Genomic DNA, 54,554 nt, shown 5'->3' with positions numbered 1-54,554 from the left:
TGGAACGGCGCGCAGATGGTGTTCGGCGACGGCGACGGCGAAGTGTTCAACCGTTTCACGGTGGCCGTGGACATCATCGGCCACGAACTCACGCACGGCGTGATCGACGCCGAGGCCGCCTTGCTCTACCAGGGCCAGTCCGGCGCCCTGAACGAATCCCTGTGCGATGTGTTCGGCGCGCTGGTCAAGCAGCACACGCTGGGCCAGGACGCGCGCCAGGCCGATTGGCTGGTGGGCGCCGGGCTGTTCAAGCCCAAGATCCGCGCCCGCGCGCTGCGCTCCATGGCGGAGCCCGGCAGCGCTTACGACGACCCTCTGCTGGGCAAGGATCCGCAGCCCGCGCACATGCGCGACTACGTGGACACGCCGAACGACAATGGCGGCGTGCACATCAACTCCGGCATCCCCAACCGCGCCTTTTATCTAGCGGCCACTTCGATGGAAGGCCCCGCATGGGCCAACGCGGGCCGCGTCTGGTACGACGCGTTGTGCGACAAGCGCCTGCGCCACGATGCCGACTTCGTGCAGTTCGCGAAACTGACGCTGGCCGTCGCGGCGGAACGCCATGACACCGCCGTGCGCGATGCCGTCGCCCGCGCCTGGGCCGGCGTGGGAGTCCAGACATGATCGAGCTGCCATCCCTGGACCTTGCCATGCTGGTGCGCCTGACCCGCGAAGGCGGGCTGGCCTATATGCCGGCATTGGCGCAGCCGCGCAGCATCGACCTCGCCACCTGCCCGCCGGACCTGCGGCAGGAGGTTTGCGACGCCCTGCAACGCGCCGCGCCGGTGGCCGTTCCGCGCTGCGCGCCGGCAGGCGGCGATCAGCGCTATTTCCACGTCGAAGTCGTGTACAAAGGCGACGACGTCGCGGACATCAGCTTCGACGTGCCGGAGACCGACGCGCCCGAGCCACTGGTGCGCTTGTGGAAAAGCCGGGCCCGACAGACTTGAGCGCGGCATCCCGGTATTGCCCGATCTGGATGGAGCGGCCCGCGTAAAGACCGGTGGCCGCCATCGCCAGGCACAAGACCGCGCACAGGGCCAGCGCCAGGGTCCAGTCTCCCTGCGTGTCGTGCAGCGTGCCCGCTAGCGCAGGGCCGCTGGCCGCGAACAGATAGCCCACGCACTGCGCCATGCCCGACAGCGCCGCCGCCTGCTGCGCATGACTGGCGCGCAAGCCCACGAATGCAAGGCCCAGAATGATGCCGCCGCCCGTGCCCAGGCCCATCAGGACGATCCACAGCGTCGCCCAGCCAGGCGCGACGATCAAGCCGGCAAACGCGACGAACGAAGCCGCGGCCGCGCAGAACGCCGCGCCGCGCTGGTCCCTCAGGCGCCGCACCAGGGGAGCCAGGAACAGGGCCGGGACGGCCGACATGAGCTGCAGCAAGCCATGCAACGTGCCGGCGCGTTCGGCCGTATAGCCAGCATCGCGCAGGATGGCCGGCAGCCAGCTCACGCCCACATAGAACACGAAGGAATTGATGCCCAGGAACAGCGTCACCTGCCACGCCAGCGCGGAGCGCCACAGCCTGGGACCGTGCGGCGCATGCGCCGTGGATGCCGCGGGCGCGGTGTGATTGGCCAGCTGCGGCAGCCATAGCAAAGCGCTGAGCACGGGTAGCACCAACAGGCAGCCCGAGGAAAAGCGCCAGGCCGCGTCGGACAGACCCGCCAGCGGGATGGCAATGGCGGACGCCAGCCCCGCGGCCAGGCTCATGGTCAGCACATAGGCCGAAGTCAGGCCCGCGAGCTGCTGCGGAAAATCGCGCTTCAGAAGGCTGGGCAACAACACATTGCCGATGGCGATGCCGGCGCCGATGACAACCGTGCCCAGGAACAGGCTCCAGGCCGGCCCCAGCGTGCGCACGACGATGCCAGCCGCGATCAGCAGCATGGCGGCAAACAAGCTGCGCTCCAGTCCGTGGCGGCGAGCCAGGCCCGCCGCAAACAGCGACACCACGGCAAAGGCCAGCAAGGGCAAGGTGATCAGCATGCCCGCGGCGGTGGCGCTCAGCCCCAACTGCTCGCGGATCATGCCGGTCAGCGGCGGCACGCCGGTAATCGGCGCGCGCAGCGCCATGGACATGCAAAGAATGCCGGCGATCAGCAACACGGGATGGCCGGCGGGACGTTTGGAAGTAGGGATATGCGAATTCATGCCGCCAGCTTAAGCATCGCCGCCTTCGCCGAATTTCGCCATAATGACAAATTATCCCTAAATTCGGTCAAGGTGAAATTCAATGCACCGTCTGGACGACCCGGCCCCGTTCTTCAATCCCGATATCGACACGCAACAGGCCTATGCCATGCGCGTGCATGCGGACGAGAACGACCAGGAGTCTCCACCACACCGGCACGCAATGGGCCAGCTGGTGCTGTCCTTGCAGGGCGGCGTGACCTGCTCCGTGCCGCAGGGTCTGTGGATGGTGCCGCCGCAATATGGCGTCTGGATTCCTGGCGGCGTGCCGCACAGCAATCGCGTCACGCAGAACGGCCGGGTGTGTTTCCTGTTCGTGCCGCCCGACGCCACGGGCCTGCCTGGACAGTGCTGCACGCTGGCGATCTCGCCGCTGGTGCGCGAATTGGTCGCCTATCTGGCGGACCTGGCTCCGCAGGACACGGCCACGCCTGCCAACCGGAAGCTGGCCGAAGTGCTGGTCGAGCAGTTGGCGCGCATGCCGACCGAACAACTGCACCTGCCCATTTCGGACCACCCGCGCCTGCGCGAAATCGCCGATGCCCTGCACGCCGACCCCGCCGACCGCAGCACGGTGGCGCAATGGGGCAGGCGCGTCGCCATGAGCGAACGCACGCTGGCGCGGCTGGTGCAGCAAGAGCTCGGCATGAGCTTTGGCCGCTGGCGCCAGCAGATGCACATCATCCAGGCCCTGCAGCGCCTGGCCGCCGGCGTCTCGGTGCAGCGCACTGCCGAAGACCTGGGCTACGAATCCGTCAGCGCCTTCATCACCATGTTCCGCAAGGCGCTGGGCAAGACGCCTGCCCGCTACTTCGCGGACAAGGCCGACGGTATCAATTGACGGCGGGCGGGTAGTCCAGTTCGCCCGATTTCATCTGGCCGCGCAGGCGCGCCTCGCGCAGTTCCGCGACCGTCTGGTCCCGGGTCTGGCGCGATTGCGACGGTAGCGCAGGCGGATAGTCCTGTTCGCCGTACGTGACCAGGCCGGCCGCGCGCGCGGCGTCGAGTTCTTCGCGCACCTGCTGGCGGGTCTTGGTGCTGACATGAGGCAGATCCACGGGATATTGCTGTTCGCCGTAGGTCACCAGGCCGGCGGCCTTGGCTTCCATCAGTTCCGCGCGCACCTGTTCGCGGGTCTTGCCTTCGGCATGCGCTGCGGCGCCAACCAGCGCCATGCTCAGCGCCAGGATGGAGAGTCGGTATGTATTCATGAAATCCTCTGCGGTTAACGAGTGCCGCATTATTCGTTCGCATGCCCGCCGGGATAAATCCCGCGTGGCGCAATCGAAGGTTGCCCGCCGTGCAAGCCTCGCTGCACGCCCCCGCTGCGGCCCGCGCACCCTTGCGCCGGGCGCAAGGGTGGGTTGATCCAGGAATGGTTTTTCCGGCCCCCGCATCTACCTAGACTGAATAGCTCCTGTTATCCAAGGACGCTATTCCATGTTGTCTTCCTCATCCCCGGGCAGGGGCGGCCCACGATCATGACGGCCGCCGCTCCCCCCGCCCCGCCCGCCGCGGCGGCCTTCGGCTGGCGCATCCTGACCGGATTGCTCGGCGTGCTGCTGGCGGTGATCCTCGCCGGGCTCAACGAAAACGTGACCAAGATGGCGCTGCCCGACATCCGCGGCGCGCTGGGCATCAGCTACGACCAGGGCACCTGGTTCGTGGCCGTCTACGCCGCGGCGTCGGTATGCGCCATGGCGTTCGCGCCCTGGTGCTCGGTCACGTTTTCATTGCGCCGCTTCACGGTCACGGCGCTGGCCGCCTTTGCGCTGTTCGGCGCGCTCTGCCCATTTGCGCCCAACCTGCCCGTGCTGCTGTTCCTGCGCACGCTGCAAGGCCTCGCGGGCGGCGCGCTGCCGCCCATGCTCATGACGGTGGCGCTGCGCTTCCTGCCGCCGGGCATCAAGCTCTATGGCCTGGGCGGCTACGCCCTCACCGCCACCTTCGCGCCCAGCCTGGGCATACCGCTGGCGGCCTTCTGCACCGAGGTGCTGGGCTGGCGCTGGACCTTCTGGCTGATCGTCGCTCCCGCGGCGCTCGCGGCCTGGGCCGTCTGGCGCGGGCTGCCCCAGGATCCGCTCAAGCTCGAACGGCTGCGCCTGTTCGACTGGCGCGGCCTGTTGCTGGGCGCCCCGGCGCTGTCCATGCTGGTCATCGGCCTGTTGCAGGGCGACCGGCTGGACTGGCTTAACTCGCCGCTGATCTCCGTCCTGCTGGGCGGAGGCGGCGTGCTGATGGTGCTGTTCATGATCAACGAATGGTCGCATCCCCTGCCGTTCTTCAAGATCCAGCTCTTGCGCAACCGCAACCTCAGCCATGCCTTGCTGACACTGGGCGGCGTGCTGATCGTGCTGTTGGGCGTGATCCTGATTCCCTCGTCATTCCTGGCGCAATTGCGCGGCTACCGGCCGCTGGAAACAGCGCCGGTGCTGCTCACCATGGGCCTGCCGCAACTGATCGCCCTGCCGCTGGTCGCGGCGCTGTGCAACCTGCGCCAGGTGGATTGCCGCTGGGTGCTGGCCTCGGGCCTCGGCCTGCTGGCCCTGTCCTGCCTGCTGGGGTCGCAACTGACGCCCGTCTGGTCGCGCGAGCAGTTCTACCTGCTCGAAGCCGTACAGATCTTCGCCCAGCCCATGGCTGTGATCCCGCTGCTGATGCTGGCCACCGGCGGCCTGGCGCCGCAGGACGGCCCCTGGGCGTCATCGTGGTTCAACACCATCAAGGGCTTTGCCGCGGTAGCCGCCACCGGCCTGCTGGACGCGCTGACCACCTCGCGCCGCAATTACCACTCCAGCATGCTGGCCGACCAGTTGGGCAACTTTCCGCTGAGCACGGCCGGCGACAACGCGGCCGCGCTGTCCCGCCGCATCCAGGAACAGGCCGCCGTGCTGACCTCAGCCGACCTCTATCTGTGCATGGCCGGCGTGGCCGTGCTCCTCATCCTGCTCATCCCCTTCGTCGCGACCCGCATCTATCCACCGCGCGCCGCGACCTGAAATCGAGTCCATAACATGCCTTTCTCTCTCTTGACCTCTCCCCTTCCCCGCGCCGGCGCCTTGGGCGCCCTGGTCCTGCTGGCCTATGCAGGCTGGTCATGGTCCGCCACCGGCGCCGCCGAATCCACCGATGACGCCACTGTCGTCGCCGACCACACCATCGTCGCCCCGCAAGTGTCCGGCTTCATCGACGCCGTGCTGGTCGAAGACAACCAGGCCGTCAAGCAAGGCCAGCTGCTCGCCCGCATCGATGACCGCGACCATCAGGCCGCGCTGGCGGCCGCAAGCGCCGAACTCGCAGTCGCCAGCGCGCGCCTGTCGGACGCGGCCGCAACCCTGGAACGCCAACAAGCCGTGATCGAGCAGGCCATCGCCGTCACGCGCGCCGACCTGGCGGATATCCGCTATGCCGAAAGCGAGGCCCAGCGCCACCGCAGGCTGGCCAGCGAGGGCGCGGGCACCCAGCAGGCCTATGAACAGGCCCGCAGCCGGCTGGACATGGCGCAGGCGCGGCAGGCCGAACACACGGCCACTCTGCAAGCCGCACGCAAGCAGCGCGACGTGCTGGAAGCCAATCGCGAGGCCGCACAGGCCGGGCTGCTGCGCGCACAGGCGCTGAAGGACCGCGCGGAACTCAACCTGTCGCATACCCAGGTCGTCTCTCCCATCGATGGCATCGTCGGCCGGCGCTCGCTGCGCGTGGGCGCCTATGTCAGCCCGGGCACGCCGATTCTGGCGGTGGTGCCGCTGCAACAAGCCTATGTGGTGGCCAACTTCCGGGAAAAGCAGTTGACCCGCATGCGCCCGGGCCAGCCCGCAACCATCACGGTCGACGCCTATCCGGATACGCCGCTGCGCGGCCGCGTCCAAAGCATCGCACCGGCCACGGGCCTGAGCTTTTCGCCGGTAGTCCCGAGCAATGCCACCGGCAACTTCACCAAGGTCGCGCAGCGCCTGCCCGTCAAGATCGTGCTGGACGCGCCGGCCGAAGGCGCGCCGCCGCTGCGCGCCGGCATGTCCGTCGAAGCCGTGGTCGATACCGCCGCCGCGGCAGAGGAGTCCATGCAATGACCCCGCGCCGCTTGATCAATGCCACGCTGGCCTGCACGCTTTCCGCCTTGGCAGGCTGCGCAGTGGGCCCCGACTTTCAGGCTCCCCAGGCGCCATTGCCCGTGCAATGGCGGATGCCTGACGCCTCCGCCGTGGACAGCGTCCCCGTGCCGCAAGATGTGAACACATCCTGGTGGGACAGCTTCGGCGATCCCACCCTGAGCGCCTTGATCGCCGAAGCGACCGCCGCCAACCTGGACATACGCATCGCCCACGAACGCCTGCTGCAAAGCCGCGCGGCCTTGCGCGTGACCGAAGCCGACGGCCTGCCCGCCGTAGGCTCAAGCGCGAGCTACAAGCGCGGCCAGAACAGCGAGGTCGGCCTGGCCGACCCTTCGGGCCACGGTGGCAAGTCCTCATTCAACCTGTGGCAAGCGGGTGTGGACGCCAGTTGGGAACTGGACCTGTGGGGCCGCGTGCGACGCGAAGTCGAACAGGCCGGCGCCCAGTCCCAGGCGGCGCTGGAGGCGCAGCGCGGCGTGGTCCTGGCCATCCGCGCCGAAACGGCGCGCAACTACATCCTGCTGCGCGGCACGCAGAACCAACTGGACGTGCTGCGCCAAACGCTTGCCAATGCCGAGCGCAACCTGGCGCTGACCCGTTTGCGCCAACGCGAAGGCGTCGCCACCGAACTCGACGTTTCGCAAGCCGATGCGCAGGCCGCCGCCATAGAAGCCGGCGTGCCGCCGCTCGTGCTGCGCGTCGAACAGCTGATGAATGCGCTGGCGCTGCTGCTGGAGCAGCCGCCCGGCGCGCTGCAACCGCGCCTGGCGGCGGTGGGTCCGATACCCGGCGGTCCGCTCCAGGTTCCCGTCGGACTGCCGAGCGAACTGGCCGAGCGCAGGCCCGACATCCGCCGCGCTCAAGCCAATCTGCACGCGGCCGTCGCGGCGATCGGCGTAGCGGAGGGCGATTTCTATCCGCGCATCACGCTGTCAGGCAACCTCGGCCTGCAGGCTCTGCAATTGCGGGACCTCGACACCGACAACGCCGGGGTGTTCGGCGTCGGCCCCGCGTTGCAGATTCCCATCTTCCAGGGCGGCCGGTTGCGAGGCCGGCTGCGGCTGCGCGAATCGCAGGCTCAGGAAGCCGCGCTGCTGTACCAAAAAACCGTGCTGAATGCCTGGCATGAAGTCGACAATGCCATGACCGCCTACCAGGCGCAGCAACTGACCCGGGCCAGCCTGGAGCGCGCCTCCGCGAGCGCCCGCCAGGCGCTGCTGAACGCACAGCGGCAATATGCCGCGGGCGCTTCGGACTTCGTGAACGTGCTCAGCGCGCAGAACGCGGTGCTGGCCAGCGACCAGGCCCGCGTGTCGACCCAGGCCTCGGTGTCGCTGGTGCTGGTGGATCTGTACCGCTCGTTGGGCGGCGGCTGGGAAGCGCCCGCCGCCAACCTCAACCCTGCTTCGGCCCCGCAATGATGAACAGACGCGGGAACGGCAGCAGCACCGTGCCGTCGGCCAGCGCCGGATAGGCCTCTTCGATCAGCGACTGGTAGCGGGCCAGGAAACTGGCCTGCCCGGCGGCGTCCAGCCGGTCCAGATAGGGCCGCAGCGCCGTGCCCTTGAACCACTCCACCACCGCCGCTGCGCCTGCCAGCGGGTGATGGTAGGTCGTGCGCCACACGTCCAGCAGGCCGCAATGCGGCTTGAGCAGCTCGTAGTACCAGGCGGCGCTGTGGCGCGGCGGATGCTTGAAGCCGCCGATGGCGGCGGCCCACGGCGCCTCGCTTGCCACCTGGCGCGCCAGGCGGTGGGCCGGCTCCTCCAGGTTGTCCGGGGTCTGCACCGCCAGGCTCCCGCCCGGCGCCAGCTTGCCGACCAGGCGGGGATATAGGGTCGCGTGGTCCGGCACCCATTGCAGCGCGGCGTTCGCCAGAATCACGTCGTAGGTCCCGGGCGGATCCCACGTGGCGATGTCGGCCAATTCGAATCGCAGCCCCGGCAGACGTTTCCTGGCCGACTGCAGCATGTCCTCCGAGCTGTCCATGCCACTGATTTCGGCATCGGGGTAGCGGCTGGCCAGCACCTCGGTGGAATTGCCAGGACCGCAGCCCAGGTCCACGGCGCGCTTCACATCCTGATTGGGCAAGGCGGCGACCAGGTCCCGCACCGGACGGGTGCGTTCGTTTTCAAAGGCGGAATACTGTTTGGCGGACCAGCTGGTCATGACGGCTCCTTGCGGCATTTGGACTGTCCAGCACTCTACGCCCGCCGCACCGGCGCGACAAATCCCAAAAAAAGCGCCCGCCATATCCGTTGGATATGGCGGGCGTCTTGCGTCACGCCGCGGATCTTATTCCGCCGCGAGTTCCTGCTTGGAGGCGTCCGAGCGGGTTTTCCACAGCGAGAACAACACGCCGCCAGCGATCAGACCGAAGGTCACCGACAGGGACAAGGCAGCCGGCACCTTGCCGATGAAGCCGACCAGGAAGATCTTGCCGCCAATGAAGACCAGGACCAGAGCCAAGGCGTACTTCAGGTAATGGAAGCGGTGGATCATCGCCGCCAGCGCAAAGTACAGCGCCCGCAGGCCCAGGATGGCGAAGATATTGCTGGTGTAGACGATGAACGGGTCGGTGGTGATGGCGAAGATCGCCGGCACGGAGTCCACCGCGAACAACAGGTCTACGAACTCGATCAACACCAGCGCCAGCAGCAGCGGCGTAGCCCAGCGCACCTTCTTCGACGTGGCGGGATCGGTCTCCATCACCCAGAACGCGTTGCCGCGCAGCCCTTCCGTGACGCGCATGCGGCGCTTCAGGAACTTCAGGATCGGGTTGGACGCGATATCCGGCGTCTGGTCCGCAATCATCCACATCTTGATGCCGGTGAACACCAGGAAGGCGCCGAACAGATACAGCAGCCAGCCAAAGTTGCTGACCAGCGCCGCGCCCAGGCCTATCATGATGGCGCGCAGCACGATCACGCCGAGGATGCCCCAGAACAGCACGCGGTGCTGGTACTGGCGCGGAATCGCGAAGAAACTGAAGATCAGCGCGATCACAAAGACGTTGTCCATCGACAGCGACTTCTCGATCATGAAGCCCGTGTAGTAGGCCATGCCGCTGGCGGAACCCATCTGCCACCAGACCCAGGCGCCGAACAGCAGCGCCGCGCTGATGTAGCCGGCGGAAAGCAGCAGGCTCTCGCGCACGCCGATCTCGCGGTCTTCCTTGTGCAGCACGCCCAGGTCAAAGGCCAGCAAGGCGACCACGATGCCGATGAATAGCAGCCAGCTCCAGGCCGGGGTGCCGAAGAAATCGGCGGAGAGTAAGGTGAGCAAGGTGTCCATGATGTTCCCGCTTATGTTCGAAGGGGCTCATGATCCAGATCCTGGCCGAATGGAGAAATCAGCCTGAAAGTGAGTTAAGGTTCGAAAAAACCGAAGTTATTCCTGCCATGCTCAATTACCGACACCTGTATTACTTCTGGATGGTCGCCAAGGAAGGCGGCTTTTCCCGTGCCGCCGAAAGGCTGGACATGGCCATCCAGACCATCAGCGCGCAAGTGCGCGAACTGGAAAAAAACCTGGGCCACCAATTGCTCAAGCCGGCCGGGCGCGGCGTGGCGCTGACCGACGCTGGCGAAGCCGCCTTCGCCCGCGCCGAAGAGATCTTCCAGATCGGCCAGATGCTGCCCCAGGAGGTCCGCGCCGCCGCCACCAAGCCCGTCATACGTCTGTCGGTGGGCCTGTCGGACGGTATTTCCAAGCTGGCCGCGCAGGCCCTGCTGGGGCCGGTGCTGCACACGCCGGACCTGCGCCTGACCTGCCACGAAGGCGAGGTCGAGGAACTGCTGGGCGAACTTGCCCAGCATCACCTGGATCTGGTGCTGGCCGGCCAGGGTGCGCCCGCCAACCCCAACCTGCGCCTCACCAGCGACCGCCTGGTTTCATCGCCAGTGGACTGGTACGGCCCCGCCAAACTGGTGCGCAAGGCCGACACCCTGGACTTTCCGCGCTGCCTGGAGCGCCTGCCGGTACTGCTGCCCACCGGCCATTCCGTGCTGCGCCAGACGCTGGACCGCTGGTTCGCCGAACAAGGCATCTACCCCAATGTCGTCGGCGAATTCGAAGACAGCGCCCTGATGTCTGTGTTCGCGGCCCGCGGCCTGGGCGTATTTCCGCTCAGCCGACTGGGCGGCGGCGACATCGGCGTGCTGCGGGGCTTGCGCCCCCTGGCCCGCTGCGACGACGTGCACGAGGAAATCCACGCCATCCGCAACCGTCGCGGACAGCACCATCCGCTGGTCCAGATCGTGCTCGCCAAGGCAAAAACTTCGGTTTTTTCTTAATGTTTGTCACAACCACGCTGGTTTTTCAGAAATAGAATCCGCCTTATCGTGGACCCTCTTTTGAAACATCGGAGTACCACCTCAATGAAAAAGATCATCTGGCTCGCCTTCGCCGTGCTTGCAGCACTCTGGACCGGGCTGGTTGCGCTGACACTGCAGCTGACCAACTGGGTCCTGTCGACCATCGCCACGACCCAGGTGCCCGGCACGGCGCTGGATACCTCGCAATGGGTTCCCCCCGCCTGGGCGGCGGCCTGGGTCGACCCCGCCTGGCTGCAGACGCTGCAGGGCGGCCTGGTCTGGGCCGCGCAAGGCCTGAATCAGGTACTGCCCTTCGCCGGCAGCCTCGGCACGCTGATCTCGGTGCTGGCCTGGATCTTCTGGGGCTTCATCATCGTCGGCCTGCTGGTGCTGGCGCTGATCCTCCACTGGCTGGCCGGCAAGCGCGAGCAAGCCGCGGCGCCCGGCCGCCAAGTGGTGTAATAGGGCAGGCAACGCGGCAATCCGGCGCGCTGCCCCTTTAAGAGGAGCGTGCCGTGCCCACCGTCAATTCCCCTGCCCGCAAGCTGTTGCTGGCGGCCCTGCTGGCCATGGCCGCCACGGCGGCGCAGGCGCACCCTGTGCGCCCCGCCTACGGCATCGAGGTCTGCACGGTCACGGGCACTTCCGGGGAATACAGCGTGCGCGTGCGCAACACCGGCACGGCGCCCCTGGCTCGCGCCGAAGTCAACGGCGTCAGGCTGGATGCCAGCGGCCACGCGGCGGATCCTCTTACCGTAAACCTGACCGACATCCCTGCCGGCAAGTACAAGACCGCCGTGCTGGGACGTCCCGGCAATGGCGCCTCGCTGGTCAGCATCGCCACCTATGTGACCGCCAATGGCATGGAAACCCATCAGCAGGATTTGTTCGCCGGCAAGGTGGCGCACGTTTCGCCGGGCTCGGCGCTGCAATACACCCTGGCGCCGCTGGCCGTGCGCGGCTGGACGGTGGCCTATGGCACCAAACAGGACCCCAAGCTGGAAGCCGGCAGCGCCGTGCTGTTGATCTACCCCGTCACCCTGGGCAAGAAGCGGGACGCGACGCGTCCGGACGCCGGCCGCACACCGGCCGACGTGGTGCCGCTGGCGCCCTGCGGCACGGCCGCCGGGGCAAAGCAATCCTGAACGCGTTCAGGTGCCGCTGAGCAGGTCGCGCTCGTTCAGAAGCGCGTAGACGATCTCGGGCCGGTTGTCGAAACCGCGGCGGATAGCGGCGGGAATCGCCGTGCGCGTCTTGCGGCACAGCCCGAGCTGGTCCTCCAGCTGGATCGCGATGCCGCGCGAGGTGCGCACCTCGTTTTCGCTGGGCGTGATGTGAATCACGATGCCCAGCTGCGCATGGATGCGTCCCTGCATGGCGCGCAGGTCTTCCAGGCTGGAGATGTTCTCCAGCCGCGCCACCAGGCGCTTTTCCTCTTCCTTGGTCAGCCGCAACACGCGGAAGTCGGCGGCGGGATCGGCCAACAGCCGGTCGCGGTCGCACACGCAGGCGCCCGGCGGACATTCTTGGCGGATGGGAAACGGAAAATTCATGGCGGGCGGAGCGCGTCGCGGCAATCCTGCATATCTTGGAATTCTACCCAGGATCCCCCGCCGCCCGCCCGGCGGCAAGTCCTGGTTTCCCCGCAAGCCGCTGCGGCATAATGCCTCACCGAGTTCACGGCGCGGAGGGCGCCCGCATGAAAGGATTCCTGTCCATGGCGGCCTTGGCCGCGCTGTCCGCGCTCTGCAACGGCGCCGTTGCCCGCGACTACGCCTATGCCATCCGGCCGGGCCTGTCCTCGGTGGTGACGGTTTCCGAACTGCCCCAGCAGCGCCTCGGCGCACGCGTAGGCAACGGCCCGGAACAGGAAATCGCGAGCATCGGCGGCGACGAGGAAGTCGACCAATTCCAGGACGTGGACGTGGACCATGACGGCTACCGCGACTTCGTCATCGGCCAGACCGGCGGCAGCACGCAAGCGATTTCGCGCATCTTCCTGTACCGCCCCAAGGACGGGCGCTACCACGAGATCCCGTATCCCGATGCGGCGGCCAGCCCCTGCCGCGGCTTCGTCAATCCCGAGTTCGACGCGGCCAAGCCCATTATTTCCGTGGCGTGCCGCTACAGCGCCGACACCTATGGCTTCGAACAGTACCAGGTGTGCCCGGACGGCTCGGCGCGGGTCATCTCCTGGACCCGGCGCGAGGGCGAATCGGAGCGCAAGATTCCGCACCCCGGCGCCAAGGGCGGCACATGCGCCGCGAAGACTGGCCCGTAAGGCGCCGTCCCGCCGCGCGCGTCCCGCCTTCGCCATGGCGCTGCAAACGCCGCGGCCGCTATAGTTGCGCTTCCGCCCACCAGGCTCTACGTCCGAGGACACCCCCGCCGTGCTGATTTTCCACAACCCTGTCCACGAAAAACACGCTGGCCGACAGGAAATGTTCCGCGGCAAGCTGGTGCCCTGCCACGAAACCCCCGCGCGCCTGGAGTTCGTCCTGCAGGCGCTGAGCCAGCGCGGCATCGGCGCATTGCGCACACCGTCGGCGGCGGACCCGGGCTTGGTCAAGCGCGTGCACACCCCGCGCTACGTGGACTTCCTGGAAACAGCCTGGCGCGATTGGGTGGCGCTGGACCCGGCCAATGCCGGACTGGACATCCTGCCTTCGGTCTGGCCCGTGCGCGGATTCCGTCACGACATCGAACCGACCAACTTCGCCGCGCGGGTCGGCCTGTTCTCGTTCGACAGCGGCTGCCCGCTGACCGCGGGCACTTGGGAGGCCGCCACCGCAGGCGCGGCCTGCGCCATCGACGCCGCGCGCGCGGTATCCGCGGCGGGCGGGCCTCGCGTCGCCATGGCGCTCACGCGTCCGCCCGGCCACCATGCGGGCCCCGATTTCTTCGGCGGCTACTGCTTCCTGAACAACGCGGCGCTGGCCGCGCAGGCGCTACGCGAAGCTGGCGCCCGACGCGTGGCCATCGTGGACGTCGACTACCACCACGGCAACGGCACGCAGAGCATCTTCTATGAACGCGCCGACGTGCTGACCGTGTCGGTGCACGGCGATCCGACCACCGAGTACCCCTTCTACCTGGGCTACGCCGATGAGCGCGGCGCAGGCGCGGGCCTGGACGCCAACCTGAACCTGCCGCTGCCCGCCGGCACCGGTTTCGCCGCCTGGACGCAGGCGTTGGAACAAGGGCTGGCCGCCGTGCGCGCCTTCAAGGCTGACGCGGTGGTTATCGCGCTGGGCGTGGACACCTACGAAGGCGATCCCATCTCCAAGTTCCAGCTCAAGAGCGCCGATTACCTGCATGTGGGCCGCCTGCTGGCAGGCCTGGGCCTGCCGGCGGTGTTCACGATGGAAGGCGGCTACGCCGTGGCGGACGTGGGCATCAACGTCGCCAACGTGCTGGAAGGCTACGCGGGCTGAACAGCAGGCCCATCAGTCCCGCGTTTCGAGCACTTTGTTGATGCGCAGCGCCAGCAGCGTGCAGGCAGCGCCCGACAACAGGTAGACGCTGACCGCCACCAGCCCGAAACGCGCGGACAGGCCCAGCGCGACCAATGGCGCGAATGCCGCGCCGATCAGCCAGGCCATGTCGGAGGTCAGCGCCGCGCCCGTGTAGCGGAAGCGCCGCGTGAAGTTCGCGGTGACGGTCCCCGAGGCCTGGCCGTAGGACAGCCCCAGCAGCACGAAGCCCACCAGGATGAACGCATCCTGCGCCTTGGGTCCGCCGCCCAGCAGCCAGGGCGTGAACAGCGCGAACACGGCGATCAGAAGGGCCAGCAGGCCCAGCGTGGTGCGCCGGCCGATGCGGTCGGCCAGCCAGCCCGATGCGATGGTGCCCAGGATGCCCAGCACCGCGCCAATGATCTGCACGATCAGCACGTCCTGGATCTGCTGGGTGGCGCTGACCGCGATCCACGACAGCGGAAACACCGTGACCAGGTGGAACAAGGCATAACTGGCAAGCGCCGCGAATGCGCCGATGAACAGGTTGTAGCCTTGCTCGCGCACCATCTGCGCGACGCTGATCGGTTCCAGCTCGCCCTCTTCCAGCAGCTGCGTGTATTCCTCGGTGACGACCAGGCGCAGCCGCGCAAACAGCGCCACCACGTTGATGGCGAACGCCACGAAGAAGGGATAGCGCCAGCCCCATTCCAGGAAATCGGCTTCGGTCAGGGTCACGTGCAGGAACAGGAACAGCGCGCTGGCCACCATGAAGCCCACGGGCGCGCCCAGCTGCCCCAGCATCGCATACCAGCCGCGGCGGTTGGGCGGCGCATTCAGCGCCAACAGCGACGGCAAGCCGTCCCACGACCCGCCCAGCGCCAGCCCTTGCAGGCAGCGGAATACCGCCAGCAGCGTGATCGCATGCGCGCCGATGACGTTGTAGCCCGGCAGAAAGGCCATGCCCACCGTGGCCGTTCCCAGCAGGAACAGGGCGATGGTGAGCTTGGTCGCGCGCCCCCAGCGCCGCTGCGCCGCCATCGAGAGCGCCGTGCCGATGGGCCGCATGATGAATGCGAACGAGAAGATGACGAAGGACCAGAGGGTGCCTTCCAGCCGCGGCTCGAAGGGGAAGAAAACCTGCGGAAAAACCAGCACGCAGGCGATGCCGAAGACGAAGAAATCGAAGTATTCGGAAGCGCGCCCCACCACCACGCCCACCGCGATTTCCCCTGGCGCAACCTTGGCGTGACTGCCGCCGCCGGCCGCGGGGAGCGAAGGAGCATGACCGGGATATTGCGTGGTGGTCGCCATGTGAATGCTCGCTGAAAGGAGGTTCGGAACAGCCTTGCCTACGATCCTGAAACACACCCGCGCGCCTGCAGCCCATATCGCGCAGAGCCGCTCCGTTATTGGGATGCAGCCCTGGTCTGCGCGCGTCGCCCTGCACATTTTTGTTCTTTTTACCCTAGATTTTTCGCGGCTTCCAGCGTAGTGTTGCGTTTACTTCCCACGGTTACGTTTCGGGGTATGGTCATGCCGTCCTTCCCAAGGTTCCGCGGATTGGTCCTGGTTGCCGCGCTGCCATTGCTCGCCGGATGCAATGCAGTCCTGCTCTCGCCCTCGGGCGACATCGCTTTGCAGCAGCGCAACCTGATCATCATTTCCACCGGCTTGATGCTGCTCATCATCGTGCCGGTGATCCTCCTGACTTTCGTGTTCGCATGGCGCTACCGGGCCAGCAACAAGGAAGCGCACTATGACCCCGAATGGAATCACTCCACCATGCTGGAGCTCCTGATCTGGGCCGCGCCGCTGCTGATCATCATCGCGCTGGGCGCGCTCACCTGGGTCAGCACGCACCAACTGGATCCCTACCGCCCGCTTGTGCGCCTGTCCGAAGGCCGCGAAGTGCCAGCCGGCACCAAACCGCTGGTGGTGGAGGTGGTGGCGCTGGACTGGAAGTGGCTGTTCATCTATCCCGAACAAGGCATCGCGGCGGTAAACGAAATGGCGGCGCCGGTCGACCGCCCCATCCAGTTCAAGATCACCTCGTCGACCGTGATGAATTCCTTCTTCGTGCCCGCGCTGGCGGGCCAGATCTACGCCATGCCGGGCATGCAGACCACCCTGCACGCGGTAATCAACCATCCCGGCGAATACGAAGGCCTGTCCGCCAATTACAGCGGCTCGGGCTTTTCCGGCATGCGCTTCAAGTTCCACGGCGTGGACCAGCAGGGCTTCGACAAATGGGTGGCTGACGCCCGCGCCTCCGACGCCACGCTCAGCCGCGAAACCTACCTGAAGCTGGAGCAACCCAGCGAACGCAACCCGGTGCAGCGCTATGCGTCCAGCGCGCCCGGCCTGTTCGAGGCGATCGTCAACCGCTGCGTGGAGCCAAACCGCATGTGCATGCGCGACGCGATGGCGATCGACGCGCAAGGCGGCATGGGCATACCCGGCGCGCTCAACGTCACCACCCTGGACGCCGGAACGCGCGAGCGCCTGGGCCTGACCGGCGCGCCGCGCAAATACGTGGGCGCGATGTGCACCGCCACCGAAGGATTGCTCCTGTAGCGGATCGCTGGCGCACGGCGATCCGGATGATGCAAGGGCTACGTGAAATTGCGGTCTTTTTGCTGGAATCGAGATGCCTGACCAACCAGACCTCACCAAGCTGATCTTCGGTAAGTTGACCTGGGAAGCCATTCCCTACCATGAACCGATCCTGCTCTTCACCTTCATCGCGGTCGCCATCGGCGGCATCGCGGTGGTGGGCGCCATCACCTACTTCGGCAAATGGGGCTATCTGTGGCGCGAGTGGTTCACCAGCATCGACCACAAGAAGATCGGCATCATGTACGTCATCCTGGGCATCGTGATGCTGCTGCGCGGCTTCGCCGACGCCATCATGATGCGCCTGCAGCAGGCGGTGGCGTTCGGCGATTCGATGGGCTACCTGCCGCCGCACCACTACGACCAGATCTTCACCGCGCACGGCGTGATCATGATCTTCTTCGTGGCCATGCCGCTGGTCACGGGCCTGATGAACTACATCGTGCCCTTGCAGATCGGCGCGCGCGACGTGGCCTTTCCGTTCCTGAACAACTTCAGCTTCTGGATGACCACGGGCGGGGTGATCCTGGTCATGATGTCGCTGTTCGTCGGCGAGTTCGCGCGCACCGGCTGGCTGGCGTATCCACCGTTATCGGGGATCCTCCAGAGTCCCGACGTGGGCGTCGATTACTACATATGGGCCCTGCAGATAGCGGGGGTAGGCACGCTGCTCTCGGGCGTCAACCTGCTGGTCACCATCGTCAAGATGCGCGCGCCCGGCATGACCATGATGCGCATGCCCATCTTCACCTGGACCGCGCTGTGCACCAACGTGCTGATCGTGGCCGCCTTTCCGGTGCTGACCGCGGTGCTGGCGCTGCTGTCCATGGACCGCTACGTGGGCACCAACTTCTTCACCGCGGACTTCGGCGGCAACGCCATGATGTACGTGAACCTGATCTGGATCTGGGGCCACCCCGAGGTCTACATCCTGATCCTGCCGGCCTTCGGCATCTTCTCCGAAGTGGTCTCCACCTTCTGCCGCAAGCGCCTCTTCGGCTACGCATCCATGGTGTATGCCACGGTCGTGATCACGGTGCTGTCGTACCTGGTATGGCTGCACCATTTCTTCACCATGGGGTCAGGGGCGAGCGTGAACTCGTTCTTCGGGATCACCACCATGATCATTTCGATCCCGACCGGAGCAAAGATCTTCAACTGGCTGTTCACCATGTACCACGGGCGCATCCGCTTCGAGGTCCCGATGCTGTGGACGCTGGGTTTCATGGTGACCTTCGTGATCGGCGGCATGACGGGCGTGCTGCTGGCCGTTCCGCCCGCCGACTTCGTGCTGCACAACAGCCTGTTCCTGATCGCGCACTTCCATAACGTGATCATCGGCGGCGTGCTGTTCGGGCTGATGGCCGGCATCACGTACTGGTTTCCCAAGGCCTTCGGCTACAAGCTCGATCCGTTCTGGGGCAAGTGCTCGTTCTGGTTCTGGCTGGTGGGCTTCTACGTCGCCTTCATGCCGCTGTACGTGCTGGGGCTGATGGGCGTGACGCGGCGTGTGAACCACTTCGAGGACATGTCCCTGCAGATCTGGTTCCAGGTGGCGGCCTTCGGCGCGCTGCTGATCGCCTGCGGCATCGCCAGCTTCCTGATCCAGCTGGTGGTCAGCTACCGCCGCCGCGAATCGCTGCGCGACGACACCGGCGACCCCTGGGACGGCCGCACGCTGGAATGGTCGACCTCGTCGCCCCCGCCCAACTACAACTTCGCCTTCACGCCGCGCGTGCATGACCAGGACGCCTGGTGGCAGATGAAGCAGCACGGCTACCTGCGGCCGCAGCAGGGCTTCATTCCCATCCACATGCCCAAGAACACCTGGGCGGGCATCGTGCTGGCGGGTATCAGCGTGGTGATGGGTTTCGCCTTGATCTGGCATATGTGGCCGCTGGTCGTGCTGTCGTTCGCGGCGCTGATCCTGGTGTCCATCATTCACACCTTCAACTACAAGCGCGACTACTACGTGCCGGCCGAAGAGGTCGTGCGCGCCGAAGACGCCCGCACAAGGTTGCTAGCGAAAAATGTCTGATACCCTGGCCCCCAACCTGCCCGGCGGCACGGCGCCGCCCGCCGAACCCGTGTTCCACGTCCCGGGCGAACACCATCCCAAGAACGGCACCCTGCTGGGGTTCTGGGTCTACCTGATGAGCGATTGCCTCATCTTCGCCTGCCTGTTCGCCACCTATGGCGTGCTGGGACGCAACTATGCGGCAGGCCCGTCCGGCGCGGACCTGTTCGATCTGGAACTGGTGGCGGTGAATACCGCGTTGCTGCTGCTATCTTCCATCACCTACGGTTTCGCGATGCTGGAAATGCGGCGCAACCGCGTCGGCGCCACCCAGCTGTGGCTGGCCGTGACCGGCATCCTGGGGCTGGGCTTTCTGTCCCTGGAACTGTACGAATTCGCGCACCTGATCCACCAGGGCGCAGGTCCCCAGCGCAGCGCCTTCCTGTCGTCCTTCTTCACCCTGGTCGGCACCCACGGGCTGCACGTCACCTTCGGCATCGTGTGGCTGGTGACGATGATGATCCAGGTCCAGATGCACGGCTTGATCCCCGAAAACCGCCGCCGCCTGATGTGCCTGTCGATGTTCTGGCACTTCCTGGACCTGATCTGGGTGGGCGTCTTCACCTTCGTGTACCTGATGGGAGTGCTGCCATGACCGCGCACCTGGATCATCCGGCCGATCACGGCCATGGCGGCCATGACCACCACGACGACGATGACGGCGCCGCCCACGGCACCTTCAAGAGCTACATGACCGGCTTTGTGCTGGCAGCCATCCTGACGGCCATTCCGTTCTGGCTGGTCATGAATCGGGTTTTTTCCGAATCCCGCACCACTGCGTTGATCATCCTGGCCTTCGCCGCCGTGCAGATCGTGGTCCACATCATCTACTTCCTGCACATGGACACCAAGTCCGAAAGCGGCTGGAACATGTTGGCGTTAATATTCACGCTGGTGCTGGTCGTAATCACGCTCAGCGGATCCATCTGGATCATGTATCACCTCGACTCCAATATGATGCCCATGTCCACTCACGACATGCGGAAAATGCCCTGATGGCCGCAGTAAACGACTCCACTACCCGCGACACCTCCTCCCGCAATCCGCGCAGCAAAATCACCCTGGTCATCCTGGGGGTGCTTGCTGTCGCCATTTTCGCGGGGCTTTGCGCCCTGGGCACCTGGCAGGTGCACCGGCTGGCCTGGAAGCGCACCCTGATCGCACAGGTCGAACAGCGCGCCCATGCGGCGCCCACGCCAGCGCCGGCCCAGGCCGAATGGCCCGCGCTGACCTCCGACAACGCCGAATACCGCCGCGTCACCGCCAAGGGCACCTATCTGTACGACCGCCAGACCCTGGTACAGGCCGCGACCGAGCTGGGCAGCGGCTACTGGGTCATGACGCCGCTGCAGTTGCCCGAGGGCGGCACGGTGCTGGTCAACCGCGGCTTCGTGCTGCCCGAATGGCGCAAGAGCAAGTCGGCCATACAACAAACGCCCGAAGAAGCCAGCGTCACCGGCCTGCTGCGCATGGGCGAACCCGCCCATGGTTTCCTGCGCAACAACGATCCGGCGACCAACCTCTGGTATTCGCGCGACCTGCCCGCCATCGCCGCGGCGCGCGGCTTGAGCGACGTAGCGCCCTACTTCATCGACGCCGATGCGACGGGCAAGGACGGCAGCGGACGCACTGCCCCGGTCGGCGGCCTGACGGTGCTGAACTTCCCCAACAATCACCTGAGCTACGCCATCACCTGGTACGCCCTGGCGGCCATGGTGCTGGTCGGCGTTTTCATCTTTGTGCGCGAGGAAAAGCGCGCACGCCGCAAGGACTGATCCAGCCGGCTGCGGCCGGTGTCCTACAATGAGGGCTGGGAACAGCGCTGGGCTACATGCTCGCGTGCTGTTCCCTTTTGTTTTTTCCACCCCTCTACAAGGAGTCCCCAAGGATGAAAAAGACGCTGCTCGCCGCCGCAATGTTCACGACTTTTGCAGGCGTTGCTCAGGCAGAATCGTCGGTAACTCTCTATGGTGTCATCGACACCGGCATTGGTTACAACAAGATCAAAGGCGATGGATACGACGGTAGCAAGATAGGCATGATCAACGGCATCCAGGCCGGCTCGCGCTGGGGACTGCGCGGCGCCGAAGATCTGGGCGACGGCCTGCGCGCCGTGTTCACGCTGGAAAGCGGATTCGACTCGGCCAACGGGCAGCGCGGTCAATCCGGCCGCCTGTTCGGCCGCCAGGCCACCATCGGCCTGGCCAACGACGCCTGGGGCACGCTGGAGTTCGGCCGCCAGGCCACGGTGGGCTCGAACTACCTTGCCGACATCGACCCCTTCTACACCAGCTACACGCAGTCCAACATGGGCCTGGGTTTCAGCGCCGCCAACACCATGCGCTGGGACAACATGGTGATGTACAAGACGCCTTCGGTGAACGGCTTCGAGCTCGGCGTCGGCTACTCGTTCAATGCGGACGACACGAACGCCGACCAGACGGGCTTTCGCACCGCCGACAATACCCGCGGCATCACCGCCGGCCTGCGCTACGTGCAAGGTCCGCTGAACGTAGCGCTGACCTACGACCAGCTCAACGGCTCCAACCGCGGCGCCATCGACCATGACGCCACGCCGCGCCAGTACGCGCTGGGCGTGTCCTACGACCTGGAAGTCGTGAAGCTCGCCGCCGCCTACGGCCGCACCACCGACGGCTGGTTCGTCGGCCAGGACCTGCCCGCGGGCACGCCCTTCAGCGACGAATTCGGCACCAACCGTTTCGTGGACGGCTTCAAGGCCAACTCCTACATGCTGGGCGCCACCCTGCCCCTGGGCAGCGCGAGCAGCCTGTTCGCGTCGTGGCAGCACGTATCGCCGAACAATGACAAGCTGACCGGCGGCGACACCAACATGAACGTCTGGAGCGTGGGCTACACCTACGACCTGTCCAAGCGCACCAACCTGTACGCCTATGGTTCGTACGGCAAGGACTATGCCTTCATCGACGGCCTGAAGAGCACGGCCGCCGGAGTCGGCGTGCGCCACACGTTCTAAGCAAGTCAGCGGAGCGGCTGCGGGGCCGCTTCCGTTCCTGACGAATCGGTCCGATTACCTGCCCCCTGGTATCGGACCTTTTTAATATCGCCCGGGAGCCTGACGTCATCAGCATGTACGCCTAGGAGGCTCTCATGCATAAACCGCTCCCTCATACTTCCGCTTTTCCCGCCGCGGGTACGCTCGCCGTGTACGCCGCGCTTGCGCCGAACCACCGCCAGCTCATCAAGGACACCATGACCCAGGATCTCGATGCGCTGGAACAGGCCGCCGAAAAACCCGATGCCGTCGCTACGGCCCAAATGCTGCATCGCATACAGGGCGCGCTGCTGGCCTTGCAGATGCGAGCGCCTGCCTCGCACTTCGAAGCCCTGGAAGAGGAGCTGGCGGCGGGCCTGTCGGCATGCGCTGCCGCCCGCATCCACGATCAGGCCGCCGTCGTGCGCGACCTCATGGACAGGCTGCATGCGTGGCAACCCGCTCCGGTGCAATCTGCAGGAAACACGCGTCCCTCATGATCGGCTATCTTTGAAACCAGATCCTGAAACGGACCATGCCCTCTATCTCCCGTCCTGCGCGCCGCGCTCTTCCCGCCCGCCGGCCACGTCTGTTGCACGCCGTGGCCGCGGCCTTGCTGCCGCTGGCCCTTGCAGCCTGCAACGGCGGCGGCGACGATCATGACGACGAACCCGTCGCCGTCGCGCCGCCTCCCGTCGAAGAAACGCCCCCTGCCGAAACCCAGCCGCCGCGCAACACGGCCTACCTGCAGGCCAAGCCGGGCGACGTCATCCAGGTCCGCATCGAAGAGCTGCGCCCCACCCAGGCCGCCATCGGCTACGACCAGATCTACTACAAGCTCGGCCGCTGGCAAGGGGACTTCGAACGTCCGACCTGGGCGGACAAGCCGGCACAGCAGCTGGACTACCTGAACCGCACGGTCGGCAAGAAGTTCGACGACTACTGCGAAGACATGGGTGGCGCCGAGCGCGCGCAGGAATTCCAGAGCGTCGCCGAGGCGCGCGCCGCACGCCTGGATCAGCCCGCCACCTACACCTGCAAGAACGCCCCCGGCACCGACACCGCCAACCTCAAGACGGTGGTGGTCGGCTGGGACGGCAACCTGTATCTGACCGATGGCCACCACACCTTCTCGTCGCTGCGCGAAATCGCCGATGGCGGGCCCAAGCTGCCGGTCTGGGTCAAGGTCGACGCCAACTACAGCACCCTGCCCAATGCGGCGGCGTTCTGGCAGCGCATGGTCGACGAACGCCGCGCCTGGCTGCGCGACGGCCAGAACCAGCCCATCACCGTGGACCAGTTGCCCGCCCGCCTGGGGCTGGCCAGCACCCAGGAGGCCGGCGGCATGCAGGAGGACCGCTACCGCTCGCTGGTGTACTTCACCCGCGACATCGCCTACAGCAACGGCAACCTGCCGGAGTTCGCGGAGTTCCTGTGGGGCGACTGGCTGCGCCGCCAAGCCGCGGGCGGCCAGTTGCCGGGCCTGGACCAGTACAAGATGATGGCACCCGCCGCGCCGGCGCAGATCCTCGCCGCCAGCACCCTCGACAAGAGCCTGGCGCCTGCCGGCGCCAACGACAGCTATGCCGCCGCGGTGCGCGACGCCTCCCTGAAGATGAGCGCATTGAAGGACACCGACATCGTCTTCGATGACCGCGACGCTGCCGGCCTGGGACGTATCGCGCTGGCGCCCGACGCCGCCAGCGGCTCGCCCACCAAGAAGGCGCGCGACACCCTGGAAGAGCTGCCGCGCAACGACGCCAAGACCGATGGCAGTCCGCGGGGCGCTGGCAAGCTGTGGTTCGCCGTGAACTACCGCAACTGCGGCAAGCCCGCGGCCGGCACCTGCTGGGGCTGGTAAGCCGCGGCGCCTGCCCACACGCGCTAAGCGTCGATCTGCATGGCGGGCCGGGCCTGGACCCGGTCCATCCACGCCCGCACATGCGGATGCGACGCCACCCTGGCGCCCAGATAGGCGCTATAGCCGATCACCGAACCGACCACCAGGTCGGCCAGCGAGTAGGCCGCGCCCAAAATCCAGGGTTGCCGCGACAGATGGCCGTCCAGCACGGCCAGCAACGCGTCCGCGTCGTCCAGTACGCGTTCTGCCTCGGCGCCGCCGGGCGCGTCTGCGCCCTGCGTGGCGAGATACAGGCGCGTCACCGCCGCACCGTAGCTGACATAGGACCAGGCGCACCACGACATCGCCAGCAGGCGTTCGGGCGTGTCGGCGGCGGGCCACAGGCCGCGTTCCACGCCGTAGCGCTCTCCCAGCCATAGCTGTATCGCCAAGGTTTCGAACAAGGGAGCGCCGTCCACCGTCAGCGTGGGGACCTTGCCGTTCGGATTGAGCGCCAGGAATTCGGGGCGATGCTGTTCCCCCGTCCTGATGTCCACCTTCACGCGTTCGTGCGGCACGGCCAGTTCGGCAAGCGCGCAAGCCACCGGGGTTGCGCTGGACATGGGGTGCCAATAGAAAACGATAGACATGGGCGAATCTCCAATTCAATCAAGGGATGTGCGTCGCGGCCCCTGCCGCTGACTACGGGAGCCAATGTAGAATCCATTGAGGACAGATTCCGCCCTCAATACGCGTTATCGTGCCGCCATGCTTACTTCCAGCAACCGCCTCCTGCGCCTGCTGTCGCTGCTGCAGACCCGCCGCCATTGGGCCGGAACCGAGCTGGCCGCGACGCTGGCGATTCACCCCCGCACCCTGCGGCGCGACATCGACAAGCTGCGCGAACTGGGCTACCCCGTCCATGCCAGCAGCGGCGTGGCCGGCGGCTATGCCTTTCGCGCGGGGAAGGCGCTGCCGCCCCTGCTGCTGGACGACGATGAAGCGCTGGCCGTGGCGCTCACCCTGCGCACGGCCGCCACGGGCACGGTGGGCGGCATCGAGGAAACCGCGCTGCGGGCGCTGGTGAAGCTGGAGCAGGTCATGCCTCAGCGCCTGCGCCACCGGGTCGACGCCCTGCGCTCGGCCATCGTGCCGATCCCGCGCGACGGCGCTGCCGTCGACGCCACCCTGCTGGCCACGCTGGCAGCCGCCTGCCGCGACCAATTGCGAGTCGGCTTCGACTATGCGGACGGCAAGGGCCGGGCCAGCACCCGGCTGGTGGAGCCGCAAGGCTTGGCGCATACCGGATACCGTTGGTATCTGGTGGCCTGGGACCCCGCGCGCGAGGACTGGCGCACCTTCCGTATCGACCGCATCGCGGGCGCCCCGGAAGTCGGCGCGCATTTCGCCCCGCGCCCGCCGCCCGAAGGCGGCGACCTGCGCGCCTATGTCTCGCGCTCGGTCAACATGGCGCCGCATCCGGAACCGGCGCGCGTGGTCCTGCATGCGCCGCGCGCCGTCATGGCTGCGCGCATCCCGCCGGGCGCCGGCCAGATCGACGCGCTGGACGAAGCGCGCTGCGTGCTGCAATGCGCCGTGCCCAGCCTGGACGCGCTGGTTTACTGGCTGATGGCGCTGGACGTCGAATTCGAGGTGCTGGCGCCTGCGGCGCTGCAGGACCGCCTGCGGCTGGCCAGCGAACGGTTGGGGCGCAGCCTGGAAAAAATGACAGCTCCCAAAGCGGGGAGATAGCGGTCGGATTTGGTTGTTTTTCGGCCTATCCCATTCTGTGTATTTCGCCCGCGATTCGAGTATCTTGATTGCTTTCCAAACATTTCCAAGAATCACGCCATGAGCAACGTTCCCGACGCCGACGCCTTCCTGCAATTCCTCGTCAACCTGGTGAACAACGGCAGCCAGATCGAGAGCATCGGCGTGACCCTGCAGATGGGCGGCATGCTGGTGTCGGGTTCCATCGTGTCCGGCGCGGAGTACTTCGACAGCTTCGCCGCCAGCTTCACGGACTCGCTGGACAAGGTGGACGACGCCACCCGCAAGGCCGTGCATGCCTCGCTGGCGGAACTGGGCGACGTCTTCCGCGTGCCCCAACCCGCCGACCCGCTGCCGAACTACATCCATCTCGCCGACGCGCTGTTCTTCACTGCCGACGGCACCCCGATCGCCGGACAGCCCACGCTGTGGCGCGGCCGCACCAGCGCTGTCGACGGCTTCGTCCTGGGCCGCCTGCAAGAAGAAGCGGCCGGCTGAGGCCGCCGATCTCCCTGTTGCGCGCGTTCCCCGCTCCGGTTCTCGGGCGCGGGGCGCGCCGCTACGCAAAAACCACTACGCTATCGGTTTGCCTCCCACCCAACCATGAGTCCGACCGCCATCTCCCCAGTTGCAGCAAGGGCTCGCTTGAAGTCACTCCCCCGCATGGAAAGACTCCGTATCGTCCTGGTCGACGACCATTCCCTGGTCTTGATGGGGATGCGCGACCTGCTGGAAAAGGACCTCAATTTCGAGGTCACGGCCACCCTGTCCGGGCCGACCGCGCTGGTCCAGCACCTGCAACGCGATATGCCGCACGTGGTGATCACCGACTATTCCATGCCCGGCGACGACACCTACGGTGACGGCATCCGCCTGGTCAAATACCTGACGCGGCATTACCCGGAAGTCCAGATCGTGGTGCTGACCATGGTGTCGAATTCCATGATCATCTCGGCGCTCTACGACGCCGGCGTGGCCGCGGTGGTGCTCAAGCGCGACAACCTCACCGAGATCATGACCGCGCTGGAAACGCTGCATGCCGGCCGCAAGTACTATCCGCCCGGCTTCCAGCGCGACGGCGCCGCCGATGAGCGCAGCAAGTTCATCGGTGAACGCATCAACAGCCTTTCGCCCAAGGAATTCGAAGTGCTGCGCCACTTCATCCGCGGCGAATCCATGATGCAGGTGGCCGACGCCTTGAAGCGCAGCGTCAAGACAGTCAGCGGCCAGAAGATCTCGGCCATGCGCAAGCTCAACGTCCGCACCGACCAGGAACTGATCGCCTTCTGCGTCGAAAGCGAAATCTTCCAGTAGGCTGTCCCCTTTCCAGAAATTCAGGCAGGAACTTGCGACATGACGCAAGAATCAATCGAGACGGTGACGGGCCAGGAAGTGGACCGCAAGCTGATGCAGGCCATGATCGAACGCTCGGCGGGCCGCCCGCTCTCGTTCCAGGACTGCGACTTCCAGGACGCGGATTTCTCGCGCCTGGATTTGCGCGGCCTGCAATTGACGGCCTGCGCGATCGCTGGCGCCTCCTTTCAGGGCGCCACGCTGGCGGACGCCGTCTGGCTGCGCTGCCGCGGCGGCCAGGTGGATTTCGCCTCGTGCGACGCCAGCGATGCCGTCTTTGAAAACTGCGATCTCAACAATGCCAACTGGCGCCGCGCCCGGCTGGCCGCTGCCCGTTTCCAGGGCTGCAAGCTCACCGGCAGCGACTTCGACGGCATCGCCTGCCTGGGCTGGTCGCTGGAGGAATGCCTGCTGGTCGGCGCGCTGCTGCGCGGCGTGTCGTTTCGCAAGACCGATGTGCGGCACCTGGACTGCTCCGATGCCGACCTGACCGGCAGCGATTTCCGCGACACCGTGTTCCATGGCGGCAGCCTGCGCAACGCCATCCTGAAGAATGTCCGCTTCGAAGGCGCCGACCTGCGCGAAGCCGACCTGGGCGGCCTGGACCTGAATTCGGCCGCGCGCCTGGCAGGCGCCACCATATCCAAGACTCAGGCGGCAGCCCTACTGGCCGAGCTGCGCATCAGCGTGATCTGAGGCGCGCCGCCCGCGGCGGACAAAGCGCTGTTCGACCACCACGCTGCCCCACTGGCGGCCTTCGGACTCCTCGGCCAGCGTGAAGCCGGCTGCCTCGTAGAGATGCCTGGCCGCATCCAGCCCCTTGAAGGTCCACAGGTAGGTCTCGTCGTAGTGAGCGTCGACAAACGCCATGGCCCGCTCCAGCAGGGCGCGGCCCACGCCCATGCCGCGCAGCGACTCGTCGACGATGAACCAGCGCAGATGCGCTTCGCGGGCGGCAAGATCGCCATCGATGACGATGGAGGCCAGCGTCCTGCCGTTGTCGGCGTACAGCCAGATGTTCTTGCCGGCGGCGGGCAGGCCTTCGGCGAACTCGGCCAGCTCGGTCGCCACCTTGCGTTCGAAGTACACGCCGAATCCCGAGGCCTGCGCGTAATAGCGCGCATGCAGGCTGGCCACGTCGCCGATGCAGCCGGGCAGGTAGCCGGCGTGGATCTGCTCGGCGACGCCGCCCGTGACGGCGGACGCGGTGTTGGGGTTCTCGTGCGACAGGGCGTCGGCATACAGGGAAAGAAAGCGGATCAGCGACTGCTGGTCCTCGGGCGCCAGTTGACGCAATGCCCGCGAAACCTGGTCGGTGGCGAACTGGTCGATCTGCGTACGCAGCCGGGCTCCCTCCGCGCTCAGGTACAGCCGCGACGAGCGCGCGTCTGCACTGTCGGCCTCGCGCGTCAACAGCCCGGCGGATTCCAGCTTGGCGACCTGCCGGCTGGTATTGGACTTGTCCAGCCTGAGGATGGCCGCCAGGTCGCGCGCCTGGATGCCCGGCTGCAGGCCGATCTCGATGATGGCGTGCACGGCGGACGGCGCCAGCTCGCTGCCGGCCAGCGAGCTGCGCATGAAGCCCAGCTCGCGCACCAGTTTGCGGGAGAACTCCCGCAGATCCCGGATGGTCTGATCGCGAGATTGGATGGGGGTGTCGATCAAGTCCATGGCGCGCCCTTAAAGTTGCGGTTCGCAACCAATATACTTGCGAATCGCAACCAACTCAACTTGTTTTGCGCCAGCCCTGCCGCGGCCTATTTCGGCCGTTTGAACCCCACCCGCGCCGCCTCGACCGCCTGGCGGCAGACGCAGCCGCTCATGTGATCGTTGACCATGCCCACGGCCTGCATGAAGGCGTACATGGTCGTCGGGCCCACGAAGGTCCAGCCGCGCTTCTTCAGGTCGCGCGACAGCGCCGCCGACGCCGGCGAGGTCGGATTGCCGTTCCAGTAATCCAGGTCCACGGTCGCGGGGCGGTCCTGGGCCGGCGGCTCATGGCTCCAGAGCCAGGCCGACAATGAACCCGTTTCGTCGGCCAGGGCGCGTGCGCGCTTGGCATTGTTGATGGCGGACACGATCTTGCTACGGTTGCGCACGATGCCCGCGTCGCCCATCAGGCGCTCGACGTCACGCTCCGTGTAGCGCGCCACCCGCTCGAAGTCGAAGTCGTCGAAGGCCGCGCGGAACGCCTCGCGCTTGCGCAGGATCGTGATCCACGCCATGCCGGCCTGAAAGCCCTCCAGGCAGATCTTCTCGTACAGGCGGCGGTCATCCGCCACCGGCCTGCCCCATTCGTGGTCGTGATAGTCGGGCATGGACGGCTGCCAGAAGCAGCGCGCCACGCCCTGCTCGTCGGTGATCAGGCCCGGATCGCTCTTGCTCATCTCATCGGTCTTCATGCGGCGGCTTACTGCTTGCCCGGCACCGGGCAGCTCAGGTCGCCTTCCTCGCACTTCAGGTAGGCCTGCAACTCCTTGGTGCGCGCCTGCGTCAGCTTGTCCAGGCACAGGCTCAGCGTCATGGGATAGGCGCTGCCGCCGGACGTGCTGCTGGACGCGAAGGCGCACTCCGCATCGCGAAAGAACAGCCAGGCCTTCTGGGCGGCGTGCAGCTGGGTCGTCGCGGCCCTGTCGTTCTTCAGGCGCGCGGTCACTTCCTTGTAGGCAGCGTTCAGGGCGGCGTCGGACTTGCGGTACGCCTGGTCGGCGCACAGGCTCATGTCCGTCTGCGTAGCCGCGTTGCCGCAATCCAGCGGCTGCGCCTGCGCGCTTGCGGCCAACGCAAGCGCGGCAGCGGCCGTCATGATGGCGATACGCATGGAATTCCTCCTGTATGGCTGGTGAACCCGGAAAGTGTCGCATGGAACAAAGACCCCTCGCAGCGGCGGCTGGGCCGCCGGTGGCCTAAGATGGCGGCTATGAAGATCCAATTGCTCTCCGACCTGCACCTTGAAACCGATCCTGATTTCCTGGCCCGGCCCGCGCCCGGCGCCGATCTGCTGGTGCTGGCTGGAGACGTCGGCTCGTACCGCCGCGGCTCGCTCATGACCGGCGACGACTTCGGCCTGGGCAGCTATGCGCCGAACAAGGGCTGGCCCACGCCGGTGGTCTATGTCCCCGGCAATCACGAATACGACAACGTCGATTTCGATGAGACCCACGCACGGCTGCGCGAGCTTTGCGGCGAACTCGGCATCCACTGGCTGGAACGCGAGACGCTGGTCATCGATGGCGTGCGCTTTGTCGGCACCACGCTGTGGACGGACTTCGACGCGCTGGCCGCGCCCGGCGACACCGTCGGCGGGGCATTGAAGAAGCGCGAAAAAGCTTTCCGCGCGGCGGACTTCTATCTGGAAAAGGCCGAGATGCGCCGCAACGGCGCGCCCTTCATGGCCGAGCAGATGCGCGAACAGGGGCTGCTCTGCCAGCAATGGCTGCAAGACGCGCTGCGCGCGCCGCACGACGGCCCCACCGTGGCCATTACCCACTTCGCCCCCACCTTGGCGAGCGCGGATCCGCGTTACGGCGTCACCCCCGGCACAGCGGGGTTCTGCAATGCGCTGGACGCCCTGCTGCCCCTGGCCGACGTCTGGATGCACGGCCATCTCCACTGTCCGCAGGACTATGTGAAGAATGGCTGCCGCATCGTGGCCAATCCGCTGGGCTACGCCAAGAAGGGCGAACAGCAGGACTTTGCGCCTGACCGCCTGTGGGACGTGACGGCGCCTAGAACTTGAGGCTGGCGCTCAAGGCATAGGTGCGCGGGTCGCCCGCCTTCACGTAGTCCGGCGACTGGTATAGCCAGTAACGCTTGTCGGCCAGATTGTTGATGCCCGCGCGGAACGTGGTTTCGTAGCCGTAGATGCGCGTGTCGTAGGTGGCGCCGATGTTAACGATGGCGTAGTCGGGTACCTGGACCGCGTTCGAAGCGCCCAACATGGTGCTGCCGGTGTACTTCACGTCGGCCCTGAGCTTAAGGCCCGGCAATTGCGGCACCGAATACGCAACCTGGGCGGCGGCGACGAACTTGGGCGCGCCCGCGACGCGGTTGCCGGTGAAGCTGGAGCCCTTCTTGTATTCCGAGTCCAGGAACATCAGGCTGCCGCCCACGTTCCAATTCGTCGCAATGCGCGTGGAGGCGCCCAGCTCCAGGCCTTGGTAGATCGACTTGCCGTCCTGCACCAGCTCATTGGCGGCGTTGGTGTATTCCGCCTTCTTCTCGATGCGGAACAGCGCCGCCGTGGCGGCCCAGCCGTCCTGGTTGGTCTTGATGCCCAGTTCATACTGCTTGCTCTTGAGCGGGTCCAGCAGCGCGCCGAAGTTGGCGTAGGTATTGCCCACCGACGAACCCGGCTCCAGCGACTCGATGTAGCTGGCATAGGCCATGGTCTGCGGCGTGATGTTGTACATCAGCGCCACCGTCGGCGTCAGCACGCCGTTCTTTTCGTAGCGCGAATTGCGCACGCCCGCCGCATTGAAGCCGACCTGTTCGTAGTCGGTGTAGCGCAGGCCGCCCAGCACGGACCAGCCGCCGGTCAGATCGATGGTGTCGCTCGCGAACAGCGCCTTCTGCGTGATCTCGGCGGCGCGATACAGATCCAGGCCGCCCTGGCTGTAATAGGTGTTGGTGTTCTGCGTGCGCAGGTTGCCCGTGCCTTGCAGCTGGTACACGCCGTCGACGCTGTAGTCGTTCTTCTGCTTTTGCCACGACGCGCCCGCCACCACCAGGTGTTTCAGCGGGCCGGTGCTGAACCGGCCTTCGAGCATGCCTTGCCATTGGTTGTAGGCATAGGCCTCGCCGTAGTCCGAGCGGTAGTCCTGGTAGTCGCCCGCCTGGTTCTGCAGGAACAGCACCGATTCATTGCGGCGGGTGCGGGTGGAGCTGTAGCTGTAGTCGGTGCGCACCGACCAATCGGAAGACAGCTGGTACTTCAGTCCGGTCGAGTAGAAGCGGAATTTATTGTCCGCATACGGCCCCTCGCCCACCATCCTGCCGTTGTCGTTGCGCACCGGCGACGGCAGCTCCGAGCCCGCCATCTGCCCGGCGTAGATGGTCGGCTCCTGGCCGATCGCCTTGCGGTTCTGGTAGATGGACTGGAAGTCCCAGCTCAGCTTGTCGGTCAGGCGGGCGTCCAGCGCCAGCGACACCGAATCCCGGTACAACGAGCCGCCGTTGTAGGTATTGCCTTCTTCGTGCGTGGCGTTCAGGCGATAGCCGAACCGGCCGTCGCCGCCCACGCGTCCGCCCAGGTCGACGTGTTCGCGCAAAAGTCCCTTGGACACATAACCCAGTTCGATGCTGCGCACCGGCTCGTCGGTCGGCTTCTTGGTGACGTAGTTGATCAAGCCGCCCGGCGATCCGAAGCCGTACATGAAACCGGATGCGCCCTTGAGCAGGTCGATCTGCTCGAAGTGCTCGTAAGGCAAGGTCGTGACGTAGCTAAGGAAGGGCTTGCCGTCGATGCGGTAGGAATTCTGCCAATCCAGCGGCAGGCCGCGTACGCTCAAGTAGCTTGCCCAGGCCCCATAGGAGGCGCTGTTGTCGGTGACGGATGCGTCCAGGGCGAACACGTCGCCCAGCTTGTTGACCTGCCGCTCCTCGATATCCGCGGCAGTGACCACGGTCGTGGAAAACGGCGTCTCCAGCTGGCTGCGGTTGCCCAACGCCCCGCTGTTCACCGGCGCGGACAGATGTTCCAGCGTGTCGTCCACCGAGGTCGCGTTGACGGTCACCGCCGGCAACTGAGCCACGCCTTGCGCATCCCCCGCGTCCTTGGGCGGCGGCGCCGTGGCGCCCTGGGCATGGACGCCCGCGGAATGAACGATGCCCAGGGTCAGGGCTAGGGCATAGGGCGCAACTGCATGCCGCGCGTGCTTGCGCGCGCGGCACTTCCTGGCGGAAGCGGGACGGACCACGTTGAATTCTCCAGAGCGGGAGGGGAAGAAATGGCAATTTCTTATAAACAAGACTGATTCGCAATTATATTATCAACTGCGAACTTTCCCCCATGCCGCTCTGGCCCTGCGGTTCACTGCTTGGACGCTTTCTCCAACTGATCGCGCAGCCGCTCCTCCTGGGCGCGCAGCTCCGCCGTGAACTCCTCGCCGAAGTCATCGGCCTCGTACAGCGGACGGATCTCGATATCGGACGGGCCGGGCATCGGATTGGGGCAGCGCTTGACCCATTCGATCGCCTCCTGCAGCGAGGCGCACTCCCAGAGCCAGTAGCCGGCGATCAGCTCCTTGGTTTCCGCGAAGGGGCCGTCTATCACCTGCCTGCTGCTACCGGAAAAATGCACCCGCGCGCCCTTGGAACTGGGTTTCAGGCCGTCGCCCGCCAGCATCACGCCCGCCTTGACCAGCTCCTCGTTGTACCGCCCCATGTCGGCCAGCAGTTGCTGGGTGGGCATTACCCCTGCCTCGCTATCGGCGGTGGCCCTGACTTGAACCATGAATCGCATCTCGGTCTCCTTGTGTGGATGGTGGAACTTGCATGCTCCATCGACACGACGAACCGCGCCAGACGAAATCGACAGCCGCCAGGAAAAAAAGTGTATCCGTGGCCGGATCGGCATCCTCCATGAAAAAACCCATGACGCCCCGGAAAGCGTCATGGGTTCTGGCCGCCATGGCGGACGGGGCGGTCAGCGCATCACGGAGCCGGATTCGGCTGGCGCGCGTGGATCTTGTCGATTGCCTCCAGCGCCTCGGTCGAGAGGGTCACGTCCACGCTGTCGATGTTCTCCTTCAGCTGTTCCAGCGTGGTGGCGCCGATCAGGTTGCTGGTGACGAAGGGGCGCTGGTTGACCCAGGCCAGCGCCAGGTGCGTGGGCGAAATGCCGTGCGCGCGCGCCAGCTCGACGTAGGCGCGGGTGGCGATCTCGGCCTGCTCGTTGCTGTAGCGGGTGAAGCGCGTATAGAGCGTCAGGCGGGCGCCGGCCGGGCGCGCGCCGTCCAGATACTTGCCGCAAAGCATGCCCATCGCCAGCGGCGAGTAGGCCAGCAAGCCCACGCCTTCGTGGTGCGAGTACTCGGACAAACCGATCTCGTAGACGCGGTTCAGCAGGCTGTAGGCGTTCTGGATGGTTGCAATACGCGGCAAGCCCTTGTTCTCGGCATGACGCAGGAACTGCCCCACGCCCCAGGGCGTTTCATTGGACACGCCGATGTGGCGCACCTTGCCGGCCCGCACGAAGTCCTGCAGCACTTCCAGGGTTTCCTCGATCGGCACGGTGTATTCATCCTGGACCCAGGGATAGGACAGCTTGCCGAAGGTGGCCGTCGTGCGGTCGGGCCAATGCAGCTGATACAGGTCCAGGTAGTCCGTCTGCAGGCGCTTCAGGCTGGCGTCCAGCGCCGCGGTGAGGTTCTTGCGGTCAAGGTGGGTCTTGCCGTCGCGGATGTGGCCAGGGCGCTTCGCGTCGCGCACGGGGCCCGCCACCTTGCTGGCCAGCACGATGTCCTGGCGGCGCTTGCTGCGCGCCAGCCAGGTGCCGATATAGGTTTCGGTCAGGCCCTGCGTTTCGGGCTTGGGCGGCACGGGATACATTTCGGCGACGTCAACCAGATTGATGCCACGCTCCAGGGCGTAGTCGAGCTGCTGGTGCGCCTCGGCTTCGGTGTTCTGCTCGCCCCAGGTCATGGTGCCCAGTCCGATCAGGCTGACATCCAGGTCGGTACGGCCGAGTTTGCGGTATTTCAATTTCTGCTCCGTGCTGTGTCGCTTACTAGGGAAGCGACACCTTACTCCAAGACGCTTTTCAAATACCTGGCAACGTTCCGCGGCTGCGGGTTATTCGCCCCTTGCCCGCCGCGCCGCACTCGGCATACGCTCTATCCGCAAATAACCACCGGAAATCAACGTGCTGCGCGAAATTGATGAAACCTACGTGTTTTTCATCTGCGTCATCGTTTGCCTGGCCATCATCGAGCTGGGCTTCCGGTTGGGGCGCAAGCGCCGCCGCGCATCCGACGACGCCGCCAAGACCCACATCGGCGCGCTCCAGACCGCCTTGCTGGGCCTGTTGGCGCTGCTGCTGGGCTTTACCTTCGCGATGTCGGTGACGCGTTTCGAGACGCGCAAGAACCTGGTGCTGGAAGAGGCCAACGCCATCGGCAATGCCTACTGGCGCTCGCAGCTGCTGCCTGCGGCCGCGCGCGAACCCATCGCCAAGCTCTTGCTGGAGTACACGACGACGGCGCTGGAGTTCAGCGACGCCGACAACGACAAGGAGCGCCTGGCGGCAGCCGGCGCGGCCTCGCGGCGCATCGAGCGCCAGATCCGGAGCACGGCTGCGAGCGTCCTGGAGAATCCGCCCTCGATATCCACGGTCATGTTCATCCAGGCTATCAACGAAATGGCGCAGGTCAACGAAAAGCGCCGCGTCGCGCTGGAAAACCACGTGCCCGAGCCCGTCTTCTATCTGCTCTTCATCGTCACCGGCGGCGCAATGGGTTTCATCGCCTACGGCACCGGGCTGCACAAGCGCAGGCGGCTGATCTCGACCGGCCTGTTCGCCACGCTGATTTCCCTGGTGCTGACCTTCATCCTGGACATCGACCAGCCAGCCAGCGGCGTCATCATGGTCAGCCAGGAAAGCATGGTGCGGATGAAGGCAACGCTGGAGCAGGAGCGGTAGGCAGCGCCCCTGCTCCAGGCTCTGGAGCTTCAGTTCGCCTTGCTGGCCAGGGCAGCGGCCGCAGGCTCGCCCGCGTCCGCACAGGCCGCCGGGCTGCGCTCGGCAAGCGCTTCCAGCAACTCTGACGACGGCACGAAGAACAGGCCGCCCGTGACCGCGTGGCTGAAGTCGAGCAGGCGGTCGTAATTGCCGGGCGGACGTCCGACGAACATGTTCTCCAGCATCAGCTCGATGGGACGCGGCGAACGCGCATAGCCGATGAAGTAGGTGCCGAATTCCCCGGATCCCGGCCGGCCGAACGGCATGTTGTCGCGCAGGATTTTCAGTTCCTGGCCGTTTTCCTCGATGGTTGTCAGGGCGCTGTGCGAGGACGAGGGCTTGATGTCGTCGTCGAGTTCCACGTTGGACCACTTGTGGCGGCCGATGACCCCTTCCTGGCCTTCGACCGTCAGCGCATTCCAGGCCTTCATGTCGTGCAGGTACTTCTGCACCAGCACGTAGCTGCCGCCGGCGAACTCGGCATCTTCGTCGCCGATGACGGTGAAGTCGAACGCCTCCTGCCCTTCCGGATTCTCGGTCCCGTCCACGAAGCCGATGATGGCGCGCCGGTCGAAGTAGCGAAAGCCATGGACTTCATCCACGACCGTCACGGCATCGCCCAGGCCGCCCAGCAGCAAGGTGGCCAGTTCGAAACAGAAATCCATCGAGTCGGCGCGGATATGCAGCAGCAGGTCACCCGGCGTCGCGACGGCCAATCGTTCGCCCGAACCGAACTCGCGGAAAGGATGCAGCGCGGTGGGGCGCGGCGCGCCGAAAAGCGTGTCCCAGGCCTTGGAGCCGAAGGCGGTGACACAGGAAAGATTCTGCTCGGGCGCGCGCGTGCCCACGGTGCGGACGAGGCCGCCGACATCGGCGCACCAGCCGCGCACGGTTTCGGCGGCGGCGGCGCCCTCGTTGAGCGTGGCCACAATGAAAATCGCGTGGCGGGTAGTCGTGTTGTGGACGGCTTGGGATACGGGTTGACGGTCAGACATCGGATCGGGGACCTCAAGAATGCGAGCGCGGCGGCGCGGAAGGGCTAGTCTGATTCTAAGCGCGGACTGTGTATGGGCGCACCCGATTGGTTACGGCACCGCCCTCAACCACTCGCTCACCACATCCAGCACGATGCGGCTTTGCTCGCGGTGCGGCACATGCCCGCAGTTCTCCAGCAGCACGGGGCGGCCGCCGGCCAGCGCCGCGATCTTTTCCTGGTGCTTGGGGGAACCGTACTCGTCGATTTCGCCATGCAGGGCAAGCACGGGGCAACGCACCTGGCGCAATTGCTCGTCCAGGTTCCAGGCGGCAAACTCGGGCGACAGCCAGGTGTTGATCCACGCGCCCAGCACCCATTCGGCTTTCTCGCCGTGGTACTTCTTCAGGCGGTCCAGCTGGCCGGGTTCGGCGAAGTTCCGCTTGGCGGCCCGGATGCCTTCCAGCGTGCGGTCTTCGGCAAACATCTGCGCGGACTCGGTGATCAGCGCCCGGCAATCTTCTGCGTACACGCCAGCGCTGCAGACGGCCATGCCGCCGCCCACGCTGTGACCGAACCCCACATAGGGGCCGACGCCCAGCGCTGCCCGCAGGCTGCGGAATCCGTCCTGCGCTTCGTCTTGCACAAAGCCGGGTTCGAACACGGCGGTATTGGGATCGGAGCGGCCAAAGCCCAGGCGGTCATAGGCGATGACGCTGCGCCCGGTGGCCTGCGCCAGTTGTTCGGGAAAATCCCGCCACAACTCCACGCAACCCAGCGAATCATGGAACAGCACGATGGGCGCTGCGGCCGCGGCCTCCCCGGCGGGGTCCCAGCGCCGCGCGAAAAGGCGGCCCTGGCTGGTGTGCACGTAGACATCCTGGCTGGTAATGGCAAGCATGAAAAGTCCTGGCGAAAGTATGCGGCGATGCGCCACCGCACCGCGCTCCGATTATAGGAAAGCCGGCAGCCTCACCGCAGTCCGGACACGACGCCTGCGGCGATGATAAGCAGGACCAGCGCGGAAATCGCCGTGTAGGCGTAGTCGCGCTCGCGCAGGAAGATGGCCAGCATCAGCGCCACCCGCGCCACCGGCAGCACGATGAACAGGGCCACCCCGGCCTTGACGAGTTCAAGATCCCGCAGGCCGCCATGCGCGGGCAACAGAAAATCCACAGCCATGCCGGCGGCGATGAGGGCCGAGGCGAGCCAGGTTCCGTACCACAGCAAGCCGGCGATGACGCGGTCGCGCCGCGCCTGTTTGTCCAGCGCCTGCGTCATGCCGGGCCTCCCGGAATATGCACGCCCAACGCGCTCAGCAGCATCTGCACCGCCAGCAAGGACAGCACGATCACGAAGAAGAGCCGCAGCTTGTCCGCCGGCAGGCCCATCAGCAGGCGGGCGCCGAGCAAGGCGCCCGCGACCGAGCCCAGCGCGACCGGTCCGGCGATGCCGATGTCGATGTCGCCGCGCACGAAATAGGCGCCCGCGCTGGCGGCGGCGGTCACGCCGATCATGAAGTTGGACGTCGCCGACGAGACCTTGATGGGCAGCTTCAGCGCGGCGTCCATGGCCGGGATCTTGAGCACGCCCGAGCCTATGCCGAGCAAGGCCGAAATCAGGCCCGCGCCATACATCAGCGACAAGCCCAACGGCACCCGGTCCACCTGGTAGTGCACCTCGCGGCCCAGCGCGCGGTCGGGAAAGCTTGCGTGCAGGCGCAGCGCGGTGGCCCAGCTGGCGGCGCCTGGCGGGCTGGCGACGGCCTCGCGCCGGCGCGCCAGCATCTGCTGCGCGGACAGCGCCAGGATGACCGCGAACAGGCCGTAGAGAAATCCGGTCGAGACGATGCCGATAAGGAACACGCCGGTCAGCGCCCCCAGCGTGGTGGCCGTTTCCAGGACGATGGCCAGCCTGACGTTGGTCAGCCGCCCTTTCAGGAACGGCGCGGCGCTGCCGCAGGAACAGGCGATTACCGAGATGATGCTGGCCCCGATGGCCACATGGATGTCCACGCCGAACAGCAACGTCAGGATGGGCACGATGAAGATGCCGCTGGCCATCCCCAGCACCCCGCCCAGCGCGCTGGCGCCGAAGGCGGCGGCGAACAGCCAGAAGATCGTCGAGGTCTCCATGGCCGCCGGTTCAGGTTGGCTTGCGCGGCTGGCGCGACAGCCGGGTGCTGAAGCGGATCAGGTCGCCGCGGTAGTACAGCTTTTCGTAGTCCACCGGCCGCTGCGCCTCGGTGTAGGACGTGCGCTCGATGAGGAAAATCGGGCTTCCCGCCGCGACGCCCAGCGCCTGCGCGACGCGTTCGTCCGCCGTGACCGCTTCCAGCTGGTACTCGGCCTCGATCAGAGGCAGGTCGTAGCGCAGCTCCAGCAGGTCGAAGATGGGCTCGGCCTCCAGGTCGTTGCTGGCGACTTTTTCGCCCACGTCCAGCGGCAGATAGGTTTCATCGAACGACATGGCCACGCCGTCCGCCAGCCGCACGCGCTCGATGCGATAGACCATCGCGCCGCGCGCCACGCCCAGTTGGCGCGCGACGTCTTCCGTGGCCGGCACCGGCCGCTTGTCCAGCAGGCGCGCCGTCGCCCGGCGGCCGAGCGCGGTCATGTCCTCGACAAATCCGCTCAGGGCCGTCAGCGTCTGCGTCAGCTTGGGTTCCGTGACGAACGTGCCTTTGCCGCGCCGGATCTCCGCCAGCCCGCGCGCGACCAGGTTTTCCACCGCCTTGCGCACCGTGCTGCGGCTGACCGCGAAGCGCTCGATCAGCTGGTCTTCCGTCGGCAGCCTGTCGCCAGGCGACAGGCTGCCGGACGAGATTTCCGCGGCCAAGGCCATTTCCACCCGGGCATAAAGAGGAGCATATTCGGCGTCGTTTTTCATGAAGCCATCATAACATCATGATGTCATGATGACTAAAGCATCAAGACGCGTTACGGATGACAACGCCGGCAACTGGTAGTCTTCGCAAGCCTGCCCGGCGCCTCCCGCGCCGGCGCCCACTCTCAAGCGAGACACGATATGAGCAATTTCATGCACAGCGCCTCCGTTCCCGTCCTGACGCAAATGCTGTCGGCCCTGTCCGACGTGCTGAAGAAAGCGGAAGCCCACGCCACGGAGAAGAACATCGATGCGGACGCCTACCTGGGCGCCCGCCTGTTCCCCGACATGTTCCCGCTGGCGCGCCAGGTGCAGATCGCTGCGGATTTCGCCAAGGGCATCGCCTCGCGCCTGGCTGGCGCGGAAGTGCCTTCGTGGCCTGATAGCGAAACCAGCTTCGCGGGCCTGCAAGCCTTGATCGCCAAGACGCTGGAACACCTGGGTTCGTTCAGCCCCGAACAATTCGCGCAAAGCGAAGCGCGCGAAATCGTGCTGCGCCCGGGCACGCCCAAGGAAAAGAAGCTGAGCGGCAGCGCCTATCTGCTGCACTATGGGCTGCCGCAGTTCTTCTTCCACGTGACCACGGCCTACGACATCCTGCGCCACAACGGCGTGGAAATCGGCAAGCGCGATTACATGGGCAAGTACTGATCCGTTTCAGCGGGCCCCAGCCTTTGGGGCCCGCGCCCGGCTGCTACTCCGCGTAGCCCGGGTTGCGGCGGTCCAGGCGGCGCAGCAGTCCCGGCCAGGCCAGCATGGCCTTGTGCGCGCGGTCGGCCTGCGATTCCACCGTGGCGTTCTTCAGGATGTCGGGCGGGATGTAGGTCAGTTCGCCGCCGGCCTGGGCCCGCACCTGCACCATGCAGGCGGCCTCCAGCCGGTGCATGGCCTGGAACGCTTCGGCCATGCTTTGCCCCACGGTCAACAGGCCATGGTTGCGCAGGATGAGATAGGTGTTGCTGCCCAGGTCCCGCACCAGGCGCGGCTGTTCCTCGGGATTGAGCGCCAGGCCTTCGTAGTCGTGGTAGCCGAGCGACCGCAGCACGATGAACGCGAACTGCGACAGCGGCAGCAGCCCGGCCTTCTGCGCCGACACCGCCACGCCGTTGATGGAATGCGTATGCAGCACGCACATCGCGTCCTTGCGGGCAGCGTGGATACAGCTATGGATGGTGAAACCGGCGGGATTGATGTCGTACTCCGACTCCATCACCTTGCGTCCGTCCAGGTCGATCTTGACCAGGCTCGATGCCGTGATTTCGTCGAACATCATGCCGTAGGGGTTGATCAGGAAATGTTCGGTCCCCGGCACCTTGGCCGTGATATGGGTGAAGATCAGATCGTCCCAGCCGAACAGCGCCACCAACCGATATAGCGCCGCCAGATCCTTGCGGACCTCCCATTCCGTTGCGCTGACCTGTTCGCGCACGCTGGCGCCCTTGCCTACGGTATCCATGTCGTCTCCGTGTTTTGATGATTGCCCGCCGTGATGGGGCGGACACTGCCTGGCACTTTATTCGTTTTGGTGGTGGCAAGCACGGGACGCGGCCAGGGAGCGGTCACCGCGCCCCATGAAAAAAGCGCCCGCCGGGCGCCCTCCTCGTTTCCCGCCGCTTACTGCGGTTCGATCTTCGCGTCGACCGCGCGCTGGGTCCAGACCTGGCGCTGCGACTGTGCGAAGGCCTGGTGCTCGGCCACGGTGTTGGGCGAGACCTGCATGCCCAGGGATTCGAAGCGTTGCAGCACGTCCGGCTCGCGCAGGATGGCGGCGACTTCCTGGTTCAGCTTCTGCACGATGGCGTCGGGCGTCTTGGCCGGCACGGCCACGCCGACCCACACGACCAGGTCGAACTTCTGGTAGCCCAGTTCGGCCAGCGTCGGCACGCTGGGGAATTCCTTGGCGCGTTCATGGCCCGTGTAGGCCAGTCCGCGCAGCTTGCCTGCCTGCATGAACGAGGTCACGACAGAGAGGTCGGCGAACAGGTAGTCGACGTGGCCGCCCAGCAGGTCGGTCACGGCCGGCGGCTGGCTCTTGTACGGCACGCCGTTGGCCGCGGCGCCCGCCACGGTGTTAAAGGTGGCGCCAGCGATCTGGCTGGTGGGCGAACCATACGCGTAGTTCAGGGGCTTGGCCTGCGTGGCCTTGACCAGTTCCTGCAGCGACTTGTAGGGCGCGTCCTCGCGCACCACCAGCATCATCGGGATGGTCGCGATACGCACGACGTGGGTGAAATCGCCGGTGGGATCGAACGGCAGCTTGCGGAACAGCGCCGGCGTGGCCGAGTGCGTCGAGCTGCTGGTGAGGATCAGCGTGTAGCCGTCGGGCTGGGCGCGCGCGACGAACGAGGCGCCGATGGTGCCGGACGCGCCGGGCTTGTTCTCGATGACGACGGGCACGTTCAAGCGCGGACCGAGCTTCTCCGCGATGATGCGCGCGCTGGTGTCGGTGGCGCTGCCCGGCGAGAACGGCACGACGATGGTGATGGGCTTGTCGGGATACGCGCCCTGCGCCAGCGCGGTGGACGGCAGCGCGCCCGCAAGGGCGGTCAGGACGGTGAGGCTGCCGGCGGCCAGCAGGCGGCGGCGGACGCCGAACGGTCGGATCATGCTTGTCTCCTGTGAGGGGCCGCGGGTCGGCCTCTTGAACTCTGACCGTATGATGCTTGCGACCCGCTTATCCCAACAAGGGACTAATTTTCATAGACTTATTCCAAACCAGGATTAATTCTCTGAAGCCTGACGCTGCCGCAGATATTCCTCGGTCGCCTGCAGGAAGGCCGAAGCCGCCAGCGACAGCCGCGCGTTGCGCCTCTGGATCAGCCAGAGTTCATGTCCGTGCTTGCGCGCGCCGTCGATGGCGAGGATGCGCAGGCCCAGCTGCCGCGCCAGGTCGCAGGCATAGCCGGGCACGACCGTTATCCCCAGTCCCGCGCCGACCAGCTTCAGCGCCGAGGTCAGCATGCCGGCCTCGATGCGGTAGCGGAACTCCAGGTTCAGGTCGGCCGCCACGCGGTCCAAGCTGCGTCGCACGCTGTACACGTTGCGCAGCATGATGTGATCGTGAGCGGCCACGTCGGCCCACGACACCGAACGCTTGCGCGTCAGCGCATGGCGCGGCGCGCACACCGCGTACATGGTGTCGCGATAGATGACTCGCGTGGCCAGCTCTTCCGAAGGGGTTTCGACCGAGACGATGCCGAAGTCGGCGCGGCCGTTGCGCACATGCTCGATGGTGTCGTCGGTGGAGAGCTCGAACAGGTCCAGCTTCACGCTGGGATGCGCGCGGTGATAGTCGGCCACCACCTCGCCCAGCAGGCCGACCATCATCAGCGGCGAAGTGGCCACGCCCACCGTGCCGCGCTCCAGCGTGCGCAGGCCGGACATGCTGCGCTCGGCGGCGCGCACGGTGCCCAGGATTTCCTGGGCGTAGGCGTAGAAATCCGCCGCGCCGTCGCAGGGAGTGACGCTGCGGGTGGAGCGCTCGAACAACGGTTGGCCGACCTCGGCCTCGAGTTCGGCGCAGAGCTTGCTGACGGCCGATTGGGTCACGAAGGCCGCGCGCGCGGCCGCCGTGAAACTGCGCAGTTCGTATAGCGCGCAAAACACGCGCAATTGCTTGAGAGTGATGTTCATGGTCGAAGTCGCCGCCAGGCGCCGCCGGCCATGCCGGCCTCAGCGCGCAGGCTCGAGCATATCGCGATCGGCGTCCTGGCGCGGGGCCTGGCGCCTGATCTCGCCCGGGGTGCGCGAGAAGCGCACCGGGATGCCGGCGGCCATCAGCGGCCCTTCGGTCGGATGTTCCACGCGTTGGAAAAATCCCGTCGCCTTCAAATGCGGATCCTCGAACAGGGCTTCCGGCGTGTTCACGCGCGAATGCGGAATGTCCGCGTCCGCCAGCAGCGCCAGCCATTCCCCGGTGCCGCGCAAGGCGACGATGTCCGCCAGGTCCTGATAGAGCTCGTCGAAGTGCCGCGCGCGCGAGGACGCGTCGACATAGCGCGCGTCCGCCGCCAGGTCGGCGCGTTCGGCCAGGGCGAAGAAGCGCCGCCACTGCGCGTCGGTGTATGGCAGCAGCGCCAGGTAGCCGTCGCGCGTGCGGTAGGGACGCCGCTGCGGCGACAGCACGCGGCTGTAGCCCATGGGTCCGCGCGGCGGCACGAAGCTGTGGCCGCTCATGTGCTCGATCAGCGTGAAGGACACCAGGGTCTCGAACATGGGGACTTCGACGGCCTGCCCCTGCCCCGAACGCTCGCGCTCGTACAGCGCCATGGGTATGGCGTAGGCCAGCGTCAGCCCCGCCACCTTGTCGGCGAGGATGGTGTTGACGTAGGCAGGCGCGCCGCTGTTGCGGCCCTGCAGGTCGGCCAGGCCGCTCATGGCCTGGATGATGTCATCGAAGGCCGGGCGCGCCGCATAGGGGCCGTCCTGGCCGAAACCCACGGCCGAGCAATGGATCAGGCGCGGATTGCGCGCGCGCAGCGTATCCGCGTCCAGGCCCAGGCGCGCCAGGGCCGCCGGGCGCACGTTGGACACGAACACGTCGGCGCCGTCGATCAGGCGCAGCAGGCTGTCGCGGTCGGCCGGCGTCTTGGCGTCCAGCGTCACGCTGTACTTGTTGCGGTTGAGATTCAGGTAGGCCGGCCCCATGCCCGGGCTCGCGGCCGGGGCGGAGGTTCGGAACACGTCGCCTTCGGGCGCCTCGACCTTGATGACCTCGGCGCCCATGTCTGCCAGGATCTGCGTGCCGTACGGCCCCATGGCCACCGACGTCATGTCGATGACGCGCACGCCCGCGAGCGGGCCGGCCATTACTTGGCCTCCTGGTGCTTCTTGCGGTTGACGAAGGGCGCCATGTAGCGGCGCGGCTCGTCGCTGGTGAAGGCCTCGCCGAACGCCGCCACGCTGCGGTCCAGGCCGGCTTCGACGCTGGACTCGCTCCAGTAGCGCAGCAGCGCCTTCTGCGAGCGCACGGCGAGCGGTCCGCTTTCGGCGATGGGCGTCACGGTGCGTTCGACCAGGGCGTCCAGCCCGCCGGTTTCGCTGACGAATTCGAGGAAGCCCCACTGGCGGGCCTGGGCCGCGTCCACGGTCTCGCCGGTCAACAGCAGCCAGTTGGTGGGGCCAGGGCCGATGATGGCCGGCAGCAGCACGGCATGGATCACGGACGGAATGCCCACGCGCACTTCGGGCATGCCGAAGACCGCGTCGGTCGATCCCAGGCGGATGTCGCAGGCCGCGGCCAGCTCCATGCCGGCGCCCAGGCAGAAGCCCGGAATGCGGGCAATCGTGGGAACGGGGATCGCGGCCACGGCGTCGCACAGGTCGCGCAGCCGGGTGATGAACTCGCGCGCGCCTTGCGGATCGAGCTCGGCCATTTCATAGATGTTGGCGCCGCCCACGAAGGCGCGCTCGCCCGTGCCGCGGATGACGACCGCGCGGGCGTCGTCCTGGGCCGCAATCCAGCGGGCGGCCTCGGTCAGGCTCAGCGTGACCGCCGAGGCCAGGATGTTCAGGCTCTTGGCGTCGTGGATCTGCAGGGTATAGACGCCACGCGCGTCGCGGGTCACGAGGGCATGGGAAAAGGCGGGAATAGGCGCAGTCATGGAAACTCCAGCTAGGGTCATGCCACCGATGCTAAGGGCGAGGTTTCATCACAACAAACGAGTAATTTTCATGAAATAAGTCTGGAATGGAATAAATACCGAACCGCTGGCGGCTTGGGTACGATAGCCGCCTCTTGCGGGAGTCGCACCATGGGTATCACGCTGCGCCAGCTCCGGGCCTTTTGCGCCGTGTACGAGCTGAAGAACTTCACCCGCGCCGCCGAGGCGCTCAACCTGACGCAGTCCACCGTCAGCAAGCTGTGCTCCGAACTGGAGAAGGCGATAGGCATGGCGCTGTTCGAGCGCTCCGCGCGTGGCGTCGAGCTGCTGGAAGGCGCAGCAGAGCTGTATGCCTACGCGCAGGAAACCTTCGGATCGCTGCGCGCGGCCGAACGCAGCCTGAGCAGCCTGGCCGGACTGGAGCGCGGCGAGGTCTCCGTCGCGGCCTCGCCCATCATGATGCACACGCTGATCGCGCCCGTGGTGGCGCAATTCCATGCGCGTCATCCCAACATCGTCTTCGACCTGCACGAACTCACCGGCGACGAGGCCACCGAGCATGTCCTGCACGGCAAGGCCGACCTGGGGCTGGTGGCGCTGGAAAGCCAGGATCCGCGGCTGGACTGCCGCGTCGTCTACCGCGGCCCCATGTATGCCGTGGTGCCGGCCGACCACCCGCTGGCGCTATGCGAAGAGGCGCGTTGGCGCCAACTGGCGCGCTACCCGCACATCCTGCTGCGCGGCACCTACACCGTGCGCCGCAAGATGGACCAGATCCTGCAGGACCAGGGACTGACGGTGCGCAGCGTGGCGCAGACCGGCAGCCTGACCACCGCCTTCGCCATGATCCGCGGCGGCATGGGCATCACGGTCATGCCGGGCTACGTGCGCCATGTCTGCCAGGAAATGGGGCTGAAGGCGCTGTGCATCGCCGACCGGCCCCAGGCCCTGCATGAGCTGTCCGTCCTGCGCCGTGCCGACTACCGGCTGTCGCGCGCCGCGGCCGCATTTCTCGCCGCTTTCGAAGCCCATCTTGCAGAACAGGGGCAGCCCGCGGCGGCTGGCGATTCATCTCTTTCTTGAATGCCTTCATGATAATTAATCAATTGTTTGCATGATGGACCGCTTCCATCATTAGCGCGTCGAGGCCCCCCGCCCTATGCGCCATCCGGAAGGTCACCTCGACGCCATAACCAAGCAGGGCAAACCAGCCCGCAGGACGAGGAGACCTCCGACATGAAACTCAAGCCTGGCCTGAAGCAGCTGCTGACGCTGCTGGCCGCCCTTCCCGCCATTGCCGCCGCCGACACCTATCCGGCCAAGCCCGTCACCCTGGTGGTGGCCTATGCCCCGGGCGGCATGACCGACATCCTGACGCGCCGCATCGCGGCCGATCTGCAGACCCGCCTGGGCAAGCCCTTCGTGGTCGAGAACAAGCCGGGCGCAACCGGCCAGATCGCCACCGAGTACGTGTCGCGGCAGAAGCCGGACGGCTACACCATCCTGGTGGGCGCGACCAGCCACGTGATCAACCCCGCCATGAAGAAGCTGCCGTACAACGCCCGCAAGGACTTCGCTCCCGTGGCGCTGTTGGCCGTCAGCCCCAACTTCCTGCTGGTCAACGCCAACCAGGGCATCAAGACTTTCGCCGACTTCAAGGCCTATGCGCAAAAGCAGGCCTCGGTGCCCTATGGCACGGCCGGCGCCGGCGGCGCGCCGCACATCGTGGGCGAACTGCTGCGCGCGCAGAGCGGGCTGCCGCTGATGCACGTGTCCTACCGCGGCGCGGGTCCGGCCATGACCGACCTGGTGTCGGGCCAGGTGCCGTTCGGCATGGCCGAGTCCGTGACCGCCAACGCCTATCTGCAGTCCGGCAAGATCGTGCCGCTGGCCATCGCGTCGGCGCAGCGCCAGCCGCGCTACCCGGATGTACCCACCCTCAACGAGCTGGGCTACAAGGGTTTCGACCTCAGCACCTGGGTAGGCGTCTATGCCCCGGCCGGCACGCCGGCCGACATCGTGCAGACCCTGAACAGCGAGATCCGCAAGTCGGTGATGCAGCCGGCCACGCAGGACTACATCCGCTCCACCGGCTCGGAGCCCGGCGACATGGATCTGGCCCAGTACCAGAAGTTCGTCAGCGACGAAATGGATAAATGGCAGGCCGTCATCAGCCAGGCCGGGGTCAAGGATGAGTGAGGTCCGCATCGGCTCGCTGTCGCCGGAAGCCTATTTTGCAGAGGCGCTGCGTGCGGGACGCCTGGAGGTCCAGGTGTGCCGCAGCTGCGGGCTCTCGTTCTTCTTTCCGCGCACGCACTGCACCCACTGCCGCTCGCAGGAATATGCCTGGCGACCCATGCGCGCCGGCGCCACGCTCTATTCCTATTCGGAAATTCCGGCCACGCCGCAGGCGGCCGCGCGCAACGTGATCCTGGCCGACATGGACGAAGGCTTCCGCATGATGTCCACGCTGCTAGACGAAGGCGAGCTGCGCATCGGCATGCGGCTGACGGCGCGGCCCGACCCGCAGCGCGCCCGCGTGGTGTTCGGAAAGGAAGCGCCATGACGGACTGGAACAAGAGCCTGCGCGGCGCCATCGCCATCACCGGCTGCGCCACGGCCGGCATCGGCGACGCGGGCGGTCTGAACGACCTGGAGATCAGCTCGCTCGCGGTGCATGCCGCAGTACGCGACGCCGGGCTGCGCATGGAGGACATCGACGGCCTGATGAGCGCCAGTCTGTCCTCGTCGATGTGGCTGAACAAGCTGTCCGAATACCTGGGCCTGTACCCGCGCTTCATGGACAGCACCCAGATCGGCGGCGCTTCCTTCGTCGGCCACCTGCTGACCGCCGCGGCGGCGATCCAGGCCGGCCTGTGCCGCAATATCGTGATCGCATACGGCGCCTCCCCGCGTGGCGGCAACGGTGTCTCGGCGACCTCCGGCGCCCGCGCGCGGCTGGACCCGTTTCCGTACGAAGAGCCGTTCCAGCCCTTCAACCCGCCGACCAGCTACGCGCTGGCGACACGCCGCCACATGCATGAATACGGTACCACCCGCGAACAACTTGCCGAGGTCGCGGTGGCCGCGCGCGCCTGGGCGCGGCTGAACCCGGAAGCCTATAAGCGCGAGCCCTTGTCCATCGACGACGTGCTGGGCGCGCGCGTGATCTCCTCGCCGCTGACCGCGCGCGACTGCTGTCTGGTGACCGACGGCGCGGGCGCCATCGTGGTGACGGCCGCGCAACGCGCCGATGCCGCCCGGCCGGTGTACGTGCAAGGCACAGCCATGGCGCACTCGCATCGCCAGATCGCCTGCATGGCCGACCTGACGCGCACCGTGGCCGGACAAAGCGCCGACCTGGCGCGCGAACGGGCCGGCGTGGCGCTGGCCGACATCGACCTGGTGCAGCTCTATGACGCCTTCACCATCAATCCCATCCTGTTCCTGGAGGACATGGGGTTCTGCGCCAAAGGGGAAGGCGGCGCCTTCGTGTCGGGCGGACGCATCGCTCCCGGCGGCGAACTGCCGGTGAACACCAACGGCGGCGGGCTGTCCTGCGTCCATCCCGGCATGTACAGCATGTTCGGCCTGGTGGAAGCGGTGCGCCAGCTGCGCGGCGACTGCGGCGAGCGGCAAGTGAAACAGGCGCGCACGGCGCTGGTGCATGGCAATGGCGGGGTGTTGAGCGCCCAGGCCACCACCGTGCTGACCAATTGGATGGACTGAAGGAGATTCGACATGCTGGAAGGAAAAGTAGTGATCGTCACCGGCGCGGCCAACGGCATCGGCCGCGCCGCGGCCGTGGCCCTGGCCGCGCAAGGCGCGCGCGTGGTGGTCAATGATCTGAACGTGTCGCTGGACGGCACCAGCGCCTCGCAAAGCACGGCGGCGCAGGTGGTCGAGAATATCCGCGCCGCCGGCGGCGAGGCCATCGCCAATGGCGACTCGGTGGCCGAATACGCCAGCGCGCAACGCATCATCGAGGCCGCCGCCGACACCTACGGCCGGGTGGACGCGGTCGTGAACAACGCCGGCATCGTGCGCGACAAGATGTTCCACAAGCTCACGCCCGAGGACTTCGACGCCGTGGTCAAGGTGCACCTGTACGGCTGCTTCAACCTCAGCCACGCGGCCGCGCGGCACTTCCGCGAACAGGGCGGCGGCAGCCTGATCAACATGACTTCCAACTCGGCGGTCATCGGCAACCGCGGCCAGGCCAACTATTGCGCCGCCAAGCTCGGCATCGTCGGCCTGTCCAAGGCCATGGCGCTGGACATGGCTGCCTTCAACGTGCGCTCGAACTGCATCGCCCCGCTGGCCTGGAGCCGCATGACCGAAACCATCCCGGCCAAGACCGAGGAGCAGGCGCGCCACGTCGAGAAGATACGCCGCATGGGACCCGAGACCATCGCGCCCCTGATCTGCTACCTGGCTTCGGACGCTTCCGCCGACGTGTCCGGCCAGGTGTTCGCCATCCGCCTGAACGAGATCTTCCTGATGAGCCAGTCGCGTCCGGTGCGCTCGGTGCACCGCTCGGACGGTTGGACCACGGAGAGCATCGCCGAACACGGCATGGCTGCGCTGCGCGCCTCCTTCATGCCGCTGGACACCTCCGCCCAGGTGTTCGCCTGGGATCCGGTCTGAGGTTCCCATGGCGTTGGACTACCGCAGCCTGAAGACCCACGTCTTCGCGCCCGAACGCCAGGCCTACGGCGCAGATGACTGCATCCTCTATGCCCTGGGCGTAGGCGCGGGCCTGGCCGCAGACGACCCTGTCGGCGACGAAACCCGGTTCATCTACGAACAGGGCCTGCGCGCCCTGCCCGCCATGGCCTGCGTGCTGGCCTACCCCGGGTTCTGGATGCGCGATCCGCGCCACGGCCTGGACTGGAGCCAGGTCGTGCATGGCGAGCAGCGCATGCGCTTCCCGCGGCGCCTGCCGGCGCGCGGCGAGGTCTTGTGCCAGATGGAGGTCACGCGCATCGCCGACAAAAGTCCGGGCGCCTTCGTCGTGACGCGACGCACGCTGCGCGACGCGGCCACCGGACAGGAATTCGCCGTCATCGAGCAACTGAACATCTGCCGCGGCGACGGCGGCTACTCGGGCGGCGACGCCGCGCTCAGCGACGCGCTGGCCGTCCCCATCCCCGCGCCCCCCGCCACGGCGCCGGACAGCGTCATCGTCCTGCCCACCAGCCGCAACCAGGGCGCGCTGTATCGCCTGAACGCCGACCGCAATCCGCTGCATGTGGATCCGGCCAGCGCGCGGCGGGCGGGCTACGAACGCCCCATCCTGCACGGCGCGGCGCTGCTGGGCATGGTCAACCGCGCGCTCGAAGCCTGCCTGCGGCAGCTGCCCGACCTGCGGCTGGGTGAACTGGACCTGCGCTTCATGGCGCCGGTCTATCCCGGCCTGGACGTGGCGGTATCGCTCTGGCCCCAGTCCGATGGCATCGCACTGGCCTGCCGTCAGGCCGGCGCCCTGTGCGCCCAAGGCCGCGCGGCGTGGACCAAGGAGGAACAATGATGAAAGACAAGACTTGCGCAAACGTGGAAGAAGCCCTGCGCGGCATCGAGTCCGGCGCCGTGATCTTCGTCGGCGGCTTTGGCGGCTCGGGCATACCCGCGCGCCTGCTGGCCGGCCTGCTGGCCAAGCAGGACGTGGACGACCTGACCCTGATCAACAACAATGCCGGCGCGGGCGAGGCCAGCTTCCTGGCCCTGGTGGCCTCGGGGCGCGTCAGCCGCATCGTCTGCTCCTATCCGCGCATGCCGGGCAATGACGTGATCCGTGAGCGGGCGCAGGCGGGCAGCCTGGCCGTGGAGGTCATGCCCCAAGGCACCCTGGTCGAACGCATCCGGGCGGGCGGCGCGGGCATGGGGCCGTTCTACTCACCCACGGGCTATGGCACGCCGCTGGCCGACGGCCGCGAAACGCGAGTGTTCGGCGGTCGCGGCTACGTGCTGGAAGAGCCGCTGCGCGCGGACTACGCCTTCATCCGCGCCCATCGGGCAGATCAGTTGGGCAATCTGGTCTATCGCCGCGCCCAACGCAACTTCGGGCCGGTCATGTGCATGGCGGCCCGCAACACCATCGTCGAAGTCGAAGAGATCCTGCCCTGCGGCGCGCTCGATCCCGACGCCATCGTCACGCCCAGCCTGTTCGTGCACCGCCTGTTGGGGAGTCCGCAATGAAACGACTGTCACGCGAGCAACTGGCCGCCCTGGTTGCCGCCGACCTGCCGGCGGGCGCCGTGGTCAACCTGGGCATCGGCATGCCCACCATGGTCACCGACCGCCTCGACCCCGCGCGCGGCGTGCAGCTGCACAGCGAGAACGGCATTCTCGGCATGCGCCTGCTGCAAGACCACGAAATCGCCGACGGCGATCTCATCAACGCCAGCAAGCAGTCGATCGCGCTCACCGAAGGCGCTGCCATCTTCGATCACGTCTATTCCTTTTCCATCATGCGCGGCGGCCACATCGACATCACGGTGCTGGGCGCCTTCGAGGTCTCCTGCCAGGGCGACCTGGCCAACTGGTCGCTGGGCGCGGACGACCCCATGCCGTCCGTGGGCGGGGCCATGGACCTGGCCGTGGGCGCGCGCAACGTCTGGGTCATGATGGAAGCGCTGACCCGCGAGGGCGCGCCGCGCCTGCGCGGCCGCTGCACCCTGCCCCTGACCGGCGCCGGCGTGGTCGGGCGCGTCTATGCCGACATCGGCATCTTCGACGTGCGCGACGGGGCCTTCGTGCCACTGGCCCTGGTGGACGGCCTTCCGCCCGCCGAACTGCACCGCTGGATCGACGCGCCCGTGCGCATCGCGCACGCGCCGCGCGTCCTGCATCCCAACTCCTGATTGCTCTCAACCATGATACGCACCGAACATTTTCTCGAAGACGCCGAGGCCTGGCTGCGCACCGCGCTGGCCCAGCTGCGCGAGCAGTATCCGGTCACCGCCTCGCACACCCAGGAATGCCGCCAGGCCTGGAACCGCATGCTGTGCGAGGCCGGCCTCATTGCGCTTACCTGGCCACGCGAGTACGGCGGGCGCGAACTCAGCACCGCCACGCTGATCGCCTTCCATGAACTGTGCGCGCGCCTGCATGCGCCGCAGCCCATCAACAGCATCGCCCACGCCATCCTCGCGCCCACTTTGCTGCGCTTCGGTACGCCCGCGCAAAAAACGCAATTCCTGCCCGGCATCCGCGACGGCAGCGAGATCTGGTGCCAGGGCTACTCCGAGCCCCAGACCGGTTCCGATCTCTCTTCGGTGCGCACACGCGCCAAGCCGGATGCCGCCGGCTGGCGCGTCAGCGGCCGCAAGATCTGGACCACCCAGGCACATCTGGCCAAGTGGTGCTTCGCACTGGTGCGTACCGATCCCGACAGCCAGGCCCACCGCGGCCTGAGCTTCATGCTCATCGACATGCAGGCCGAAGGCGTGCGGGTCGAGCCCATACGTCAGATGACGGGCGAGGCCGACTACAACGAAGTGCTGTTCGACGCGACGCCGGTGCCGGAAGGACGCATCCTGGGAGAGTGCGGCGAAGGCTGGCGCATCGCCATGGCCGCCGCCGAGTACGAGCGCGGCATCTACTTCATGCCGCGCGTCGTCCAGCTGGAAGACGAACTGCGGCAACTGACCGAGGCGCTGGCGCAGACCGCGCTGGTCGCGGACGAACGCGCCGTACAGGCACGGCGCGTGCGCGACCTGGCGGACCTGTGCCAGGTCATACGCTGGCGCGTGGACCGCGTTCTGCGCCAGGTCGCCGCGGGCGATACGCCCGGCATCGACGGCGCCATGCTCAAGCTGCTGTGGAGCGAAACCCGTCAGCGCATCTGGGAACAGCGCCTGGAACTGCTGGACGAAGCCGCCATCCTCGGCCCGCAGGCGGCGGCGCCCCATGCCGCCACGGCCTGCGTGCTGCGCGAATTCCTGTGGTCGCGCGCCGAGACCATCGTGGCCGGCACCTCGGAAATCCAACGCAATATCGTGGGCGAACGCCTGCTCGGCCTGCCCAAGGACAGGGGACAACATGCATAGCGAAATCAGGACACTGCTGTCCTCCACTTTCGGCCGCCTGCTGGAACAGCAGCATCCCGCCGCCTACGCCCGCCGCGCCCTGCCCGCGGACGACGCCGCCCAGCGCGCCCTGTGGAAGGAACTGGCCGAAGGCGGCTGGCTGGAAGCCGGATCGGAAGCCTTCCAGGCCGAGTACGGTCCAGGCACACAGCTGATGGGCGAATGGGCCGGACGCGCGCTGCTCACCCTTCCGTATGGCGCGTCGGCGTTCCTGGCCAGCGCGCTGCTGGAGCAAACGCCCGCCCTGTCGGAAGTCGTGCTGGACCTGGCGGCGCATCCTGCCAGTGTCCGCTGCGACCGAGCCGGCGACGAACAGGGCTGGATCGACGCCTATGGACTTACGGCCCAATACCTGCGTCTGAGCCGTCAGGACGATGGCTGGCTGCTTGCGCGCTACGACCCGGCGATGCTCGAATCCGTGCAGGGCCTGGATCCCACCGTGGCGCTGGCCCGCCTGCGCGGACCTGCGGTCGCGCAAGCCGAACTGCCTTCGGCGCAGGCCTTGTCCGCGCTGCAGAACCATGTGGCCTTCCTGCTGGCGCAGCTGGTCGGCACCGCCAGCGCCTCGCTGGACCTGGCCATTGCCTACGCCAAGGAACGCGAACAATTCGGCCGGCCCATCGGGCAATTCCAGGCGATCAAGCACGCCCTGGTTGACGCCTGGACCGGGCTGGACAACAGCCGCTACGCCGTGGAGGCCTTGCTGGCCGAGCGTGGTTCGGCCGATGCCGGGCTTGCCGCATTGGCCGCTCGTCTGGCAGCGAGCGCGGCGCGGCGCGCGGTGAAGCTCTCCATCCAGGTGCATGGCGGCATAGGCTTCTCCTGGGTGCACGACGCCCAGCTTTACCTGAAGCGCGCCTACCGCCTGGCGGTCGAGGTCGAACGGCTGGCCGCGCTGATGCGGGACTAGCGCCCCCGCCATGCGCCGGGCGGACGGAACGCCGAGGATGGGCGGTTGGATATGGGGCCGTTAACTATGAGACCGTTAACATAGCGGCTTGCCGCCGCCGCTTCCCCTGCGGGTTCCGGCCCGGCGCCCCGCCCCGATCCTCCAGCCCGATGCACCACGTTCCGCGCCCGCGCCGCACGCCCGGCCCCCTGACTTCCTTTTACTGGAGCGGCGATGCCATGCGCAGCCGCAGCGTCAGCGGCACGGTGCTGGCCGCCACGCTGGACGTGCCCGCGCCGCCCGCGCGCCTGCAGTCGGACTGGGAGCGCGAGATGGCCACGCGCCTGTGCCTGGAACCCGGGGACGTCGAGCAGATGCCGCTGGCCCGCACGCAGGCGCGCTGGCCCGAGTACGGGCTATGCCTGCAAGCCATGCGCGACTGGACGCAAGAGCTAGGACTGCCCGGCGTGCTGGCCAACGCCGACATCGCCCTGATGGCTTGCCGCGGCGCCCGCTATCACCATGACGGCGAGCAATATGGCGGCGCCGCCTTCTGCAATCTGTTCCTGAGCGAAGACCGGGGCCTGGACGTGCATTTTCCGGCCACCGGCCTGCGCATTCCGCTCGTGCGCGGCACCGCCATGATCTTCGATACCTGCCAGCCGCATGCCGTCATCCC

Annotated in this window: 60 protein-coding genes (2 of these 60 running past the window's edge); 37 read left to right on the top strand and 23 right to left on the bottom strand. The window is 66.7% G+C overall.

Features of this window, described 5'->3' with window-relative positions; translation table 11 throughout:
- Nucleotides 1-627: the 3' portion of a M4 family metallopeptidase gene (locus tag IAG39_RS05705; RefSeq protein WP_118932956.1), read on the top strand. It extends 438 nt beyond the left edge of the window; 627 of the gene's 1,065 nt are visible here — the last part of the coding sequence; its start codon lies beyond the left edge, outside the window; the stop codon is at nt 625-627.
- Complete coding sequence (locus IAG39_RS05700; RefSeq protein WP_118932955.1) at nt 624-953, top strand: protealysin inhibitor emfourin; 330 nt, start codon at nt 624-626, stop codon at nt 951-953. Before IAG39_RS05705 ends, IAG39_RS05700 begins: the two co-directional genes overlap by 4 nt.
- Here IAG39_RS05700 and IAG39_RS05695 read toward each other — a convergent pair.
- Complete coding sequence (locus tag IAG39_RS05695; protein WP_118932954.1) at nt 877-2,163, bottom strand: MFS transporter; 1,287 nt, start codon at nt 2,161-2,163, stop codon at nt 877-879. The two genes, IAG39_RS05700 and IAG39_RS05695, sit on opposite strands and share 77 nt — an antisense overlap.
- 82 nt (nt 2,164-2,245) lie before the next feature.
- Between IAG39_RS05695 and IAG39_RS05690 the strand changes: the two genes are divergently transcribed.
- Nucleotides 2,246-3,043 carry an AraC family transcriptional regulator gene (locus IAG39_RS05690; protein ID WP_118932953.1) on the top strand — a complete coding sequence of 266 codons (798 nt, stop codon included), beginning with the start codon at nt 2,246-2,248 and terminating at the stop codon, nt 3,041-3,043.
- Here the strand turns inward: IAG39_RS05690 and IAG39_RS05685 are convergent.
- A complete protein-coding gene (locus IAG39_RS05685; protein WP_118932952.1) occupies nt 3,036-3,413 on the bottom strand; it encodes a DUF4148 domain-containing protein in 378 nt (125 codons plus the stop codon). The genes IAG39_RS05690 and IAG39_RS05685 overlap by 8 nt on opposite strands.
- A 270-nt stretch (nt 3,414-3,683) precedes the next feature.
- Between IAG39_RS05685 and IAG39_RS05680 the strand changes: the two genes are divergently transcribed.
- From IAG39_RS05680 to IAG39_RS05670, 3 genes are read left to right on the top strand one after another with little or no spacing between them, the layout of a single operon-like run.
- Entirely contained in the window at nt 3,684-5,201 is a 1,518-nt protein-coding gene (locus tag IAG39_RS05680) for an MFS transporter (RefSeq protein WP_118932951.1), read from the top strand.
- 15 nt (nt 5,202-5,216) lie between these two features.
- The gene (locus IAG39_RS05675) at nt 5,217-6,272 is read left to right on the top strand and encodes an HlyD family secretion protein (protein ID WP_118932950.1); all 1,056 of its coding nucleotides are present in this window, start codon (nt 5,217-5,219) and stop codon (nt 6,270-6,272) included.
- Nucleotides 6,269-7,735: an efflux transporter outer membrane subunit gene (locus IAG39_RS05670; RefSeq protein WP_118932949.1), complete on the top strand. Its 1,467-nt coding sequence runs from the start codon at nt 6,269-6,271 to the stop codon at nt 7,733-7,735. Before IAG39_RS05675 ends, IAG39_RS05670 begins: the two co-directional genes overlap by 4 nt.
- Here IAG39_RS05670 and tam read toward each other — a convergent pair.
- Nucleotides 7,710-8,483, bottom strand: coding sequence for a trans-aconitate 2-methyltransferase (gene tam / locus IAG39_RS05665; protein ID WP_118932948.1), 774 nt, complete (start codon nt 8,481-8,483; stop codon nt 7,710-7,712). The two genes, IAG39_RS05670 and tam, sit on opposite strands and share 26 nt — an antisense overlap.
- A gap of 126 nt (nt 8,484-8,609) precedes the next feature.
- Nucleotides 8,610-9,608, bottom strand: a complete 999-nt coding sequence (locus tag IAG39_RS05660) for a TerC family protein (protein WP_059378776.1) — start codon at nt 9,606-9,608, stop codon at nt 8,610-8,612.
- Nucleotides 9,609-9,715: 107 nt separating this feature from the next.
- Between IAG39_RS05660 and IAG39_RS05655 the strand changes: the two genes are divergently transcribed.
- The 3 genes from IAG39_RS05655 (at nt 9,716) to IAG39_RS05645 (ending at nt 11,775) form a co-directional block, all read left to right on the top strand.
- On the top strand, nt 9,716-10,609 hold the full coding sequence (locus tag IAG39_RS05655; RefSeq protein WP_059378774.1) for a LysR family transcriptional regulator: 894 nt from the start codon (nt 9,716-9,718) through the stop codon (nt 10,607-10,609).
- A gap of 84 nt (nt 10,610-10,693) precedes the next feature.
- Complete coding sequence (locus IAG39_RS05650) at nt 10,694-11,092, top strand: hypothetical protein (protein ID WP_088142529.1); 399 nt, start codon at nt 10,694-10,696, stop codon at nt 11,090-11,092.
- 53 nt (nt 11,093-11,145) lie between these two features.
- The gene (locus tag IAG39_RS05645) at nt 11,146-11,775 is read left to right on the top strand and encodes a hypothetical protein (RefSeq protein ID WP_118932947.1); all 630 of its coding nucleotides are present in this window, start codon (nt 11,146-11,148) and stop codon (nt 11,773-11,775) included.
- A 6-nt stretch (nt 11,776-11,781) separates the two neighbouring features.
- On the opposite strand, the gene IAG39_RS05640 is transcribed toward IAG39_RS05645, so the two are convergent.
- Entirely contained in the window at nt 11,782-12,183 is a 402-nt protein-coding gene (locus IAG39_RS05640; protein ID WP_059378772.1) for a hypothetical protein, read from the bottom strand.
- 146 nt (nt 12,184-12,329) lie between these two features.
- On the opposite strand from IAG39_RS05640, the gene IAG39_RS05635 reads away from it, so the two are divergent.
- On the top strand, nt 12,330-12,911 hold the full coding sequence (locus IAG39_RS05635; protein ID WP_118932946.1) for an XAC2610-related protein: 582 nt from the start codon (nt 12,330-12,332) through the stop codon (nt 12,909-12,911).
- A gap of 109 nt (nt 12,912-13,020) precedes the next feature.
- Nucleotides 13,021-14,064 carry a histone deacetylase family protein gene (locus IAG39_RS05630; protein WP_118932945.1) on the top strand — a complete coding sequence of 348 codons (1,044 nt, stop codon included), beginning with the start codon at nt 13,021-13,023 and terminating at the stop codon, nt 14,062-14,064.
- Between the two features lie 12 nt (nt 14,065-14,076).
- On the opposite strand, the gene IAG39_RS05625 is transcribed toward IAG39_RS05630, so the two are convergent.
- Entirely contained in the window at nt 14,077-15,399 is a 1,323-nt protein-coding gene (locus tag IAG39_RS05625; RefSeq protein WP_059378767.1) for an MFS transporter, read from the bottom strand.
- A gap of 222 nt (nt 15,400-15,621) precedes the next feature.
- Between IAG39_RS05625 and cyoA the strand changes: the two genes are divergently transcribed.
- The 8 genes from cyoA to IAG39_RS05585 all read left to right on the top strand — a co-directional run bounded on the left by cyoA (nt 15,622) and on the right by IAG39_RS05585 (nt 23,652).
- Entirely contained in the window at nt 15,622-16,662 is a 1,041-nt protein-coding gene (gene cyoA / locus IAG39_RS05620) for a ubiquinol oxidase subunit II (protein ID WP_059378858.1), read from the top strand.
- 73 nt (nt 16,663-16,735) lie between these two features.
- On the top strand, nt 16,736-18,739 hold the full coding sequence (gene cyoB, locus IAG39_RS05615) for a cytochrome o ubiquinol oxidase subunit I (protein ID WP_059378766.1): 2,004 nt from the start codon (nt 16,736-16,738) through the stop codon (nt 18,737-18,739).
- Nucleotides 18,732-19,373 carry a cytochrome o ubiquinol oxidase subunit III gene (gene cyoC, locus IAG39_RS05610; RefSeq protein WP_059378764.1) on the top strand — a complete coding sequence of 214 codons (642 nt, stop codon included), beginning with the start codon at nt 18,732-18,734 and terminating at the stop codon, nt 19,371-19,373. The genes cyoB and cyoC overlap by 8 nt, the downstream gene beginning before the upstream one ends.
- Nucleotides 19,370-19,774, top strand: a complete 405-nt coding sequence (gene cyoD / locus IAG39_RS05605) for a cytochrome o ubiquinol oxidase subunit IV (protein ID WP_059378763.1) — start codon at nt 19,370-19,372, stop codon at nt 19,772-19,774. Before cyoC ends, cyoD begins: the two co-directional genes overlap by 4 nt.
- Nucleotides 19,774-20,553, top strand: a complete 780-nt coding sequence (locus tag IAG39_RS05600) for an SURF1 family protein (protein ID WP_118932944.1) — start codon at nt 19,774-19,776, stop codon at nt 20,551-20,553. Before cyoD ends, IAG39_RS05600 begins: the two co-directional genes overlap by 1 nt.
- A 113-nt stretch (nt 20,554-20,666) precedes the next feature.
- Nucleotides 20,667-21,773, top strand: a complete 1,107-nt coding sequence (locus IAG39_RS05595; protein WP_059378761.1) for a porin — start codon at nt 20,667-20,669, stop codon at nt 21,771-21,773.
- 134 nt (nt 21,774-21,907) lie between these two features.
- Nucleotides 21,908-22,291, top strand: coding sequence for a hypothetical protein (locus IAG39_RS05590; protein WP_059378760.1), 384 nt, complete (start codon nt 21,908-21,910; stop codon nt 22,289-22,291).
- 35 nt (nt 22,292-22,326) lie between these two features.
- Entirely contained in the window at nt 22,327-23,652 is a 1,326-nt protein-coding gene (locus IAG39_RS05585) for a ParB/Srx family N-terminal domain-containing protein (RefSeq protein ID WP_118932943.1), read from the top strand.
- A gap of 23 nt (nt 23,653-23,675) precedes the next feature.
- Here the strand turns inward: IAG39_RS05585 and IAG39_RS05580 are convergent, their stop codons facing one another.
- The gene (locus IAG39_RS05580; RefSeq protein WP_059378756.1) at nt 23,676-24,281 is read right to left on the bottom strand and encodes a glutathione S-transferase family protein; all 606 of its coding nucleotides are present in this window, start codon (nt 24,279-24,281) and stop codon (nt 23,676-23,678) included.
- A 118-nt stretch (nt 24,282-24,399) separates the two neighbouring features.
- On the opposite strand from IAG39_RS05580, the gene IAG39_RS05575 reads away from it, so the two are divergent.
- The 4 genes from IAG39_RS05575 to IAG39_RS05560 all read left to right on the top strand — a co-directional run bounded on the left by IAG39_RS05575 (nt 24,400) and on the right by IAG39_RS05560 (nt 27,450).
- The gene (locus IAG39_RS05575; protein WP_059378755.1) at nt 24,400-25,383 is read left to right on the top strand and encodes a helix-turn-helix transcriptional regulator; all 984 of its coding nucleotides are present in this window, start codon (nt 24,400-24,402) and stop codon (nt 25,381-25,383) included.
- A gap of 99 nt (nt 25,384-25,482) precedes the next feature.
- A complete protein-coding gene (gene gvpU / locus IAG39_RS05570) occupies nt 25,483-25,899 on the top strand; it encodes a gas vesicle accessory protein GvpU (RefSeq protein WP_187523982.1) in 417 nt (138 codons plus the stop codon).
- A 165-nt stretch (nt 25,900-26,064) separates the two neighbouring features.
- The gene (locus IAG39_RS05565) at nt 26,065-26,715 is read left to right on the top strand and encodes a response regulator (protein WP_118932942.1); all 651 of its coding nucleotides are present in this window, start codon (nt 26,065-26,067) and stop codon (nt 26,713-26,715) included.
- 39 nt (nt 26,716-26,754) lie between these two features.
- The gene (locus IAG39_RS05560; protein ID WP_118932941.1) at nt 26,755-27,450 is read left to right on the top strand and encodes a pentapeptide repeat-containing protein; all 696 of its coding nucleotides are present in this window, start codon (nt 26,755-26,757) and stop codon (nt 27,448-27,450) included.
- Here the strand turns inward: IAG39_RS05560 and IAG39_RS05555 are convergent.
- The 3 genes from IAG39_RS05555 to IAG39_RS05545 form a co-directional block, all read right to left on the bottom strand.
- Nucleotides 27,418-28,425 carry a helix-turn-helix domain-containing GNAT family N-acetyltransferase gene (locus IAG39_RS05555; protein ID WP_118932940.1) on the bottom strand — a complete coding sequence of 336 codons (1,008 nt, stop codon included), beginning with the start codon at nt 28,423-28,425 and terminating at the stop codon, nt 27,418-27,420. The genes IAG39_RS05560 and IAG39_RS05555 overlap by 33 nt on opposite strands.
- Nucleotides 28,426-28,511: 86 nt before the next feature.
- Nucleotides 28,512-29,156 (bottom strand): DNA-3-methyladenine glycosylase I, encoded by a 645-nt coding sequence (locus IAG39_RS05550; protein ID WP_118932939.1) that lies wholly within the window; start codon nt 29,154-29,156, stop codon nt 28,512-28,514.
- A gap of 8 nt (nt 29,157-29,164) precedes the next feature.
- The gene (locus IAG39_RS05545; protein WP_059378742.1) at nt 29,165-29,575 is read right to left on the bottom strand and encodes a lysozyme inhibitor LprI family protein; all 411 of its coding nucleotides are present in this window, start codon (nt 29,573-29,575) and stop codon (nt 29,165-29,167) included.
- A 99-nt stretch (nt 29,576-29,674) separates the two neighbouring features.
- On the opposite strand from IAG39_RS05545, the gene IAG39_RS05540 reads away from it, so the two are divergent.
- The gene (locus IAG39_RS05540) at nt 29,675-30,493 is read left to right on the top strand and encodes a metallophosphoesterase (protein ID WP_118932938.1); all 819 of its coding nucleotides are present in this window, start codon (nt 29,675-29,677) and stop codon (nt 30,491-30,493) included.
- Here the strand turns inward: IAG39_RS05540 and IAG39_RS05535 are convergent.
- From IAG39_RS05535 to IAG39_RS05525, 3 genes are all read right to left on the bottom strand, one after another.
- Nucleotides 30,483-32,672, bottom strand: a complete 2,190-nt coding sequence (locus tag IAG39_RS05535) for a TonB-dependent siderophore receptor (protein WP_410469171.1) — start codon at nt 32,670-32,672, stop codon at nt 30,483-30,485. The two genes, IAG39_RS05540 and IAG39_RS05535, sit on opposite strands and share 11 nt — an antisense overlap.
- Nucleotides 32,673-32,785: 113 nt before the next feature.
- Nucleotides 32,786-33,217 (bottom strand): YciI family protein, encoded by a 432-nt coding sequence (locus IAG39_RS05530; protein WP_059378736.1) that lies wholly within the window; start codon nt 33,215-33,217, stop codon nt 32,786-32,788.
- Between the two features lie 191 nt (nt 33,218-33,408).
- Nucleotides 33,409-34,458: an NADP(H)-dependent aldo-keto reductase gene (locus tag IAG39_RS05525; protein WP_059378734.1), complete on the bottom strand. Its 1,050-nt coding sequence runs from the start codon at nt 34,456-34,458 to the stop codon at nt 33,409-33,411.
- A gap of 160 nt (nt 34,459-34,618) precedes the next feature.
- Between IAG39_RS05525 and IAG39_RS05520 the strand changes: the two genes are divergently transcribed.
- On the top strand, nt 34,619-35,395 hold the full coding sequence (locus IAG39_RS05520; protein WP_118932937.1) for a hypothetical protein: 777 nt from the start codon (nt 34,619-34,621) through the stop codon (nt 35,393-35,395).
- A gap of 29 nt (nt 35,396-35,424) precedes the next feature.
- On the opposite strand, the gene IAG39_RS05515 is transcribed toward IAG39_RS05520, so the two are convergent.
- The 5 genes from IAG39_RS05515 to IAG39_RS05495 all read right to left on the bottom strand — a co-directional run bounded on the left by IAG39_RS05515 (nt 35,425) and on the right by IAG39_RS05495 (nt 39,296).
- Nucleotides 35,425-36,429 carry a Dyp-type peroxidase gene (locus IAG39_RS05515; RefSeq protein ID WP_118932936.1) on the bottom strand — a complete coding sequence of 335 codons (1,005 nt, stop codon included), beginning with the start codon at nt 36,427-36,429 and terminating at the stop codon, nt 35,425-35,427.
- Between the two features lie 90 nt (nt 36,430-36,519).
- The gene (locus IAG39_RS05510; protein ID WP_059378728.1) at nt 36,520-37,308 is read right to left on the bottom strand and encodes an alpha/beta fold hydrolase; all 789 of its coding nucleotides are present in this window, start codon (nt 37,306-37,308) and stop codon (nt 36,520-36,522) included.
- Between the two features lie 71 nt (nt 37,309-37,379).
- Nucleotides 37,380-37,688 (bottom strand): DUF1634 domain-containing protein, encoded by a 309-nt coding sequence (locus IAG39_RS05505; RefSeq protein ID WP_059378725.1) that lies wholly within the window; start codon nt 37,686-37,688, stop codon nt 37,380-37,382.
- Nucleotides 37,685-38,542: a sulfite exporter TauE/SafE family protein gene (locus IAG39_RS05500; RefSeq protein WP_118932935.1), complete on the bottom strand. Its 858-nt coding sequence runs from the start codon at nt 38,540-38,542 to the stop codon at nt 37,685-37,687. Before IAG39_RS05500 ends, IAG39_RS05505 begins: the two co-directional genes overlap by 4 nt.
- A 10-nt stretch (nt 38,543-38,552) precedes the next feature.
- On the bottom strand, nt 38,553-39,296 hold the full coding sequence (locus IAG39_RS05495) for a GntR family transcriptional regulator (RefSeq protein WP_059378721.1): 744 nt from the start codon (nt 39,294-39,296) through the stop codon (nt 38,553-38,555).
- Between the two features lie 138 nt (nt 39,297-39,434).
- Here IAG39_RS05495 and IAG39_RS05490 point away from each other — a divergent pair, with 138 nt between their 5' ends.
- Complete coding sequence (locus IAG39_RS05490) at nt 39,435-39,944, top strand: DUF1993 family protein (RefSeq protein ID WP_059378719.1); 510 nt, start codon at nt 39,435-39,437, stop codon at nt 39,942-39,944.
- Nucleotides 39,945-39,987: 43 nt separating this feature from the next.
- On the opposite strand, the gene IAG39_RS05485 is transcribed toward IAG39_RS05490, so the two are convergent.
- From IAG39_RS05485 to IAG39_RS05465, 5 genes are all read right to left on the bottom strand, one after another.
- Nucleotides 39,988-40,749, bottom strand: a complete 762-nt coding sequence (locus IAG39_RS05485) for a class II aldolase/adducin family protein (protein ID WP_059378717.1) — start codon at nt 40,747-40,749, stop codon at nt 39,988-39,990.
- 158 nt (nt 40,750-40,907) lie between these two features.
- On the bottom strand, nt 40,908-41,900 hold the full coding sequence (locus IAG39_RS05480; RefSeq protein WP_118932934.1) for a Bug family tripartite tricarboxylate transporter substrate binding protein: 993 nt from the start codon (nt 41,898-41,900) through the stop codon (nt 40,908-40,910).
- Between the two features lie 114 nt (nt 41,901-42,014).
- Nucleotides 42,015-42,926: a LysR family transcriptional regulator gene (locus IAG39_RS05475; protein WP_059378714.1), complete on the bottom strand. Its 912-nt coding sequence runs from the start codon at nt 42,924-42,926 to the stop codon at nt 42,015-42,017.
- A 39-nt stretch (nt 42,927-42,965) separates the two neighbouring features.
- Nucleotides 42,966-44,102, bottom strand: a complete 1,137-nt coding sequence (locus IAG39_RS05470; protein WP_059378713.1) for a CaiB/BaiF CoA transferase family protein — start codon at nt 44,100-44,102, stop codon at nt 42,966-42,968.
- Entirely contained in the window at nt 44,102-44,896 is a 795-nt protein-coding gene (locus IAG39_RS05465) for an enoyl-CoA hydratase (protein ID WP_118932933.1), read from the bottom strand. Before IAG39_RS05465 ends, IAG39_RS05470 begins: the two co-directional genes overlap by 1 nt.
- 150 nt (nt 44,897-45,046) lie before the next feature.
- Between IAG39_RS05465 and IAG39_RS05460 the strand changes: the two genes are divergently transcribed.
- The 11 genes from IAG39_RS05460 to IAG39_RS05410 form a co-directional block, all read left to right on the top strand.
- Entirely contained in the window at nt 45,047-45,979 is a 933-nt protein-coding gene (locus IAG39_RS05460; protein WP_118932932.1) for a LysR family transcriptional regulator, read from the top strand.
- A 153-nt stretch (nt 45,980-46,132) separates the two neighbouring features.
- On the top strand, nt 46,133-47,095 hold the full coding sequence (locus IAG39_RS05455) for a tripartite tricarboxylate transporter substrate binding protein (RefSeq protein WP_118932931.1): 963 nt from the start codon (nt 46,133-46,135) through the stop codon (nt 47,093-47,095).
- Nucleotides 47,088-47,462, top strand: coding sequence for a Zn-ribbon domain-containing OB-fold protein (locus IAG39_RS05450; RefSeq protein ID WP_118932930.1), 375 nt, complete (start codon nt 47,088-47,090; stop codon nt 47,460-47,462). Before IAG39_RS05455 ends, IAG39_RS05450 begins: the two co-directional genes overlap by 8 nt.
- Nucleotides 47,459-48,625 (top strand): acetyl-CoA acetyltransferase, encoded by a 1,167-nt coding sequence (locus tag IAG39_RS05445; protein WP_118932929.1) that lies wholly within the window; start codon nt 47,459-47,461, stop codon nt 48,623-48,625. The genes IAG39_RS05450 and IAG39_RS05445 overlap by 4 nt, the downstream gene beginning before the upstream one ends.
- Nucleotides 48,626-48,637: 12 nt before the next feature.
- Nucleotides 48,638-49,543: an SDR family NAD(P)-dependent oxidoreductase gene (locus IAG39_RS05440; RefSeq protein WP_118932928.1), complete on the top strand. Its 906-nt coding sequence runs from the start codon at nt 48,638-48,640 to the stop codon at nt 49,541-49,543.
- Between the two features lie 7 nt (nt 49,544-49,550).
- Nucleotides 49,551-50,426: a MaoC/PaaZ C-terminal domain-containing protein gene (locus IAG39_RS05435; protein WP_118932927.1), complete on the top strand. Its 876-nt coding sequence runs from the start codon at nt 49,551-49,553 to the stop codon at nt 50,424-50,426.
- On the top strand, nt 50,426-51,094 hold the full coding sequence (locus IAG39_RS05430; RefSeq protein ID WP_118932926.1) for a 3-oxoacid CoA-transferase subunit A: 669 nt from the start codon (nt 50,426-50,428) through the stop codon (nt 51,092-51,094). Before IAG39_RS05435 ends, IAG39_RS05430 begins: the two co-directional genes overlap by 1 nt.
- A complete protein-coding gene (locus IAG39_RS05425) occupies nt 51,091-51,759 on the top strand; it encodes a CoA-transferase (RefSeq protein ID WP_118932925.1) in 669 nt (222 codons plus the stop codon). Before IAG39_RS05430 ends, IAG39_RS05425 begins: the two co-directional genes overlap by 4 nt.
- A 12-nt stretch (nt 51,760-51,771) precedes the next feature.
- Nucleotides 51,772-52,947, top strand: a complete 1,176-nt coding sequence (locus IAG39_RS05420; protein WP_059378696.1) for an acyl-CoA dehydrogenase family protein — start codon at nt 51,772-51,774, stop codon at nt 52,945-52,947.
- Nucleotides 52,940-53,896: an acyl-CoA dehydrogenase family protein gene (locus IAG39_RS05415; RefSeq protein ID WP_118932924.1), complete on the top strand. Its 957-nt coding sequence runs from the start codon at nt 52,940-52,942 to the stop codon at nt 53,894-53,896. Before IAG39_RS05420 ends, IAG39_RS05415 begins: the two co-directional genes overlap by 8 nt.
- A 149-nt stretch (nt 53,897-54,045) precedes the next feature.
- Nucleotides 54,046-54,554: the 5' portion of a hypothetical protein gene (locus tag IAG39_RS05410; RefSeq protein ID WP_118932923.1), read on the top strand. Its footprint extends 232 nt past the window's final position; 509 of the gene's 741 nt are visible here — the first part of the coding sequence; it begins with the start codon at nt 54,046-54,048; its stop codon lies beyond the right edge, outside the window.

This window comes from Achromobacter xylosoxidans (genome assembly GCF_014490035.1).
Lineage (GTDB): Bacteria > Pseudomonadota > Gammaproteobacteria > Burkholderiales > Burkholderiaceae_B > Achromobacter > Achromobacter bronchisepticus_A.
Note: the sequence above shows the minus strand (reverse complement) of the source record. Positions and strands in the feature narration are given on the sequence as shown.

Coding starts and splice junctions, on each gene's coding strand:
- IAG39_RS05700 (WP_118932955.1), top strand. CDS start 624: ATGATCGAGCTGCCATCCCTGGACCTTGCCATGCTGGTGCGCCTGACC.
- IAG39_RS05695 (WP_118932954.1), bottom strand. CDS start 2,163: ATGAATTCGCATATCCCTACTTCCAAACGTCCCGCCGGCCATCCCGTG.
- IAG39_RS05690 (WP_118932953.1), top strand. CDS start 2,246: ATGCACCGTCTGGACGACCCGGCCCCGTTCTTCAATCCCGATATCGAC.
- IAG39_RS05685 (WP_118932952.1), bottom strand. CDS start 3,413: ATGAATACATACCGACTCTCCATCCTGGCGCTGAGCATGGCGCTGGTT.
- IAG39_RS05680 (WP_118932951.1), top strand. CDS start 3,684: ATGACGGCCGCCGCTCCCCCCGCCCCGCCCGCCGCGGCGGCCTTCGGC.
- IAG39_RS05675 (WP_118932950.1), top strand. CDS start 5,217: ATGCCTTTCTCTCTCTTGACCTCTCCCCTTCCCCGCGCCGGCGCCTTG.
- IAG39_RS05670 (WP_118932949.1), top strand. CDS start 6,269: ATGACCCCGCGCCGCTTGATCAATGCCACGCTGGCCTGCACGCTTTCC.
- tam (WP_118932948.1), bottom strand. CDS start 8,483: ATGACCAGCTGGTCCGCCAAACAGTATTCCGCCTTTGAAAACGAACGC.
- IAG39_RS05660 (WP_059378776.1), bottom strand. CDS start 9,608: ATGGACACCTTGCTCACCTTACTCTCCGCCGATTTCTTCGGCACCCCG.
- IAG39_RS05655 (WP_059378774.1), top strand. CDS start 9,716: ATGCTCAATTACCGACACCTGTATTACTTCTGGATGGTCGCCAAGGAA.
- IAG39_RS05650 (WP_088142529.1), top strand. CDS start 10,694: ATGAAAAAGATCATCTGGCTCGCCTTCGCCGTGCTTGCAGCACTCTGG.
- IAG39_RS05640 (WP_059378772.1), bottom strand. CDS start 12,183: ATGAATTTTCCGTTTCCCATCCGCCAAGAATGTCCGCCGGGCGCCTGC.
- IAG39_RS05635 (WP_118932946.1), top strand. CDS start 12,330: ATGAAAGGATTCCTGTCCATGGCGGCCTTGGCCGCGCTGTCCGCGCTC.
- IAG39_RS05625 (WP_059378767.1), bottom strand. CDS start 15,399: ATGGCGACCACCACGCAATATCCCGGTCATGCTCCTTCGCTCCCCGCG.
- cyoA (WP_059378858.1), top strand. CDS start 15,622: ATGCCGTCCTTCCCAAGGTTCCGCGGATTGGTCCTGGTTGCCGCGCTG.
- cyoB (WP_059378766.1), top strand. CDS start 16,736: ATGCCTGACCAACCAGACCTCACCAAGCTGATCTTCGGTAAGTTGACC.
- cyoC (WP_059378764.1), top strand. CDS start 18,732: ATGTCTGATACCCTGGCCCCCAACCTGCCCGGCGGCACGGCGCCGCCC.
- cyoD (WP_059378763.1), top strand. CDS start 19,370: ATGACCGCGCACCTGGATCATCCGGCCGATCACGGCCATGGCGGCCAT.
- IAG39_RS05600 (WP_118932944.1), top strand. CDS start 19,774: ATGGCCGCAGTAAACGACTCCACTACCCGCGACACCTCCTCCCGCAAT.
- IAG39_RS05595 (WP_059378761.1), top strand. CDS start 20,667: ATGAAAAAGACGCTGCTCGCCGCCGCAATGTTCACGACTTTTGCAGGC.
- IAG39_RS05590 (WP_059378760.1), top strand. CDS start 21,908: ATGCATAAACCGCTCCCTCATACTTCCGCTTTTCCCGCCGCGGGTACG.
- IAG39_RS05585 (WP_118932943.1), top strand. CDS start 22,327: ATGCCCTCTATCTCCCGTCCTGCGCGCCGCGCTCTTCCCGCCCGCCGG.
- IAG39_RS05580 (WP_059378756.1), bottom strand. CDS start 24,281: ATGTCTATCGTTTTCTATTGGCACCCCATGTCCAGCGCAACCCCGGTG.
- IAG39_RS05575 (WP_059378755.1), top strand. CDS start 24,400: ATGCTTACTTCCAGCAACCGCCTCCTGCGCCTGCTGTCGCTGCTGCAG.
- gvpU (WP_187523982.1), top strand. CDS start 25,483: ATGAGCAACGTTCCCGACGCCGACGCCTTCCTGCAATTCCTCGTCAAC.
- IAG39_RS05565 (WP_118932942.1), top strand. CDS start 26,065: ATGGAAAGACTCCGTATCGTCCTGGTCGACGACCATTCCCTGGTCTTG.
- IAG39_RS05560 (WP_118932941.1), top strand. CDS start 26,755: ATGACGCAAGAATCAATCGAGACGGTGACGGGCCAGGAAGTGGACCGC.
- IAG39_RS05555 (WP_118932940.1), bottom strand. CDS start 28,425: ATGGACTTGATCGACACCCCCATCCAATCTCGCGATCAGACCATCCGG.
- IAG39_RS05550 (WP_118932939.1), bottom strand. CDS start 29,156: ATGAAGACCGATGAGATGAGCAAGAGCGATCCGGGCCTGATCACCGAC.
- IAG39_RS05545 (WP_059378742.1), bottom strand. CDS start 29,575: ATGCGTATCGCCATCATGACGGCCGCTGCCGCGCTTGCGTTGGCCGCA.
- IAG39_RS05540 (WP_118932938.1), top strand. CDS start 29,675: ATGAAGATCCAATTGCTCTCCGACCTGCACCTTGAAACCGATCCTGAT.
- IAG39_RS05530 (WP_059378736.1), bottom strand. CDS start 33,217: ATGCGATTCATGGTTCAAGTCAGGGCCACCGCCGATAGCGAGGCAGGG.
- IAG39_RS05515 (WP_118932936.1), bottom strand. CDS start 36,429: ATGTCTGACCGTCAACCCGTATCCCAAGCCGTCCACAACACGACTACC.
- IAG39_RS05510 (WP_059378728.1), bottom strand. CDS start 37,308: ATGCTTGCCATTACCAGCCAGGATGTCTACGTGCACACCAGCCAGGGC.
- IAG39_RS05505 (WP_059378725.1), bottom strand. CDS start 37,688: ATGACGCAGGCGCTGGACAAACAGGCGCGGCGCGACCGCGTCATCGCC.
- IAG39_RS05500 (WP_118932935.1), bottom strand. CDS start 38,542: ATGGAGACCTCGACGATCTTCTGGCTGTTCGCCGCCGCCTTCGGCGCC.
- IAG39_RS05495 (WP_059378721.1), bottom strand. CDS start 39,296: ATGAAAAACGACGCCGAATATGCTCCTCTTTATGCCCGGGTGGAAATG.
- IAG39_RS05490 (WP_059378719.1), top strand. CDS start 39,435: ATGAGCAATTTCATGCACAGCGCCTCCGTTCCCGTCCTGACGCAAATG.
- IAG39_RS05485 (WP_059378717.1), bottom strand. CDS start 40,749: ATGGATACCGTAGGCAAGGGCGCCAGCGTGCGCGAACAGGTCAGCGCA.
- IAG39_RS05480 (WP_118932934.1), bottom strand. CDS start 41,900: ATGATCCGACCGTTCGGCGTCCGCCGCCGCCTGCTGGCCGCCGGCAGC.
- IAG39_RS05475 (WP_059378714.1), bottom strand. CDS start 42,926: ATGAACATCACTCTCAAGCAATTGCGCGTGTTTTGCGCGCTATACGAA.
- IAG39_RS05470 (WP_059378713.1), bottom strand. CDS start 44,102: ATGGCCGGCCCGCTCGCGGGCGTGCGCGTCATCGACATGACGTCGGTG.
- IAG39_RS05465 (WP_118932933.1), bottom strand. CDS start 44,896: ATGACTGCGCCTATTCCCGCCTTTTCCCATGCCCTCGTGACCCGCGAC.
- IAG39_RS05460 (WP_118932932.1), top strand. CDS start 45,047: ATGGGTATCACGCTGCGCCAGCTCCGGGCCTTTTGCGCCGTGTACGAG.
- IAG39_RS05455 (WP_118932931.1), top strand. CDS start 46,133: ATGAAACTCAAGCCTGGCCTGAAGCAGCTGCTGACGCTGCTGGCCGCC.
- IAG39_RS05450 (WP_118932930.1), top strand. CDS start 47,088: ATGAGTGAGGTCCGCATCGGCTCGCTGTCGCCGGAAGCCTATTTTGCA.
- IAG39_RS05445 (WP_118932929.1), top strand. CDS start 47,459: ATGACGGACTGGAACAAGAGCCTGCGCGGCGCCATCGCCATCACCGGC.
- IAG39_RS05440 (WP_118932928.1), top strand. CDS start 48,638: ATGCTGGAAGGAAAAGTAGTGATCGTCACCGGCGCGGCCAACGGCATC.
- IAG39_RS05435 (WP_118932927.1), top strand. CDS start 49,551: ATGGCGTTGGACTACCGCAGCCTGAAGACCCACGTCTTCGCGCCCGAA.
- IAG39_RS05430 (WP_118932926.1), top strand. CDS start 50,426: ATGAAAGACAAGACTTGCGCAAACGTGGAAGAAGCCCTGCGCGGCATC.
- IAG39_RS05425 (WP_118932925.1), top strand. CDS start 51,091: ATGAAACGACTGTCACGCGAGCAACTGGCCGCCCTGGTTGCCGCCGAC.
- IAG39_RS05420 (WP_059378696.1), top strand. CDS start 51,772: ATGATACGCACCGAACATTTTCTCGAAGACGCCGAGGCCTGGCTGCGC.
- IAG39_RS05415 (WP_118932924.1), top strand. CDS start 52,940: ATGCATAGCGAAATCAGGACACTGCTGTCCTCCACTTTCGGCCGCCTG.